This is a genomic window from Bacillus sp. AFS041924 (genome assembly GCF_002577195.1).
Lineage (GTDB): Bacteria > Bacillota > Bacilli > Bacillales > Bacillaceae_G > Gottfriedia.
The window spans coordinates 173,015-226,415 of the sequence record NZ_NULG01000007.1; the positions used below are offsets into that span (position 1 = coordinate 173,015).

The 53,401-nt window shown below is 32.9% G+C and carries 51 protein-coding genes, 8 tRNA genes and 2 pseudogenes (1 of these 61 only partly in view); 16 read left to right on the forward strand and 45 right to left on the reverse strand.

The genetic code is table 11. From position 1 onward, the window contains the following. The 3 genes in view from bioB to COC46_RS02860 are tightly spaced (at most 23 nt apart) and all read right to left on the reverse strand, a layout consistent with a single transcriptional unit that may run on beyond the window. On the reverse strand, nucleotides 1-439 hold the 5' portion of the coding sequence (gene bioB / locus COC46_RS02850) for a biotin synthase BioB (protein ID WP_098808261.1). It extends 557 nt beyond the left edge of the window; the window shows 439 of its 996 coding nt (coding positions 1-439); it begins with the start codon at nucleotides 437-439; the stop codon falls past the left edge of the window. Nucleotides 440-462: 23 nt separating this feature from the next. Next, nucleotides 463-1,143 (reverse strand): dethiobiotin synthase, encoded by a 681-nt coding sequence (gene bioD / locus COC46_RS02855; RefSeq protein ID WP_176545035.1) that lies wholly within the window; start codon nucleotides 1,141-1,143, stop codon nucleotides 463-465. 1 nt (nucleotide 1,144) lies between these two features. Further along, nucleotides 1,145-1,717, reverse strand: a complete 573-nt coding sequence (locus COC46_RS02860; protein WP_098808263.1) for a biotin transporter BioY — start codon at nucleotides 1,715-1,717, stop codon at nucleotides 1,145-1,147. A gap of 86 nt (nucleotides 1,718-1,803) precedes the next feature. Between COC46_RS02860 and bioA the strand changes: the two genes are divergently transcribed. Continuing rightward, on the forward strand, nucleotides 1,804-3,219 hold the full coding sequence (gene bioA, locus COC46_RS02865; RefSeq protein ID WP_369700010.1) for an adenosylmethionine--8-amino-7-oxononanoate transaminase: 1,416 nt from the start codon (nucleotides 1,804-1,806) through the stop codon (nucleotides 3,217-3,219). Between the two features lie 553 nt (nucleotides 3,220-3,772). Here bioA and COC46_RS02870 read toward each other — a convergent pair. After that, the gene (locus COC46_RS02870; protein WP_098808265.1) at nucleotides 3,773-4,099 is read right to left on the reverse strand and encodes a hypothetical protein; all 327 of its coding nucleotides are present in this window, start codon (nucleotides 4,097-4,099) and stop codon (nucleotides 3,773-3,775) included. Between the two features lie 227 nt (nucleotides 4,100-4,326). Here COC46_RS02870 and COC46_RS02875 point away from each other — a divergent pair, with 227 nt between their 5' ends. After that, nucleotides 4,327-5,094: a TSUP family transporter gene (locus COC46_RS02875; RefSeq protein WP_098808266.1), complete on the forward strand. Its 768-nt coding sequence runs from the start codon at nucleotides 4,327-4,329 to the stop codon at nucleotides 5,092-5,094. Nucleotides 5,095-5,144: 50 nt separating this feature from the next. On the opposite strand, the gene COC46_RS02880 is transcribed toward COC46_RS02875, so the two are convergent. The 4 genes from COC46_RS02880 to COC46_RS02895 form a co-directional block, all read right to left on the reverse strand. Beyond that, nucleotides 5,145-6,320 carry a thiolase family protein gene (locus COC46_RS02880; protein WP_098808267.1) on the reverse strand — a complete coding sequence of 392 codons (1,176 nt, stop codon included), beginning with the start codon at nucleotides 6,318-6,320 and terminating at the stop codon, nucleotides 5,145-5,147. Between the two features lie 50 nt (nucleotides 6,321-6,370). Beyond that, the gene (locus COC46_RS02885; protein ID WP_098808268.1) at nucleotides 6,371-7,153 is read right to left on the reverse strand and encodes an SDR family NAD(P)-dependent oxidoreductase; all 783 of its coding nucleotides are present in this window, start codon (nucleotides 7,151-7,153) and stop codon (nucleotides 6,371-6,373) included. A gap of 230 nt (nucleotides 7,154-7,383) precedes the next feature. Beyond that, the gene (locus tag COC46_RS02890; protein ID WP_098808269.1) at nucleotides 7,384-7,860 is read right to left on the reverse strand and encodes a 2,4'-dihydroxyacetophenone dioxygenase family protein; all 477 of its coding nucleotides are present in this window, start codon (nucleotides 7,858-7,860) and stop codon (nucleotides 7,384-7,386) included. 177 nt (nucleotides 7,861-8,037) lie between these two features. Beyond that, nucleotides 8,038-8,826 (reverse strand): SDR family NAD(P)-dependent oxidoreductase, encoded by a 789-nt coding sequence (locus COC46_RS02895; protein WP_098808270.1) that lies wholly within the window; start codon nucleotides 8,824-8,826, stop codon nucleotides 8,038-8,040. 147 nt (nucleotides 8,827-8,973) lie between these two features. Here COC46_RS02895 and COC46_RS02900 point away from each other — a divergent pair, with 147 nt between their 5' ends. Next, nucleotides 8,974-9,879 (forward strand): LysR family transcriptional regulator, encoded by a 906-nt coding sequence (locus tag COC46_RS02900; RefSeq protein ID WP_098808271.1) that lies wholly within the window; start codon nucleotides 8,974-8,976, stop codon nucleotides 9,877-9,879. A 286-nt stretch (nucleotides 9,880-10,165) separates the two neighbouring features. Here COC46_RS02900 and COC46_RS02910 read toward each other — a convergent pair whose 3' ends face one another. Further along, nucleotides 10,166-11,455 carry an MFS transporter gene (locus tag COC46_RS02910; RefSeq protein WP_098808273.1) on the reverse strand — a complete coding sequence of 430 codons (1,290 nt, stop codon included), beginning with the start codon at nucleotides 11,453-11,455 and terminating at the stop codon, nucleotides 10,166-10,168. 505 nt (nucleotides 11,456-11,960) lie between these two features. On the opposite strand from COC46_RS02910, the gene COC46_RS02915 reads away from it, so the two are divergent. Continuing rightward, nucleotides 11,961-12,734 (forward strand): SDR family NAD(P)-dependent oxidoreductase, encoded by a 774-nt coding sequence (locus COC46_RS02915; protein WP_098808274.1) that lies wholly within the window; start codon nucleotides 11,961-11,963, stop codon nucleotides 12,732-12,734. A gap of 76 nt (nucleotides 12,735-12,810) precedes the next feature. On the opposite strand, the gene COC46_RS02920 is transcribed toward COC46_RS02915, so the two are convergent. The 5 genes from COC46_RS02920 to COC46_RS02940 form a co-directional block, all read right to left on the reverse strand. Continuing rightward, nucleotides 12,811-13,755 carry an alpha/beta hydrolase gene (locus COC46_RS02920; RefSeq protein ID WP_098808275.1) on the reverse strand — a complete coding sequence of 315 codons (945 nt, stop codon included), beginning with the start codon at nucleotides 13,753-13,755 and terminating at the stop codon, nucleotides 12,811-12,813. Nucleotides 13,756-13,913: 158 nt separating this feature from the next. After that, nucleotides 13,914-14,912 (reverse strand): TauD/TfdA family dioxygenase, encoded by a 999-nt coding sequence (locus tag COC46_RS02925; protein WP_098808276.1) that lies wholly within the window; start codon nucleotides 14,910-14,912, stop codon nucleotides 13,914-13,916. Nucleotides 14,913-14,979: 67 nt separating this feature from the next. Continuing rightward, the gene (locus COC46_RS02930) at nucleotides 14,980-16,257 is read right to left on the reverse strand and encodes an MFS transporter (RefSeq protein WP_098808277.1); all 1,278 of its coding nucleotides are present in this window, start codon (nucleotides 16,255-16,257) and stop codon (nucleotides 14,980-14,982) included. Nucleotides 16,258-16,332: 75 nt separating this feature from the next. Beyond that, on the reverse strand, nucleotides 16,333-17,388 hold the full coding sequence (locus COC46_RS02935) for a TauD/TfdA family dioxygenase (RefSeq protein ID WP_098808278.1): 1,056 nt from the start codon (nucleotides 17,386-17,388) through the stop codon (nucleotides 16,333-16,335). Between the two features lie 33 nt (nucleotides 17,389-17,421). After that, nucleotides 17,422-18,936 (reverse strand): long-chain-fatty-acid--CoA ligase, encoded by a 1,515-nt coding sequence (locus COC46_RS02940; protein ID WP_098808279.1) that lies wholly within the window; start codon nucleotides 18,934-18,936, stop codon nucleotides 17,422-17,424. Nucleotides 18,937-19,384: 448 nt separating this feature from the next. On the opposite strand from COC46_RS02940, the gene COC46_RS02945 reads away from it, so the two are divergent. Further along, a complete protein-coding gene (locus tag COC46_RS02945; protein ID WP_098808280.1) occupies nucleotides 19,385-20,434 on the forward strand; it encodes a YeiH family protein in 1,050 nt (349 codons plus the stop codon). 83 nt (nucleotides 20,435-20,517) lie between these two features. Here the strand turns inward: COC46_RS02945 and COC46_RS02950 are convergent, their stop codons facing one another. Next, nucleotides 20,518-21,063, reverse strand: coding sequence for a DUF2179 domain-containing protein (locus tag COC46_RS02950; RefSeq protein WP_098808281.1), 546 nt, complete (start codon nucleotides 21,061-21,063; stop codon nucleotides 20,518-20,520). Nucleotides 21,064-21,621: 558 nt separating this feature from the next. Between COC46_RS02950 and COC46_RS22070 the strand changes: the two genes are divergently transcribed. Beyond that, on the forward strand, nucleotides 21,622-21,792 hold the full coding sequence (locus COC46_RS22070; RefSeq protein WP_176545036.1) for a hypothetical protein: 171 nt from the start codon (nucleotides 21,622-21,624) through the stop codon (nucleotides 21,790-21,792). Between the two features lie 204 nt (nucleotides 21,793-21,996). On the opposite strand, the gene COC46_RS02955 is transcribed toward COC46_RS22070, so the two are convergent. Continuing rightward, on the reverse strand, nucleotides 21,997-22,620 hold the full coding sequence (locus COC46_RS02955) for a TetR/AcrR family transcriptional regulator (protein ID WP_098808282.1): 624 nt from the start codon (nucleotides 22,618-22,620) through the stop codon (nucleotides 21,997-21,999). 117 nt (nucleotides 22,621-22,737) lie between these two features. Here COC46_RS02955 and COC46_RS02960 point away from each other — a divergent pair, with 117 nt between their 5' ends. Beyond that, nucleotides 22,738-24,978, forward strand: a complete 2,241-nt coding sequence (locus tag COC46_RS02960; RefSeq protein WP_098808283.1) for an MMPL family transporter — start codon at nucleotides 22,738-22,740, stop codon at nucleotides 24,976-24,978. Nucleotides 24,979-25,646: 668 nt separating this feature from the next. Here the strand turns inward: COC46_RS02960 and COC46_RS02970 are convergent. From COC46_RS02970 to COC46_RS02980, 3 genes are read right to left on the reverse strand one after another with little or no spacing between them, the layout of a single operon-like run. Continuing rightward, the gene (locus tag COC46_RS02970) at nucleotides 25,647-26,057 is read right to left on the reverse strand and encodes a GNAT family N-acetyltransferase (RefSeq protein ID WP_369700007.1); all 411 of its coding nucleotides are present in this window, start codon (nucleotides 26,055-26,057) and stop codon (nucleotides 25,647-25,649) included. A gap of 38 nt (nucleotides 26,058-26,095) precedes the next feature. After that, on the reverse strand, nucleotides 26,096-26,614 hold the full coding sequence (gene paiA, locus COC46_RS02975) for a spermidine/spermine N(1)-acetyltransferase (RefSeq protein ID WP_098808285.1): 519 nt from the start codon (nucleotides 26,612-26,614) through the stop codon (nucleotides 26,096-26,098). 25 nt (nucleotides 26,615-26,639) lie between these two features. Further along, on the reverse strand, nucleotides 26,640-27,092 hold the full coding sequence (locus tag COC46_RS02980) for a MarR family winged helix-turn-helix transcriptional regulator (protein WP_098808286.1): 453 nt from the start codon (nucleotides 27,090-27,092) through the stop codon (nucleotides 26,640-26,642). 120 nt (nucleotides 27,093-27,212) lie between these two features. Here COC46_RS02980 and COC46_RS02985 point away from each other — a divergent pair, with 120 nt between their 5' ends. From COC46_RS02985 to COC46_RS22535, 6 genes are all read left to right on the forward strand, one after another. After that, a complete protein-coding gene (locus COC46_RS02985; RefSeq protein WP_098808287.1) occupies nucleotides 27,213-27,653 on the forward strand; it encodes a GNAT family N-acetyltransferase in 441 nt (146 codons plus the stop codon). Nucleotides 27,654-27,674: 21 nt separating this feature from the next. Beyond that, entirely contained in the window at nucleotides 27,675-28,319 is a 645-nt protein-coding gene (locus COC46_RS02990; protein WP_098808288.1) for a YczE/YyaS/YitT family protein, read from the forward strand. An 81-nt stretch (nucleotides 28,320-28,400) separates the two neighbouring features. Further along, nucleotides 28,401-28,535, forward strand: a complete 135-nt coding sequence (locus tag COC46_RS02995) for a small, acid-soluble spore protein L (RefSeq protein WP_098169858.1) — start codon at nucleotides 28,401-28,403, stop codon at nucleotides 28,533-28,535. Between the two features lie 208 nt (nucleotides 28,536-28,743). After that, nucleotides 28,744-29,457, forward strand: a complete 714-nt coding sequence (locus COC46_RS03000; protein ID WP_098808289.1) for a YetF domain-containing protein — start codon at nucleotides 28,744-28,746, stop codon at nucleotides 29,455-29,457. Between the two features lie 204 nt (nucleotides 29,458-29,661). Further along, nucleotides 29,662-30,630 carry a phospho-N-acetylmuramoyl-pentapeptide-transferase gene (gene mraY, locus COC46_RS03005; protein WP_369700008.1) on the forward strand — a complete coding sequence of 323 codons (969 nt, stop codon included), beginning with the start codon at nucleotides 29,662-29,664 and terminating at the stop codon, nucleotides 30,628-30,630. A 379-nt stretch (nucleotides 30,631-31,009) separates the two neighbouring features. Then, nucleotides 31,010-31,141 carry a hypothetical protein gene (locus COC46_RS22535; RefSeq protein ID WP_255294792.1) on the forward strand — a complete coding sequence of 44 codons (132 nt, stop codon included), beginning with the start codon at nucleotides 31,010-31,012 and terminating at the stop codon, nucleotides 31,139-31,141. Nucleotides 31,142-31,330: 189 nt separating this feature from the next. Here COC46_RS22535 and COC46_RS22075 read toward each other — a convergent pair whose 3' ends face one another. From COC46_RS22075 to COC46_RS03035, 7 genes are all read right to left on the reverse strand, one after another. Next, nucleotides 31,331-31,474: a hypothetical protein gene (locus tag COC46_RS22075; protein WP_176545037.1), complete on the reverse strand. Its 144-nt coding sequence runs from the start codon at nucleotides 31,472-31,474 to the stop codon at nucleotides 31,331-31,333. 116 nt (nucleotides 31,475-31,590) lie between these two features. Then, nucleotides 31,591-31,842, reverse strand: coding sequence for a hypothetical protein (locus tag COC46_RS03010; RefSeq protein ID WP_098808291.1), 252 nt, complete (start codon nucleotides 31,840-31,842; stop codon nucleotides 31,591-31,593). Between the two features lie 824 nt (nucleotides 31,843-32,666). After that, complete coding sequence (locus tag COC46_RS03015; RefSeq protein ID WP_098808292.1) at nucleotides 32,667-33,014, reverse strand: hypothetical protein; 348 nt, start codon at nucleotides 33,012-33,014, stop codon at nucleotides 32,667-32,669. A 24-nt stretch (nucleotides 33,015-33,038) separates the two neighbouring features. Beyond that, nucleotides 33,039-33,458, reverse strand: coding sequence for a hypothetical protein (locus COC46_RS03020; protein WP_098808293.1), 420 nt, complete (start codon nucleotides 33,456-33,458; stop codon nucleotides 33,039-33,041). Nucleotides 33,459-33,501: 43 nt separating this feature from the next. Next, nucleotides 33,502-33,578 (reverse strand) — tRNA-OTHER (locus tag COC46_RS03025). A gap of 502 nt (nucleotides 33,579-34,080) precedes the next feature. Beyond that, entirely contained in the window at nucleotides 34,081-34,341 is a 261-nt protein-coding gene (locus COC46_RS03030) for a hypothetical protein (RefSeq protein WP_098808294.1), read from the reverse strand. A gap of 227 nt (nucleotides 34,342-34,568) precedes the next feature. Further along, entirely contained in the window at nucleotides 34,569-34,820 is a 252-nt protein-coding gene (locus COC46_RS03035) for a hypothetical protein (protein ID WP_176545038.1), read from the reverse strand. Between the two features lie 581 nt (nucleotides 34,821-35,401). Between COC46_RS03035 and COC46_RS03040 the strand changes: the two genes are divergently transcribed. Beyond that, on the forward strand, nucleotides 35,402-36,106 hold the full coding sequence (locus tag COC46_RS03040; protein WP_255294793.1) for a DUF421 domain-containing protein: 705 nt from the start codon (nucleotides 35,402-35,404) through the stop codon (nucleotides 36,104-36,106). A 222-nt stretch (nucleotides 36,107-36,328) separates the two neighbouring features. Here the strand turns inward: COC46_RS03040 and COC46_RS22540 are convergent. The 3 genes and pseudogenes from COC46_RS22540 to pdxR form a co-directional block, all read right to left on the reverse strand. Further along, a pseudogene (locus tag COC46_RS22540) lies at nucleotides 36,329-36,628 on the reverse strand (Vgb family protein); the annotation flags it as partial. Between the two features lie 125 nt (nucleotides 36,629-36,753). Beyond that, a pseudogene (locus tag COC46_RS22545) lies at nucleotides 36,754-36,908 on the reverse strand (sporulation protein YhbH); the annotation flags it as partial. A 146-nt stretch (nucleotides 36,909-37,054) separates the two neighbouring features. Further along, nucleotides 37,055-38,452: a MocR-like pyridoxine biosynthesis transcription factor PdxR gene (pdxR, locus tag COC46_RS03050; protein WP_098808296.1), complete on the reverse strand. Its 1,398-nt coding sequence runs from the start codon at nucleotides 38,450-38,452 to the stop codon at nucleotides 37,055-37,057. Between the two features lie 119 nt (nucleotides 38,453-38,571). On the opposite strand from pdxR, the gene COC46_RS03055 reads away from it, so the two are divergent. Then, entirely contained in the window at nucleotides 38,572-39,498 is a 927-nt protein-coding gene (locus COC46_RS03055) for a DMT family transporter (RefSeq protein ID WP_098808297.1), read from the forward strand. A 796-nt stretch (nucleotides 39,499-40,294) separates the two neighbouring features. Here COC46_RS03055 and putP read toward each other — a convergent pair. The 9 genes from putP to queG all read right to left on the reverse strand — a co-directional run bounded on the left by putP (nucleotide 40,295) and on the right by queG (nucleotide 51,636). Next, a complete protein-coding gene (gene putP, locus COC46_RS03060) occupies nucleotides 40,295-41,770 on the reverse strand; it encodes a sodium/proline symporter PutP (RefSeq protein WP_098808298.1) in 1,476 nt (491 codons plus the stop codon). Between the two features lie 337 nt (nucleotides 41,771-42,107). Continuing rightward, on the reverse strand, nucleotides 42,108-43,430 hold the full coding sequence (locus COC46_RS03065; protein WP_098808299.1) for an ArsB/NhaD family transporter: 1,323 nt from the start codon (nucleotides 43,428-43,430) through the stop codon (nucleotides 42,108-42,110). Between the two features lie 229 nt (nucleotides 43,431-43,659). Continuing rightward, nucleotides 43,660-43,851 (reverse strand): hypothetical protein, encoded by a 192-nt coding sequence (locus COC46_RS03070; RefSeq protein WP_098808300.1) that lies wholly within the window; start codon nucleotides 43,849-43,851, stop codon nucleotides 43,660-43,662. Between the two features lie 261 nt (nucleotides 43,852-44,112). Then, nucleotides 44,113-45,306 carry a sporulation protein YhbH gene (gene yhbH / locus COC46_RS03075; protein ID WP_098808301.1) on the reverse strand — a complete coding sequence of 398 codons (1,194 nt, stop codon included), beginning with the start codon at nucleotides 45,304-45,306 and terminating at the stop codon, nucleotides 44,113-44,115. Between the two features lie 326 nt (nucleotides 45,307-45,632). Further along, entirely contained in the window at nucleotides 45,633-46,535 is a 903-nt protein-coding gene (locus tag COC46_RS03080; RefSeq protein WP_098808302.1) for an aldo/keto reductase, read from the reverse strand. 103 nt (nucleotides 46,536-46,638) lie between these two features. Continuing rightward, entirely contained in the window at nucleotides 46,639-48,534 is a 1,896-nt protein-coding gene (locus COC46_RS03085) for a PrkA family serine protein kinase (protein ID WP_098808303.1), read from the reverse strand. A gap of 430 nt (nucleotides 48,535-48,964) precedes the next feature. After that, on the reverse strand, nucleotides 48,965-49,459 hold the full coding sequence (gene trmL, locus COC46_RS03090) for a tRNA (uridine(34)/cytosine(34)/5-carboxymethylaminomethyluridine(34)-2'-O)-methyltransferase TrmL (RefSeq protein WP_098808304.1): 495 nt from the start codon (nucleotides 49,457-49,459) through the stop codon (nucleotides 48,965-48,967). A 61-nt stretch (nucleotides 49,460-49,520) separates the two neighbouring features. After that, nucleotides 49,521-50,435: an amidase domain-containing protein gene (locus COC46_RS03095; RefSeq protein WP_176545040.1), complete on the reverse strand. Its 915-nt coding sequence runs from the start codon at nucleotides 50,433-50,435 to the stop codon at nucleotides 49,521-49,523. A 76-nt stretch (nucleotides 50,436-50,511) separates the two neighbouring features. Further along, nucleotides 50,512-51,636 (reverse strand): tRNA epoxyqueuosine(34) reductase QueG, encoded by a 1,125-nt coding sequence (queG, locus tag COC46_RS03100; RefSeq protein WP_098808306.1) that lies wholly within the window; start codon nucleotides 51,634-51,636, stop codon nucleotides 50,512-50,514. Between the two features lie 508 nt (nucleotides 51,637-52,144). Between queG and COC46_RS03105 the strand changes: the two genes are divergently transcribed. Next, entirely contained in the window at nucleotides 52,145-52,444 is a 300-nt protein-coding gene (locus COC46_RS03105; RefSeq protein WP_098808307.1) for a hypothetical protein, read from the forward strand. 181 nt (nucleotides 52,445-52,625) lie between these two features. On the opposite strand, the gene COC46_RS03110 is transcribed toward COC46_RS03105, so the two are convergent. From COC46_RS03110 to COC46_RS03140, 7 genes are all read right to left on the reverse strand, one after another. Next, nucleotides 52,626-52,708, reverse strand: a tRNA-Leu gene (locus COC46_RS03110). Between the two features lie 94 nt (nucleotides 52,709-52,802). Next, nucleotides 52,803-52,886, reverse strand: a tRNA-Leu gene (locus tag COC46_RS03115). Between the two features lie 14 nt (nucleotides 52,887-52,900). Next, a tRNA-Cys gene (locus tag COC46_RS03120) sits at nucleotides 52,901-52,971 on the reverse strand. Nucleotides 52,972-52,977: 6 nt separating this feature from the next. Further along, a tRNA-Gly gene (locus COC46_RS03125) sits at nucleotides 52,978-53,052 on the reverse strand. A gap of 5 nt (nucleotides 53,053-53,057) precedes the next feature. Continuing rightward, nucleotides 53,058-53,132: transfer RNA gene (locus COC46_RS03130), tRNA-Gln, on the reverse strand. An 80-nt stretch (nucleotides 53,133-53,212) separates the two neighbouring features. Then, a tRNA-His gene (locus COC46_RS03135) sits at nucleotides 53,213-53,288 on the reverse strand. A 15-nt stretch (nucleotides 53,289-53,303) separates the two neighbouring features. After that, nucleotides 53,304-53,377 (reverse strand) — tRNA-Trp (locus tag COC46_RS03140). Between the last annotated feature and the right edge of the window lie 24 nt (nucleotides 53,378-53,401).

Sequence of the window (53,401 nt, forward strand, 5' to 3'; positions counted from 1 at the left end):
TAATAAGCCCTAAGCAGGCACATACTTTCAAACCGTATAATTCTTTAATTTCCTTAACTGCATCTGTAACAACATTTACATCCCTGTTTGTCGGTCCACGTCCACTTGCAACAATACAATATGTACCTGCCTTTAAATCAAAGGCACGCTTTGCACCATCAAGAATTTCTTCTTTAGATAGAAAAGGATATTTCTCAATAGGTGCACTAGAAATTGAAGATTGGGAACAATAGCCGCAATCCTCAGGACAATAACCACTTTTAGCATTAATGATCATATTTAGTTTAACTTTTTTTCCATAATAATGTTTCCTAATAATAAATGCACCTTGTAAAAGTGAAAGTAAGTCATCATCTTCACATGTTAATATGCTTAATGCTTCTTCGTCTGAAATTTCTTTACCTAAAATAACTTCATGTGCCAAATTAGTCCAATTCACCTTGAATCGCTCCTGTTCATTTATCATTTCGTCAATAATTGTTGAATTTCAATAATATTTTCTTCTGTAAAAAAGTCCGACTGTTCCGGTATGACTCCTAGAATGTTTTGTCCAGTTAATTTTTCTAGCATCATTAAATTATCTTTTTCCATGTCATTCATGGTCGATGGTACGTTATTAATTAATAAGCCTAAAATATTAATTTGGTGCGACATCAAATACTCAGTTGTTAAAACTGTATGATTAATCGTTCCTAGCCTTAATGTAGTAACAAGAATTACAGGTAGATTTAATAGCTTTATTAAATCAATCGTCCCAAAATTTTCTTTTATCGGAACTGCAACTCCACCGGCACCTTCAACAAAAACAACATCATGCTTGTCTTCTAATTGCTTATATTTTTCTAAAATAACTTGCTCATCGATAAAGACATTTTCTAGTTTACTAGCTAAATGTGGTGAAACGGGTGTTTTAAGCGTGTATGAATTGTAATAATGATCGTCTTCTGAAAGCGTTAATTTTTCTTTATAAAACGCTACATCCTCACCTATAAATCTATTATCTATATTAACTACTCCACTCTGAATTGGCTTATAAGGAATTGCATCAATTCCTTTTCTTTGCAGGCAAGATACCATTTGAGTAGTTACATAGGTTTTCCCAATATTTGTATCAATTCCAGTAACAAAATATCCTTTCCCCATCTTAAGCAGCCACCTTTTTTTCATTGTCTCTAGCTTTAGCAAAATGAGAATATAGGCGCACTGCCAATACTCCTCCTAAAACAGCAAGTAATAAATCTTGACCAATGCTATATACCAGCCCCATCATTAGAACCTTTTCGACTGAAACAGGACTATCTAACCAAGTATTTAAAGAAAGATATACATATGTAATGCCTAAAATATAAACAATCATTAACCCGACTACATTCGCAAAAATATAATGTTTAAGCTTCGGTTCTTTCGTTTTTTCTATTATGTATCCAATGACAAATGCTCCAATGATGAAGCCTATTAAATAGCCGAATGTTGGCTTTAATACATATTCAGGTCCACCACCTGAAGCAAATACTGGTATCCCAATTAATCCAATTCCTACATACAGTATTTGACTCATCATCCCTCTTTTACTTCCTAAAAGATTGCCGGCTAAAAATACAAAAAGTATTTGAAGCGTAAACGGAATCACTGGTAAGGGAATCTTAATAAACGCCCCAATCGATGTTAATGAGGCAAATAATGATATTACTGTTAAAGATAAAGTCCTATTTTGCATAGAATTCCCCCTATTAATTTATAAGTTTGACAAACTAGCAAAATTTGACAAACTCACAAAATTAAATTAACATGCAATTAAAATATATGTCAACCTTTGTTGTATTTTGGTTAACATATAATTCAAGGGGGATAACATTATTTATGAATCAAGAACTCTATCAAGAATTATCTTCAAAAAATAAACAATACCTTTGGCATCCTTTTACTCAAATGAAAGATTATATAAACGAAGATCCACTGATTATTTCACATGGAAAAGATAGAAAGTTATATGATGTATTGGGGAATGAATATTATGATGGGGTCTCCTCTATTTGGTTAAATGTTCACGGTCATAATATCCAGGAATTAAATAAAGCGATTAATGAGCAGTTAGAAAAGGTTGCCCATTCTACACTTTTAGGTATGGCCAATATACCTGCGATTCTTTTAGCAGAGAAGCTAGTTGATATTTCTCCTAATGGCTTAGAAAAGGTTTTTTATTCTGACTCGGGGGCTACTTCTGTAGAAATCGCTATAAAAATGGCCTATCAGTATTGGAGAAACATCGGTAAACCCGATAAAAATACTTTTGTTACGATGAAGGAAGCGTATCACGGAGATACAATTGGGGCAGTTTCCGTAGGAGCAATTGATTTATTTCATCAGGCGTATAATGAGCTACTATTTCCGAGTATAAAAGTTTCCTATCCACATCTTTACCGATCTAAATATGTGGGTAATGAAATAGAAATTAGGGATGCCTATTTAAAAGAGGTAGAAGATTTATTTATCGAAAAAGCTAATTCAATTGCAGCATTAATACTCGAACCTATTGTTCAAGGAGCAAGCGGTATTATTGTTATGCCAAAAGGATATTTAAAAGCCGTACGGGAATTATGTATAAAATATGATGTATTACTTATCGCTGACGAGGTCGCAACAGGTTTTGGTCGTACTAGTAAAATGTTTGCTTGTGATTTAGAAGGAGTTACGCCTGATATTTTGACTTGCGGAAAAGGTTTAACTGGTGGGTACTTACCGGTGGCAGCAACATTAACAACAAACAGAATCTATGAAGCTTTTTTAGGTACATACGAAGAGCAAAAAACTTTCTTTCATGGACATAGTTATACCGGTAATCCGCTTGGATGTGCAGTAGCATTAGCAAATTTAGATTTATTTAAGAACACTCAATTATTAGAACATGTTGAAAAGATTTCAACTTATGTAAAAGAGAAACTGATGAAATTTAATGAATTAAAACATGTTGGAGATATACGTCAAAGTGGCTTGATGATTGGAATTGAACTAGTAAAATCAAAGGATTCAAAAGAAGCTTTCCATTGGAATGAGCGAATTGGTGTGCAAGTAACGAAAAGAGCAAAGGAACTCGGTTTACTTACCCGTCCACTTGGAAATGTTATTGTATTTATGCCGCCATTAGCATCAAAGGAATCGGAGCTTGAGGAAATGTTGGACATTCTGTATCGAGCTATTTCCGACATTACGGAATCGTAATCAAAAACGAAAATAGTTTTTGCCTTCTCTGTTTCCAGGCTTACAAAGACTTTGATTTCTTTTACATGGATTTTTTAAATACTTACCTAGAGTGACCATGGTATTTGATCAAGAAGATCATAATAAATTCTATTATTATAACCCAGATTTATCTTTAAACAATAAAGTAGATATTGGTACATATGAAAAAAATCAAACTTAAAATATGTAATAAAGAGTAATCAACTTAACAACGAAGAATTTACTCTAAGTACAAAAGGATTTACAATTTTTATAAATGGTCAAAAATATTATTTTTATCAATTTAGCAGTGTACCCACAATTGAAGAATAATTACTTATAAAAAGTGTAACTAAAAATAAATGGTGCAAATAGACGTTGCTAATAGAGAATAATAAAACAATAAAAATAAAACAGGAGAAGATTATCGTATTAAGCATATAAGCTTTGTTGTGTTGAATTAACATAAATGAAGTAACCTACTAACAATAAAAAAGTAAATACCTTATAGAAAAAAATAGAGTGAAGAAACTTAGTGTTTCTCACTCCATTTTCACTTATTTAAATCTTTTTCATTTGTTATTGGATAGCCTTTTATTTCATCTAACGAATGTAAATAAATTTCCATTTCACTCATTCTTAAACGAATTTCTTCAATTCCATCTTCTAATATCTTCGTTAAATCTTTTTGAACTTCTTTAATCACTTCATCTTTTTCAAGACCCTCTAAGCGGACAATGCGATTGACCTTTAGTTCTTCAAGTGCCATCTTCATTTCAATCTTTGTAACTACCTCTTTCATCAATCGATTGATGTTTTTTTCAAAGTATTTTTCTTTAGCCTGTCCTATTTCTGTAGTTCTTGATTGTTCGAAATACACTCCGTATACACCTCTTCATCAATTTATCACATATCAATATATGCAAATTTTAAGAGAGTGGTACAAGTTAAAATGAAAAACTCATATTATTTTTGAAACAGAGAATTAAAATAGTATCATTATTGCTTTTTGCTGTGTTTATTATAATAATATTCTTATATTACTAAATTAATGATTTACATTAGTTTTTATTTTAACTACTAGCAAATTAAAGAAAGGTAGATTTGATGATATTCCATATTGATCCATCGTTATTATTAACTTTAATTGTATTTGGATTTTTAGCTGCATTTATTGATTCCGTAGTTGGAGGCGGTGGGCTAATTACTTTACCAGTATTATTATTTACTGGTCTTTCTCCAGCTGCTGCTGTTGCCACGAACAAATTAGCTGGGTCAATTGGCTCTTTAACGAGCACAATCATGTTCTATCGTTCTGGAAAACTTGATTTAAAATCAGTCTATAAGTTATTCCCACTCACTTTTATTGGTTCTATTTTAGGAGCTTGGACGGTTCATTTAATTGACCCCACTATTCTAAAGCCACTTATGCTCGTTATGCTTGCTGCTGTTGCAGTTTATACTATTTTTAAGAAAAATTGGGGAGATACTACTTCCAATAAAAAGCTGTCAGCTACTCGTATAATTCTATTTATGCTTTTAATTTTTGGAATAGGTTTCTATGATGGGTTTATTGGCCCTGGTACAGGTTCATTCTTAATATTTGCTTTTTTAATGATGGGATTTGATTTTTTAAAGGCAGCAGGGAATGCAAAATTTTTAAATTTTGGAAGTAATATAGCTGCATTATTAATGTTTATGTACTTAGGACAAATTCATTATGCTTATGGTTTAGCTATGGGACTTGCACAAATAGCTGGTGCCATTTGTGGATCAAAATTTGCGATAAAAAAAGGCAGTGGCTACGTTCGCGTCCTTTTTATTACGGTTACCTTTTTATTGTTAGCAAAAAATACATTTGATTATCTTCATTAAAACGTATAAATAAAAAATGGTAGGCTGTATGCTTACCATTTTTTAATAGATTATACGGCTTCCACAATAATGGATACTCCTTGTCCACCACCAACACATAAAGTTGCTAAACCGATTTGTTTCTTTTGTCGTATTAATTCGTGTAATAAAGTAACTACTATTCTTGTACCTGAACATCCGATTGGATGCCCTAAAGCAATAGCTCCTCCGTTTACATTAATAATCTCTTCAGATATACCTAGTTCCTTATTTACTGCAAGCACTTGTGCAGCAAACGCTTCATTGATCTCTGCCAATTCAATATCCTGTATTGTTAAGTTTGCTCGTTGCAGAGCTATTTGTGTTGCTGGAACTGGTCCGATACCCATAATAGAAGGTGATACTGCAGCGCTTGCGACAGATCGAATTTTGGCAAGAGGTTTTAAACCATATTCTCTAACAGCTTGTTCAGAAGCAATAATGACTGCAGCTGCACCATCATTTAAAGAAGAGGCATTTCCAGCTGTCACTGTTCCATTTTCTTTAAATGCTGGTTTAAGAGTTTGCAATTTCTCCAAACTAGTGCTTTTTATGTTCTCATCTTCTGTAAAAAAAGTAGTACCTTTTTTACTTTTAATCGTAACTGGAATAATTTCCTTTTCGAATAGTCCCTGCTCTTTAGCTTTAATTGCTTTTTGTTGACTTGATAATGCATATGCATCTTGTTCCTCGCGCGATATACGATAGTCTTCAACTAAATTTTCCGCTGTCACTCCCATATGATAACCTTCTATTGCACAGTGGAGCCCGTCATGAAAAATTGCGTCTACCGTCTTCAAATCTCCCATTTTTTGTCCCCATCTTGCATTCATCACTAAATGTGGGACATTACTCATACTTTCGGTTCCACCTGCAATTACAATATTCGAATCTCCAGCTAATATTTGGTGATAGGCTAATGTTATTGCTCGCAGTCCAGATGCACATTGTTTATCGATTGTAATGGCTGGTATAGATGGGGGTAAGCCAGCATTAATTGCCGCTTGTCTTGATGGATTACCTTTCAGTCCTGATTTTAAAACATTACCTATTACTACTTCATCAATACAATCTGCAGAAAGACCAGATCGTTGCCATACTTCCTTAACAACTGTTGATGCAAGCTGTACGGCACCGACCTCTTTCAATGAACCACCAAAACACCCTATAGGCGTTCTGAGTGCCTCGACTAAATAGACATTTTGCATTCACAATCCCTCGCTTCGATAAATTTAATCTCGTATTTGTCTTAAGCTATCTACACTTTTTCCTCAATCATTTTTCGAGTATAAATAGTTACCCACTTCCTTGGTAGTAGTCCTACAGATTTTGCCATCAGTTTATTTTTAAAGCCCGGAATGATCACCGTCTTATTTTTCATTAAGCCTTCAAAGCCGTACTTAGCAACTGATTTAGGATCCATTAAGTTTTTAATGAAAATTTTTGTTCCTGTTGAAGCAAGACCTTCTGTAAGAGGCGTTTTTGTTGAAGGAGGGCATAGTACACTTACTTGAACTCCGGTTCCTTTCAGTTCTTCAGCGATTGCTTCTGTAAAAGATAAAACATATGACTTGCTTGCCCCATACATCGACATCAGTGGAGTAGGTTGAAAGGCAGCTGTCGATGCAACATTTAAAATTTTACCGCGATTTCGTTTAACCATTTCATCCGCTATAAGTCTAGTTAAATAAGTTAGGGAGATCATATTCAGTTGAAGGCATTCCAATTCTTTCTTAATATCTAATTCAGTCATTAAACCAAGTCCGCCTGCGCCTGCATTATTAATCAAAATATCGATGTTGATCCCTTCACTTTTCAAATATGTATACAAGCTCTCTATGGTTGAATGATTGCTTAAGTCACCGACAAAAGTAGTTACCTCTACTCTATATTCATTTTTTAAAAACTCAGCTTGTTTTTCCATCAACATTGCATCTCTGGCAACTAAGACTAAGTTAAAACGATGTTCTGCAAAAACTTTTGCAAATTCTAATCCAATACCTTTTGTTGCACCTGTAATTAATACTGTTTCAGTTGGCATAGATCATTAACCCTCCTTATATTTAAATATTCTAAATTTTATAAAAATAACCTTATCACTAATTATACTCATTAGTGATAGTTAAATAAAATTAAAGAAATTAATTTACAAGTAAGCCATATTAATAAAGTAAAAGTTACTATTTTTAAACAATATTAATTAAGCAAACATAAGAAAAGAGAATCCTCTTCGTCAAAGGACGTTTAGATTCTCTTTTCATTCACTATTTTTTAAAATTTAGTCACATCTACTGGTTCGATTCCTTCAGCCGCACAATGTTCATAGTATCTATTTAAGAATGATTCCCAATTATCTCTAGCAAGTATTTCACCATTCTCACCGATATAATCTAATGTTCCTTCTACAATATTAAAAGTTATAACATCCTCATCACCTACAGCTGTTGGAGTATGTTTTGATCCAGCAGGCTCGTATACAACATCACCTGGTTTAGAGATCCAAGACTCCTCAAGATATCTCCAAGTTCCTTGGACAGTATATACAATAACTGTACCAGGGTGGAAATGTGCAGGTAGCTGCATTTTAGCAGGTACATATAATAAAGTAAGTGTTTGCCCTGTCACAGGGTTTGCTTTAAGCAGTTTAAATTTCGAATCACCAAAATAAGGAATCCAAGGCAATTCATCTACACTAATATTACCAGCATGATGAGCCACTACTTCTTTTACATCCTTTACATTACTCACTTAAATCCCCTCTTCCAACTTTTGATTTTACAATTCGTATGTAGTAGTCCCTTACATCAGTAAGCCAACTAATAACGATTTCGAATTTGTTATTATCAGTATATTCATAATTTTTAGTTAAGTAAAATTAGTATTTTTTACATGCATGTAAATTTAGCTAATTTACAGTACTTAAATTTACTTAGCCCCAAGGCCTCCATCAAGAACTAATATTTGTCCTGTACAATAATCTGATGCTGCCGAAGCAAAGTAAAGGATTGCACCTACCAAATCATGATCACTACCTAGTCTTCTAAGTGGAACTTGAGATGCAATAAATGGACCTGCTTTCTGTACGAGAGTTCCTGGTATTTCTGGGTTATTCATTCCTGTAGTGAAAACGCCAGGAGCAATGGAATTTACACAAACACCGTGACGGCCCCACTTAACTGATAAGTCCTTTGTTAAAGTCATAACGGCTCCCTTACTTGTTGTATATCCCACAGAATCTACAGCTTCTGGATCAACACCTTTAAAACCTATACTAGAAGAAATATTAATGATTTTTCCATACTCGTTATCAATCATATGTTTACCAACTGCCTGGCACATCAAAAACGTTCCCGTCACATTTGTATCAAGCATAGCTTGCCATTGTGCTAAAGGCATTTCTGTAGCCGGCGCTTCGAAAACAGTTCCACTACTATTTACTAATATTTCGATGCTACCAAATCTAGAAACGGCTTTTTCCAATCCCTTTTCGATTGATTCAGGACTTGTTACATCTACAATTATTGCTAATGCTTGTTTCCCTAAAGCTTCTATTTCTTTCACAACTTCTGCGCATACTTCTAAACGACGAGAACAAACTACGACATTTGCACCTGCTTCTGCTAAAGCTAGCGCCATTACACGTCCTAGCCCACTTCCGCCCCCCGTAACGATTGCTGTCTTTCCTGTTAAATCAAACAATTGTAATAATGACATTTTACTCTTCCTCCTCTATAAAATTTAGAATATTCTAATTTTTAAAAATCTTATTGATATTGATTATACATATAAATTATAATGAAAAAAAATTAAAGATTTTAATGTGTAAGTTAGTATTACTAATATTCGAAAAAGGGGACAACTATGAATATTGAACAATTAATCTATATTGTTGAAGTTGCAAAATACAGTTCCTTGTCAGTAGCTGCACAGAATCTACATGTAACTCAATCAACAATAAGCCAGTCCATAACTAACTTAGAAAAAGAATTAGAAATTAAAGTATTTAACCGCTCGCGGGGACATGGTGCTGTCCCAACAGATGAAGGTAGGGTCATTTTAAAACTGGCCTATGAAGTTCAAAAAAAACTTGAAGAAATAAAAGAGACGGCAAACCTATTTAACTCCACTGAAGTAGGTGAACTCAAAATATCATCTTTACCAGGTTTAATGACGTTTCTCGTAAAAGCAATTTCTACTTTTAGCAATGATTACCCTCATGTAAATTTAGAGGTTAGCGAAAAGAGTGGAACATCTGTCATTGATGATGTTAGACAGCATAAGACCGACTTTGGGCTATTCACCTATTCAAGTGATTTGGACATAAATATGGAAGGTATATCTTTTGAAGCGCTCCTTGAAGGGAAGCAGAAAGTATATGTATCTAAACATTCTCCATTAGCTTTTCTAGGCACCGTCACTCCAGAAGACATTCTTGATCAAACTCTCGTCATATATAAAGGCGAATTAATGCAACATTTTGTCCAAGATTTTTTTAAAAAATATAAACCTTTGAAAATATTATTTACAACAAATAACATGGCTGGTCTTCTACAGGCTGTCAATGAAAATTTAGCCATTACATTTGCTCCTGATTTTGTAATGCAAAATTATCCCTCAGTCATTAATGGTGAAATTATCCCGATTGATTTGGTGAATCATAGTACTGTCAATATTTCCTTAGGGTTAGTTCGCTCTGAGAATAAGCACTTATCTACATATGCAAACAAATATATTAATTTTCTAAAATCCGAAATTATTAAAAGGTAAAAAAAGAGAAGCAACTGCATTCAAAATGAACGCAGAGCTTCTCTTTTTATTTGAATCATTTAGCTTCAAATTAAGAATTAATTTTCGGTTCAGTATTACCTTTCAATTCTATATCGATATGGTCGTCAGCATAAGTTTCGGTTATTTTATCCTGGCAACTCCAGCAGTTACTGCGATTTCTCTCCATAATAGATAATTCTTCATAACATTCTACGCAACAATCGATTCCTTCTAAGGATTTCTTGTTTTTACACATAGATTTTTCCTCCTCGATTAAATCAAATTTTTATAAAATAACTTGCTCCTCAACTTTGTTCGTAGTACTTGTTTGCCTCGCAGGGCTTACAGCAATCCAAAATAATAATCCGAAAACGAACATAACTAAAGACGTCACCATAAATCCGTAACCATATCCTATAGACTCACTTCCTGCCTTCTCAATGAAATTTCCGAATATAACGGGAGCGATAATACTCGTTGAACTTGAAAGAGCAACATATGTCCCTTGTGCTTTTCCAATATTTTTTGGTGAAAAGAATTCCATTAGCATGGCTGGTGCAAGTGAAAGAATAACGATTGCAAAACCTGGTGCAAGGATAAAGAATAAAATGGCAATCTTATCTGAATTAGCTATACTTCCAATATATAAACAAACAGCAGATAACATCATCGAGATTCCTGCAAGATTAATTCTTGCTTTCCGAATATCTTTTGTTTTGCGATAAATTCGATCTGATATTAAAGCAAAGCCAATTTGACAAATTGCCGCGAAGAAAAAAGGTAAAGCAACTGCCATCTTTAATGTCTTACCATCAAAATGTTGGACTTTGGAAAAGTATGCTGGAAACCAAACTGCTTGGACTGATAATAACCAATATGCACAGCCCGCACAAACTGCTGTAAAAATAAAATTTTTAGAAAAGATATGTGGGAAAAACTGCTTCCAAGAAACTTTATTTTTGATTACAGTGTTCCTATCCTCTTGTTCATTTGTAAATATCCCGATCTCTTTAGGACTTTCTTTTCCAAAAATTATCCATAAAAGTAGTACAATAAATCCAACTACACCCATTGCTACAAAGGCAGCTCTCCAACTGTATTCATTAATCAAGGAGAGTAATAGTGGTGAAGCGATTGCCGGTCCAATTGTTGCCCCAAAAAGAACAGCACCAAAACCAATCCCGTGTCTATCTCTAGGGAACCATTTTCCAATTATAGAAGTCGAAATTGAAATAGCTGGCCCTTCCCCCGCGCCCAATATCATTCTTGATAACATTAATAGAGATAAACTAGATACAAAAGGTGTTGCAAACTGAACAACTAACCATACAAACATGATCCAAGTAAACATCTTTTTCGTGTTTTTAGAATCAGCCATGCCACCAAGAATGAAGGAAGAAATGGTAAAAAACCAAAAGAACGAACTTCCTACCATTCCCCATTGTGATGGACTTAAATGTAGTTCCTTCATTACTGGAACTGAAACTAATCCTATGATAATTTTATCCACTTGGTTGACCATGCCAGAAGCAACTAGAATTAATAAAATAATCCAAGAATATTTTGGTGTGTTCAAATAAATCTCCCTTTCTTTCCTACTAATAAATGAACATCTCTATCTAACAACCTAATTTAAAAATTTTAGAGTAATAAAAATGAATTAGCTTACCTCTCTCATTCATTTTCCGAAAACAACAATAATACCTCTAACCTAATTAAAGCGCTTTCAAAAAATAAGAACATCTTCTCTTTCAAACCTAAATCTATAAAGAAAGCATCGTTTTCCCTCCTTTTTTCACATTCTTTTTTTAAACTATAAAATTCTTTAAATTTATTATATTCATAATTTTCAGTTAAATAAAATTAAACATTTTAACTTACAAGTAAATACTACTAATATATGAAAAATTCACCATAATACATGATTTTAACACCACACTATATTAGCACAATTAAACTACAAATTAATATCTTTAATTTTATATAAATATTATTTATAGGTAGAATGAATATAGAAATGGATCAAAACTATTCATTTGACTTTTTTGTATTACTAGTGAATTAGAACTGGAGGCTATACAATGGACTTAAAGTTATTAGGGAAAAAAGCACTTATTGTTGGGGGTAGCCGAGGTATTGGGAAAGCTGTTGCACGCCAACTAGCACTAGAAGGTGTAGATTGTACTATTTGTTCGAGAAATGAATCCACATTAAGCATTACAGCAGAGGAACTGGCTCAAGAAACAAACCGAAATATTTATCCAATTGTAGCAGATACTACCGATCCAGACTCTATCTTAAATCTAGTAAAAAAATCGGCAGAAGTAATGGGAAGTATAGATATATTAATTAACAGCGGAGCTCGCGTTGGCGGACATGAGCCAGAGGATTTTAATAGTATTAAAGAAGAGCTTATTTTAAAGGATTTTGAAGAAAAGTATATGGGTTATTTTCGTTGTATTAGGGCTGTCGCACCCTATATGATTGATAACAAATGGGGACGTATTATCAATATAAGCGGACTAGCTGCTAGAATTGGTGGCAATTATTTTAGTTCTGGGCCACGTAATGCATCTGTCGTCCATTTAACAAAATCTGCATCAATGGAACTAGGAAAGTATGGCATTAACGTCAATGCTATTTATCCAGGAATCGTTGAAACCGAAGCTTTTAGAGATCGTGTTACTAGCAAAGAAGCTATTCAACAAGTAGAATCTCTAAATTCACTCGGTCGTATCATTACATCACATGAAATTGCAAATGTTGTTACGTTCCTAGCATCTCCTTTGTCAGTATCGATTACTGGAGAAGTGATTCCGGTAACTGGTGGCATCGGTAATACCGTTTATTTTTAAAAAAATTCTTTTGAAGATTTACTAGTTTATAAGTTAATAGCAAAAACAAGCCCCATTATTTAATGAGGCTTGTTTTTTAGAGGTTTACCGAATTATTTGCTTTACTTAAGAATTCCTTTATTTTAGAAACAGTTGATTCTATATTGTTAGAAAAAATGGCCATCTGTCCAAAATAACCATGGATCATACCAGGTTCACAAACGTATTCAACATGCACACCGAATTCCTTCATCCGTCTAGCATAAGACATACCTTCATCACGGAGTACATCATTTTCCGCCGTGATGACCAATGCTTGAGGGAGACCACTTAAATTCCTTGCAACTAATGGTGAAGCATACTCATTACTCCTGTCTTCTTCATCCTTTAAATAATGATTTCGGAACCAAATTAGCTGTTCTCTATCTAGACCAAATCCTTTTGCAAATAGTTGATGCGACTCTGTATTAAACTCAAGATTTGTCGGAGGATAAATTAATACTTGTGCAGTGATGTTTGGACCTTTTCTATCTCTTGCAACCATCGTCACTACAGTTGCAAGATTACCACCTACACTATCCCCTCCAATAATTATTTTAGAGACATCCCCATTTAATGAATTCCCCTTTTCATAAACCCATTTCAAAGCTGCATATGCATCCTCAACTGCAGTCGGAAACTTATACTCTGGAGCAAGACGATAGTTTACGGATACTACAATGCTCTTAGTTCTATTAGCAAGAAAGCGACAACATGCATCCATCGATTCAATATCCCCGAGTACCCAACCACCACCATGGTAGTATATAAAAATTGGAAAAGGGCCTTGTCCTTCTGGTATGTAAACTCTACATTTAATTTCTTCGTCATCACTTACTGGAATCATATAATCCTCTACTTTTGATAGCGTTTCTAAGTTTAAAACCGGCCGTGGTGATTTTGATAGCATTTCTCTTACAGCTTTAGGTTCCATCTTATGAATAGGTGGCATCTGGTTAAATACTTGTAAAAACTTCTCTGCTTGTGGATGTAATCTTACCAAAGAACATCAACCTTTCTAGTTTTATTTAACTCTACTGTAACTTCACCTTTTAACCCGTCCACTTTAATAGAAAAAATGGTGATCCTATTCACGTTATTAATTGAATAAAATCACCATCCACTTAAATAATGAAAATAGGGTTAATTTCTATCGATGATTTACCTATTTACGGGTGCTCCACCAATATAAAACTCGAAATCTGGGGCGATTTTCCGACCATTTGGCATCATTAACCATAATCTTAATAGGTGGCGCTTTTTATCTTCTTCTTCATAATCTTCAAAGTGAGTACGAGAGTGAAAAACCGTATAATTATTAACGAATTGCATGTCACCTGGTTCCATCATCATATCAATATGGAAATTTTTATCATGAGTAAGGGAATCAATATAATCAAATGCTTCGATTTCCTCCTCTGACAAATAAATACCTGTTTTCGTTTGTGCTGATTGGACATATTGGCGAATATACCTACAGCTTAAATTACCATCATAATAGCTAAAAATTGGAGAATGAACTACAGGTGATTGCCCTGGTGTTTCTTCTCCGCGAAGGTCGTGAGCAAATGAACGATAGAGAATTTCAAGATACTCTGGGTGCTTTTCCAAAATTTCATTATAGATTGATATCGCACTTGCTATGCTACTTAAACCACCAGATTTTGCTTTTCGAAGACATAGTAAACCGACCACATCAGCAAGATCTGTATGATAATCTAAATGTACATTCGTTTGGTAACCACGTACTTTTGTATTATCATTAAAGTCCTTACCCACGTTTTTAATATGTCCTAATAGCTCTCCACCTTTACTTTGAATAATTGGTAACCCCAAGTGAAGTCCAAGACCCCAATAAATGATACTCGCTTCTTGGTCAGTATATCGATCCATTGGCAATCCACGAATTAATAAAAACCCTCTTCCATTCTCTAACTCGTCAACAAAATAACTAATCTCATTAGCCAGATCAGGAATCGGAAAATCTTCTTTTTTAAAATCAGGTGCTTTGAGCCCCCTTTGTTGAACGTTTAAAGTAGCCTTCTCGAGAGCAGCAATCGTTTTGTCGTTTAAAAAATAAATCCATGAATCTTCATTAGCTAAATCAATACCTTTCCACGCTGATCGTCCTTGAATTCTTTCATTTAGAATAAATGACATTTAAACTCCTCCTTAAAATTGAATATAAAAATATTATTTTCATATTTCTAGCTTTCTCAGAAACTCTTTAACTACTCATTTGCTCACCTGACTCTTTAATCAGTTTTTGATTCTTAGGTCGAACTCCGATCCAAAATAAGATCCCGATAATAAACATTCCAACAGATGATAGTTGAAACGCATAATTATATCCTGATGATTCAGTCACGGCGTGTTGGATAAAGTATCCGAATACTAGTGGAGCAATAATACTTGTTATACTTGCGAGAGCAATAAATGTTCCTTGTGCCTTTCCAATATTATTGGGAGAAAAAAACTCCATCAAAATAGCTGGCGCAAGTGAAAGAATGACATACGCAAATCCTGGTGCAAGAGTAAAGAAAATTATAGACATAGAAGTTGAACTTACTGTAATAGCTAGGTATATACAAATAGCAGATAACATCATCATGATACCGGCAAGATTTATTCGCGCTTTCCGGATATCTCCTGTTTTACGGTAAATACGATCTGAAAGTAGAGCAAAACCGAGCTGGCAAAAAGCTGCAAAAAGAAAAGGTAATGATACAGCTAGTTTCAATGTTTGACCATTAAACCGTTGAATCTTTTCAAAGTAAGACGGTAACCATACTGCTTGAACAGATAGTAACCAATAAGCGCACCCTCCACACAAAACGGTCAATATAAAATTTTTAGAAAACAAATGCGGGAAAAACTGTCTCATTGAGATGTTTGGAAGATTTGAAGACTGATGTAAAGATGATATCCCAATTTCTTTTGGACTTTCTTTACCAAAAATTAACCATAATACTAACACGATTAGACCTAGAACACCCATAGCTATAAATGCAGATTTCCAGCCATACTTATCAATTAAAGAGATTAATAATGGTGAAGCAATCGCAGAACCCCCAGTTGTTCCTAATAGAACAGCTCCAAAGCCTATACCATGTCTATGTTTTGGAAACCATTTTCCCATGATTGCAGTAGAAAGAGCTGGAGCTGGACCTTCACCTAATCCTAAAAACATTCTAGTTAGTAAAAGTAGAGTCAAACTGGATGCAAAAGGAGTAGCAAACTGAACAATTAACCAAATCAATGACAGCCACGATAACATTTTTTTCGTATTTTTGGAGTCGGCCAATCCACCAAGTATGATCGAAGAGAAAGTGAAGAACCAAAAGAAGGAACTTCCTACAACTCCCCATTGCGTCGGGCTCAAATGTAACTCTGTCATTAAGGGAACGGAAACCAAGCCAATAATAATTTTATCTACTTGGTTAATCATTCCGGAAAGAACTAGAAACAATAAGATAATCCAAGAGTATTTCGGAGTACTTGTCATAAAATATAGCCTCACTTTTTCCTATTTAAGGAACACCTTTTCCTTAGATAAGAAAAGGTGCTCTCACAAAGTTAATTACTTTAATGTTTCAACAATACCACCTGCCGTTTTATTACGAGCAGGAACACCACCACGACCTGGTTTTCCAGTATTTTCATCAATAAACATCGCAAAATCAGGAGAAATTTCACGACCATTTGGCATCGTTAACCATAGCCTTAATAAATGACGTTTTCGGTCTAGTTCCTCGTAATCCTCATATTGAGTACGTGAGTGTAAAACCGTGTAATTATTAACGAATTGCATATCACCTGGCTCCAGCATCATATTAAAATGTAAATTTTCATCGTGCAGAAGTGAATCCAGTAAATCTAACGCTTCAATTTCCACTTTCGATAACTGGATACCCGTTTTAACTTGTGCTGATTCGATAAATAAACGCACATATCGGCAGCTTAATTTTCCATCATAGTAACTAAAAATTGGTGATGTAAATACTGGTGATTCCCCAGGTGCTTCCTCTCCGCGTCGATCAAAGTTGAATGGACGGCAAAGAATTCCTAAATACTCAGGGTTCTTCTCCAAGATTTCATTGTAAACAGCCATCGAGCTTATAATGCTACTATGCCCCCCGGACTTTCCTTTTCGAAGACTTAACAAACCGACAACGTCAGATCCATCAGCGTGAAACGGAAGATGAAGTTTCGTTTGATAACCACGTACATTTGAATTTTCTAAACTAAGGCCTTGATCACGAACATGTCCTAAAAGATCCCCATTTGCATTTTGTGATACTGGAGTACCCATATGCAGGCCAATTCCCCAATAAATGATGCTTGCTTCTTCATCTGTATATCTTTCAATTGGGAGGCCGCGAATTAATAAAAATCCTCTTCCATTCTCAAGTTCTTCAACAAAGTAATCAATTTCGTCTATAAGATTTGGAATAGGAAAGTCCTCTTTCTTAAAATTTGGTGCTTTTAAGCCGCTTTGCTTAACATGTGCTAACGCATTTTCAAGTTCATAAATTGTTTCTTCGGATAAGTAATAAATCCATGATTCATCTTTAGCTAGGTCGGTTCCTTTCCATGCTACTGGGCCTTTAACTTTTTCCTTTAAAATCGTTGACATAAATAATCCTCCCTTAATGAATGATTTATTTTCTTACTTTACTTCAGTCAATTCTCTTAACTCTCTGCGTAGTATTTTCCCAGTTGAATTCTTTGGTAGTTCTTTAAAAAATTCTACATATCTTGGAAGCTTGTATTTAACTAGTTTTTCTTTACAAAATTGAATAATGTCATTCTCGGTGAGTTGTTTATCCTTCACTACGACGTATGCTTTTACACTTTCTCCATATTCTTCATTTGGTACTCCAACTACGGCTGCTTCAACTACTGCGGGATGCTGAAATAGTACTTCTTCCACTTCACGAGGATATACATTATATCCACCAACAATAATCATGTCTTTCTTTCGATCAACAATGTAGATATATCCATCTTCATCCATTGATGCGAGATCTCCAGTGTAAAACCATCCGTCTTTAAAAGCGTCCAATGTAGCTTCCTTCATTCCTAAATATCCCTTCATAACATTTGGTCCTTGAACAACTAGTTCTCCGATCCCACCAATTGGCATTTCCTCTCCAAACTGATCTACTACTTTACTTTGAACGTCAGGGATATTGAGACCTATTGAACCTGGTTTCCGAATTCCTTTTAATGGATTAATCGCAACAAGTGGTGCTGTTTCTGAAAGTCCATATCCTTCTAAAATAGAAACCTTAAATTTGCTTTCAAATTTATGTAATAGCTCGACTGGAATCGAGGCGCCTCCTGAGATACATACTCGAATAGATCGAAAATCCTCTGAATTCGCTTCAGGTAATTGATTAATAAAACTATACATCGTAGGTACTCCTGCAAAAACAGTCGCATTTCTTTTATGAATGGTACTGACTAAATCAGCGGGGCTAAACTTGGGCTGGATTAGGATTGTTGCTCCACGAGCAATCGGTGCATTCAAACACACTGTCATACAGAAAACATGAAACATCGGCAGAACGGCAACTACTCTGTCGGTTTCGTCTAGCTCAACCAATCTTGAAATAGAATCTGCATTCGACACTAAATTTCGGTGTGTTAACATTGCACCTTTTGGTTTACCAGTAGTACCCGATGTGTAAAGAATGACTGCAAGGTCTTCTGGATCAACAATCGTGGTTTCAATAACATGTCCTCTTGATTCCATCAGCCTGTTCCATGTCCATTCCTGCTTCTTTTCTTCGATGTAAATGACAAAATTTAAATTGATCAACTCTTTTTTAATGTTTACTAGCTTTTCCTCTAAAGAACCATGAGCAATAACTACCTTAACTTGACTATTTTTTATAATGTAGCAAATTTCAACTTGGGTAAACAAAGGATTGATTGGTACAACAAATGCACCTAGTCGTAAAATGCCATAGTACGCAATGAGAAATTCTGAGCTATTTCCTAATAAAAGAGCCACACCATCTCCCTTACCTATGCCTTTTGCAGACAACCCTGCAGCAAATTGATTTACCTGTTGATCTAATTCCCTATAGGTAACACACTGATCACCAAAAATATAAGCAGTACACTCTGGGAAATGAATTGCACTTCTTTTCAAGTTTTCGTATAAGTTATTACTCATTAAGTAAATTTCCCCCTTTCAATCACTCGGAAGTGTTTTATAAATTAATTATTTTGAATATTTAAAATATTACTACGTTAAGTATACTCATAAATAAAATTTAAATAAAATTAAAGATTTTAATTTGTATGTAAATATGACTAATATTAAAACCAGAAAATAGACGCTATTAACGATCTCTACAACAAAAAAAACAAAGCCTATAATTAAAAGGGCTTTCCTGCTGAGCGGTGCTCATTACCGTTTAGGGTAACTCCGCGCCTCGAAAGACAAACGCTTGCATTTAGTCTGAAAATCAAATTTTTAGGACTTTGTTTTTTACTTTTTTGGTTAATCTATACACTTCCCACTCTTATTATCGTTTTTACCTATCATAACTATAATAATAATTTATTTTCCTTATAATAAATGATTCGATACGATAAATAATATAGAACCCCACGAGGAGATGAACAAGTTGGAACAAAAAGCAATAATCCTTACAAAACCAGAACAACAAAAAAAACCTATAAAACAATTTAATGGATCTATGCTATACGGAGTCACTTTTACATTTATCATAGCTGTAGTAGGTTTTCTTCTAGCAAAGTTACCTGGATTCAATCATATTGGTCCACTTGCAAGCGCCATCTTAATTGCTTTATGTTATAGACAGTTTTTTGGATATCCTGAAAAATTGCGTACTGGCATTCAATTTTCATCAAAAAAACTTTTAAGATTCGCCATCATACTGTACGGCTTAAAGCTGAATATCATTGTTATATTTAGTGAAGGTTTGCCTTTATTACTAAAAGGAGCTGGAACAATACTATTTTCGATTGTTGTTCTATTGCTAATAGCAAAATGGCTAAAAGCAGACTTTAATCTGTCCTTATTATTAAGTATTGGAACAGGTATTTGTGGTGCTGCTGCAATCGCTGCGGTATCTCCAATAATTAAATCAAAAGATGAAGACACAGCTATGGCCGTAGGGATTATAGCATTAGTTGGCACAATTTTTTCCATCATTTATACTCTAATCTATCCTTTATTACCGATTAGCCCAACTGAATATGGAGCTTGGGCTGGAATAAGTCTTCACGAGATAGCTCATGTTGCTTTAGCAGCTGCACCTGCAGGTCAAGATGCTCTTGCTCACGCATTACTTGCCAAACTCGCTCGTGTTTTTCTATTAATTCCGGTTTGTTTTATCCTTTTATTCTGGATGAAAAAGAAAGGAAAATTAGATGGAGAAGCAAAATTAGAGTTTCCATGGTTTTTAATTGGATTTGTAATTATGAGTTTTGTAGGGAGCTATGTTCTTGGAAAGGAAGTTTCAGTGTCTAAAAATTTCATGTCAGATATCGCTGTTTTCACATCTTTTATCTTAACAATGTCTATGACTGGCTTAGGATTAAATATTAACCTAAAAGAATTACGTACGAAATCATTACGCCCCCTAATCGCCATAATCTTTACATCAATTCTTCTATCTTTCGTAACATTTATTTTGGTTTAAATAAAGGCACCTCACCTTTATCAACATAAAAAAATCAGAGAAACTATACAACCGTTTCTCTGATTTTTTTTACAATATAGATTCTATAGTACGTTCGATTTCTTATGTTTTGCTTTTGCTTTCTTCATCGCCTTTAATAAAAATCCACCCTTAAATTTTCTCGCTTCATATGAAATAATAAAGGCACTTGGTTCATACTGCTCAATAAGATCCATTAGTTCAGGTTCTCTATTCCGTTTTGTCAATATATCCAAATGATAACGTTCACTGTCCCTTCCTTCACCTTGGAACACCGTCACACCGAATCCTTCTTCGCGAAGTCGATTAATAAGCAGTTTATTTTTATTTGTCAAATTAACTACTAATGTCGTGTAGCCTATTGCTAAGCGATTTTCTACATAACTGCCAATTAAAATACCGATCCCAAATCCGACCGCATAAACAACCATTGATACAGTACTTTGGTCTCCGGAAAAAACAAGCGATAATCCAAATACATAGATAATTGCTTCTAAAAAACCAAAAAGCGCTGCAGACACACTCAATCCTTTAACAAGGAAAATAGTTCTCAATGTTAATACAGGTACATAACTCAATTGCAACAATAAAATTAGTAAAATATCTTTCAATCTAGACACCTCAAAGTTTAGATTTCTGGACCGAAAATAATTTTAGATATAATTAATTTCAACCTAAGCCCTGCTTTTAAACTTTTCGTAAAAGGAATCAAAGTGAAAGCCTAGTAGAAAATTTTTTAATAATAACGATGAATCGATGAATGCACAATTTTAGTTTTAAGCTCATCTTCTTGTATTATTATCCAGTTGTAGTAGTTAATTCAACCGTTTCATTTAAATTCCTGCTTTTCTTTAGTGACATTCTAAATATTATTGTCATAATTATACCGATTATGCCCGCACATGCACAGAAGGTAAAGTAAGCGTTATAACCACCGTGACTTCAGTAAGTTTTAAACAATACAATATTTACGATAGGCATTAAAATATCAGGTAAGTAACCTATAAAGGAAACAAATCCGATTGCTAGACCTAGGATCTTTCCTCGATTTTACAGTCTCCAAGTAACGACCAATATAGACCTCTAACTGAGTAAATTAAAAATCCATTTAATACGACTAAACCATTAAAGTAAATATGAGGCATTGTAATTGGTAAGGTGGTCAGCAAATGGAGTACAACACTTCTTTAGCTTTAGAGATTGATAATATCTTTTACTTAACAAATTCTACACAAGATGAAAATCTTCTACCTTTCGAGAAAACTCGTACTCTATTTTACATTTTCATAGAAGAAGTTATTGCAAGATTAATGTCTGAAGGGGATGAAAAAAACTTATAAAAAATAAAATGACGTTAAAATTGAAAGCGATTTCTCACACCTCTTTAATTAATTGAAAATAACTCAATTCAGTGCTTGATTAGATGATTTAATAGCCAAGTTATTTTATCATTTATCAATAAAACCAAACTTTATCTAATCAAAATGAATTACAACACTTATAAAGCAACAAAAAGAAGATTTACTCAGAAAGTAAATCTTCTTTTATTTTTTACCCACTATTCCATTCCAAAAGAAATCTATGATTTGTTCGGCCATTTCATCTATTGTAGAAAATATTGATTTTTGGTCTGCATCTTTATAATTCCCTATCGATAGAATTGCAATGAATAATTGAGTATAGAATTTTGCATTCCCTTTAGGTATTTCCCCATTCTCAATTGCCTTTGTCATTGCCTTTTCGATCACATTATACATCATTTCTTCGGCGTTATTCATTTGTTGTAATTGTTCGTCTGATAAAGAAACTTTCGCTTCCTTCGTAAATGCTTTTAAATCAATTTCAAAAGTTGCTCTTAAATGGACTTTAACCATTTCGTGGAGATTTTCTTTTAACGACTTATTTTTAGATAGAATCTCAGCAATTCGATTACTTATTCGAAGCATCATTTGAACCATTGCATCCGTAAATAGCTCTGCCTTTGTTGGATAATAATAATAAACCGTTGCTTTGGTCACACCACACTTCTTAGCTACGTCATCCATTGAAACTAATTGATATCCGTCTTGTAGAAACAATTGGATTGCATTATCAACGATTGTTGTTTTTGTAGGCTTTTTTTTTGAATCTTGAGGTGGTCTACCAAGAGGACGTTTCATTTGTTCCAATTTGCTTCTCTCCTAACATTTTATTTCACTTTCATTATATCATATTAAAAGTTCTTGAATAATTAACTGACCAGTATATATAATTATAGTGATAAATTTACGAGAGGTGAATTCCATATGAAACATCACCCCTTTCATTCGTGGGGCAAATTTGTAAGTAGTAAACGTTCAAGATGGATAACATTATTGGTTTGGGTTTTATTAACGGTTGTATTATCATTTACTTTTCCGTCTGTAAATGAAGTAGAAAATAATACAGCAGATAACTTACCTAAACAATCCATGTCACAAAAGGCGGATCAACTTATAAAAAAAGAGTTTCCAAATGATTCTGGAAACCCTTTATTAATTGTTTGGAACCGTGAAAGCGGACTAAATGAAGTAGATTATAAAGTCATTCAAACTGTTTATAAAGAACTTCGAAAGGATCCATTGAAAAATCAATTAACATTACCGTCATATGACTTAATGCCTACCCAGGTTATTAAACGAAGTGCTTCAGAGGACGGTTCTACAATCATTACACCTGTTCTTTTTGATAAAAAAGCAGATGATAAAGTACTTCAAAAAAATATCAACGTAATAGAAAAGCTAATAAAAAATAATACTGGTGATGACCCAGTAAACCGAAAATTAACAGAATCTGGTCTAAAAGTTCGCTTTTCTGGTCCAGTTGGTATTCAAACAGACGCTGTAAGTTTATTTTCACAAGCCGATGTTAAACTTTTATTTTCAACTGTATCACTTGTATTAGTGTTCTTAATTCTCCTCTATCGTTCACCAATTATGGCAATTGTCCCAATAATAGTCGTTGGTTTCGCTTACGGAATTGTAAACCCTATACTAGGCTTTTTGGGTGAAAAAGGTATTATAACAGTTGATTCACAAGCAGTTTCGATTATGACCGTTTTATTATTTGGTGCAGGTACTGATTATTGTTTATTTTTAATATCTAGATATCGTGAATGTTTACTTTATGAAGAAAATAAATATAAAGCACTGCAACTGGCGATCAAAGAATCTAGCGGGGCTATTTCGATGAGCGCTTTAACAGTCGTTATTGGGTTAGGCACTCTCTTATTAGCTCAATATGGTGCGTTCCATCGTTTCGCGATACCATTTAGTTTAGCAGTTCTTTTTATGGGGATTGCTGCGATAACAATTCTTCCTGCCCTACTTTCCATATTTGGTAGAGTTTCTTTTTTTCCTTTTATTCCTAGAACAAAAGAAATGGAAGCATTACGAGCTATGAAAAAAGGAAAATCAATTAAGAAAACACAAACTAAAGTAACAATTAATCATAAAATAGGAAAACTAGTTACTCATAAGCCTTGGACAATTATTCTAGTTTCTACTATTTTCTTAGGGGGACTAGCTCTATTTGTACCTCGAGTACAATACACATATGATCTACTTCAATCTTTTCCTAAAGATATGCCTTCAAGAGAAGGATTTGATTTAATATCAGACCACTATTCATCAGGTTTATTAGCACCTGTTAAAGTAATTATCGATACTGAAAACAAAAATATTCCTATAAAAAAGGAATTAGAATCACTTACATTCGTAAAAGATGTTTCTGAACCTATTACAGGTAAAGATAATAAAAGCTTACAATTATATGAAATTTCTTTAGTCGATAATCCTTATTCTATTAAAGGTTTAGAGCGGATCCCTCAACTAGAAAAGAAAATTAAGAAACTATTAATCAACTACGATATTCAAGCAGTAGAAAAGCATTACTGGATTGGTGGAGAAACAGTAACAAATTTAGATACAAAAAATATAACTGAGCGTGATCAATCTGTTATCATTCCAGTTATGATTGGATTAATTGCATTATTGTTGTTAACTTATTTACGTTCCCTTACAGCAATGATTTACTTAATTCTAACCGTCATATTATCTTATCTTTCTGCATTAGGTGCTGGCTGGCTAATTCTTCACTACGGATTTGGGGCCAGTGCAATACAAGGTTTAATTCCTTTATATTCATTTGTATTTTTAGTAGCATTAGGTGAAGATTATAATATATTCATGGTTTCCGAAATATGGAAAAATAAAAAGTATCAAACACATCGAGATGCAATATCTAATGGAGTCGCAAAAACTGGGGCTGTAATTTCATCCGCTGGTTTAATCTTAGCAGGTACGTTCTTAGTGTTAGCAACACTACCAATTCAAGTATTAGTACAATTTGGTATCGTTACTTGTGTTGGAGTATTAATTGACACATTCATCGTACGTCCACTTTTAGTTCCAGCAATAACTACAGTTTTAGGTAGATTTGCATATTGGCCAGGTGAACTTTCGAGAAAAGAGGATGATTCAAAACTAGAAATACAAACAGAAAAATAAAAGAAGAACTCATGTCATATCCATAAAAACACCACAACGCAATTCTATTTACAGAAATGTTTTCGTTGTGGTGTCTTTCATTATAAAGAACTTATTATTGACTTGAGTAAATTACTTCTTAGTCTGTTTAAGCTGTTTCACCGTCATATTAATCAATTGATATAAGCCATATATACCCAAGAAAGAGCCAGAAATTATAAAGTAAATATTAAGAAAAACAGCATGAATGTTTGTCATAAAAACAACATTATTTTTTATAATTTCATAAATTGATATTGCTGTAATTCCACCAAAGGCTATGTAAGAAATAATTGCTATGAAATTAAAAATTGTATTAAGTATAGGATAAGATCTAGCTAATCCATACATGATAATAGGAAGAATGATAATGCTACAGAATAGTAAAGTTTTCAAGTGGTTTCCTTTCTCTTTTATTATTCAGTTGTGATCTGTCTATTATTTCCATTCTTTCAATGAATATCCAATTAAAAACACCAAAATGCTTGGTGACTAATCAGGCTTTTTGGTTTAACATATGAAATTGGGGTTGGGGAATTTTCATTGCATCAAGGTTTTATGACACTATTTATCAATACCGGGATGGATGGTATAACTGTTGCCATATTTAAATGATAATAATTATCATTTTTTATCTACTTATTAATTTCTTACAAATACTTCTCCATAATAACGTAATGTTTTCCATCTTTTATAAAACTATCATTTGTCTCTTGTAAACCAAACTTTTTATAAAAATCCATTTTATTTTTCCTTGCATTACACCATATTTTCTTTGATCTATTGTTTTGCGCTTCCTTCATAACGTGGTTTAACAGCTTACTTCCATACCCCTTACCTTGTTCTTGGTGAAGTGTTGCAAACTTTCTGAACTGACATTCATCATCGATTATAAAAAGCGAGATGACTGAGATTAAACTAGATCCTTTATACAGACCATAATGAATGCCTAAATCATCATCTACCAATTTTATATAATCAAAGGATTTATCTGCCCACATAACCTGATGCCTTAATTCCCAAACTACTTCTTTATCTACTTGTCTAATTGTTATTTGCATAACCATCACCTTTGTTATTCACTATTCAAAAATATTAATTATACGAGTGTCTTACTCATAATAAAATCTATTTGTTCATCATCACCCATATAAAATGAATGAGCTCCTGTTTGAACAAAATCCATTTTCTTATAAAAAGCGATAGCATTTTCGTTTTTTTCCCATACACCTAGCCAGATTTTCTTTTTATTAAGTACATCAGCAATTTCGATAGCTTTATTGAACAGAACTTTACCAAGTCCATGCTTTTGAAAATCCTTCTTTATATAAATCCTCTCAATTTCAAGCGATTCAGTACCCATCTCCTCAGATTGAGCATCATCGGTATTGACCTTTAAATATCCAACGACTGTATCATTTAAATAAATGATAAAGAATTGTGATGAAAGATTATCTAACTCTTCTTCTAATTGTTTTAAGTTAAATGCCCTTTCTAAATAAGAATTCATATTTTCTGCAGAGTTCTGATCCTTAAAAGTTTCATTAAATGTTTCAATACTGATTTGTTGAAGTAAGTGTATATCCTCTAGCTTACATTTTTTTATATTTATAGACATTTTATATGTGTCACTCCCAATTTAATCAATAAATTCTCTTGTTACCTTTCTTTACATATTCCCAATCTTTTTCTACATTTTTTCTTACCCTTTGAAGGAGATCAAAAACAGTTTCTATTTCAAGATCTGAAAATCCCTCTAATGCAACAATGTTGGAATAATCATTTTCTCTTTTTATAAAAGGATAAACATTTTCCCCTTTTTCAGTTGCAAAAAGCTTTTTAATTTTTTTGTTGTCTTTATCTTCTTTCTTTTCAATAAAGCCATTAATCTCAAGTTTTTGTACAGCACGAGCAACTGTAGTTCGATCTACTTTTATCATCTCAGCTAACTTTTCTTGAATGATTCCAGGATTTTCGCAAATACGCACTAGATACAAGTACTGCCCTTTTGTAAGGTCATATTCTTTAAATTCAATATTACTTATCGAATCTAAAGCCCTTGCGATCATTCCAATTTCACGAAGAATTTCCTTCATAATTAGCTCCTTAGCGTCTATTTTGTTGTAAATGCAATAAAAATAATATATATTTAACTTAACTTATTTTTGTTGCATTTGCAACAAAGTAACAGTTTAATTAAAGGGGACTGATCAATAATGAATGCACAAAAAGTAATGAATGAAGAAGATTTAAAGATAGCATTTGCGATAAGAGAAAATGTATTTGTGAAAGAACAAGGCGTACCACTAGAAGATGAATTTGATCAATTTGACACATTAAAAGGAGAATGCGAGCACATATTAGTTCATTACAATGAACAACCAGTCGGAACAGGAAGAATTAGGTTTGTTGATGGAGTAGGTAAATTAGAAAGGATCTGTATCCTTGAGTCTTTCCGTAAATTCGGTCTTGGTAAAATCATTATTAAAGCATTAGAAGAAATCGCACAAGAACGTGAAGCCACTAAAGTTAAATTGCATGGTCAAACACATGCAGAAGGTTTCTATAAAAAACTTGGTTATTTTACAGCATCTGATATCTTTATCGAGGATGGAATTCCGCATATTCTAATGCAAAAAGAATTAACTAACAAATAAATGTTAAAGCGAATGAGTATAATGAAATACGTTTTTTATGTATTAGGAATTTTAATTTTAGCACTTGGTGTTTCGATCACGATTCTATCTGAACTTGGAACCGGACCATTTGATGCACTTTTAGTAGGGTTATCTAAAAATGTGGGGTTTACTGTGGGAAGTTGGGAAATCATCATTGCTTTACTATTGATCTGTTTAAATTCATTGTTAAAAAGACAAAGACCTGAATTTTTAGGACTGGTAACTGCATTTATAACAGGTGTTGGAATTGATATGTGGCTTTTTATATTGCACAATTTTTTAACCCCTGAGTTTTGGTACAGCAAAGTTATTTGGTTTGGAATTGGCTTAATTGTTTCAGGACTAGGAACTTCAACCTATTTACACACAAATTTCGCACCGATTCCAGTTGATCGATTAACTTTAATCATACGGGAATTAACTAAAACGAATCTATTTATTTCAAAAACATTCATTTACATCGTATTCTTGATAATGGCATTGATTTTTAAGGGACCAATTGGCGTTGGTACGTTATTAACAGTGTGTTTTGGAGGGTTAATACTTAATTACTTTATGCCAATTACGAAAAAAGTTTTAGACCCCGTACTAACCCACTCTAGTAAATCATCTAGCTCTGATCAGGAGAAAAACCTTTCAATATAGAATGTTCTGCCTGAATATATCGTTTACTTTAACACATAATTCAATTGTGTTAGGAAAAACTATCCTTGGAGGTGAGGATTTATGAGTAAAAAATCAACTGGAAGAGGACAAAAAGCTCCAAGTGTTAATCCACAAGGATATGGAAAAGACGTTGAATTTTCAACGGAGCCTCAAAGTGAACTTCAGAATTTAGCTAAAAAGTCGAACAAAAAATAATCTATTTTTTATTCATCTTGAAAAAGCCAGCGAAACCCAATATCCGGGCTTGCTGGTTTTTTAGTTATCTTATAACTTTTCACATGGTATTTTAAGTGATTAACATTTTTGAGGTATATTCTGACCTTACAAAAAGAACTTACCTTTACGTATTTTCTTTATTTTTTTATGTAACAATATAATTAGAAGAAAGATAAAGGTGAGGAAAATGTTTGGAACTTTTGAAGTCATAATTAGAACTTTTTCAGCATTTGTTTTACTTATTTGTATTACTCATTTACTAGGTAAACAAACAATTTCTAAAATGACTTACCATGATTATATAACTTCAATTACAATAGGTTCGATTGCAGGAAATTTGGCGTTTAATACTTCTATACGATTCAGTAACTTTATAACTGCATTAATCATTCTCAGTATATTTATATTCCTTGCTACTTTAGTTTCATTAAAAAATAAAAAAGCTAGGGCATTATTTAATGGAGAACCTACCGTTGTCATACAAGATGGAAAAATACTTGAAAAAAACTTAGTAAATTTAAGAGTTACAATGGACTCATTAAATCAAGCACTAAGAAGAAGAGATATATTTGATATTGATGAAGTAGAGTATGCGCTCTTTGAACCTGACGGGCATCTATCCATATTAAAGAAACCGGAATATCGATTTGTAACTAGAAAAGATTTGGGGATAATTAGTCCTTCTCAATCAGATTTCCCAATCGAAATCATTATGGATGGCCAAATTGTAAAGAAAAACATTACTCAAAATCATCTAACAATAGATTGGTTAATGACAGAGTTAAAGCAACGGGGATTGATTTTAGCAGATGTATCATATTGTGTTCGTGGAACAAATGGTCAACTATACTTTGATTTGTACAAAGATCTGATTCATTCACCTGTCGATATAGAAGAATAAATTTTAAAAAATCGGCAAGTGACTGGTACATCAAAACTCTACTTTTCACATCATTCATATTTTTTTGTAAAAATATGTAAAAAACCAGAAATCCGTTTGCGGCATTTCTGGTTTTTCATTTGCTAATCTATTAGCACTTCAATCAAAAATTTTAGAACAAAGAGGTTTTTTCTGGATATCGTTGAATTTGTTAATTAAAAGTAATTGAAAGGAGAAAAAATGTTGTTATCTCCACTCATACCAGCCTTAATAACTTTTGCTTTAGTTAGTATTTTATCTCCCTTATTAATTGCTACACTAAGAAAATTGAACTTGACCCAGCCTATAAGAGCGGAATTACCAGTTGAACACCAAAATAAGAAGGGCACGCCTTTAATGCTAGGAAGTATATTTTTGATTGGTATTTTAGTAGCTTTCCTAAATTATTCAAGTCCGCTTATGCTTTTCTTAGTTGGAACTTTTATCTTATTTAGTATTGTTGGTTTCCTTGATGACTATTGGAAAGCATCAAAACAAGATCCTGGAGGGATTTCTGCTAAGACAAAACTAGTTTTTCAATTTTCTTTTACTATTTTTTTACTTATTGTATTAATTAATTTTTTTGATACAAACACAACTTTTCGTATTACGGAATCTATCTATTTCACTTTACCATTATGGATTTATTTAGCCCTAGTGACTTTATTTATTGTAGGATCAGCTAATGCCATTAATTTTACTGACGGGATGGATGGACTCCTTGGTATGGTATCGATTCCTACCTTCTTTTTCTTTTTTCTCATATCAGATCATATCGAAGTAAAAATTTTTAGTCTAGTTATGATCGCTAGTTTAGCTGGTTTTTTAATTTATAACTTATATCCAGCTAAGGCATTTATGGGCGATACAGGTTCAATGGCAATTGGTGGTTCTTTATCTTTTTTAGCGATCATTGAAAAAGTAGAAATTTTAATTCCGATATTGTTTTTAATTTATTTAGCTGAACAGTTTTCCGTTATTTTTCAAGTTCTCTACTTTAAAAAAACACAAAAACGACTGTTTCTCTTGTCCCCTATTCATTTTCACTATGGGATTAAATACGGTTTGTCAGAAAATGTCCTTGTCATGAATTTTACGATTGTTTCTTGGGCATGTAGTTTGTTAAGCTATTTATATTTTTATTTTTTTATGTAACTTAATGCTTTTTCTAGTTTAATACTTGCTATTCCCCCCACTTGACTTAAGTTCTATTGTCAAATGATTATTTCGCAGCCTTCTCATGAAAATGACATCCTTGTGCGGCTGCCAGTCGCACAAAAGGCTGCCGATGAAATCGACAGCCTTCTTTATTGTGGAAACGACCGCCAAAAAGCAGTCGTTTGTTGTTCAACTATTGCAATGCTTTAGCTGAAAAAGAAAATCAAATGGCATAGCATACAAAAAAAGAAAGCAAACTAAAATCGTGGGTGCCGATAACGAAAAAATGCACTTCGAAATCTTTTTATTTGGTGTTTAGTAATAGGTGGCATCCTTTATAGGAATAACAAATTTTAACTACGAGGGTGGTGAAAAAATGGGTAAAAATAAGAATAATCAATTAAAGAAAAATAAAAATGCTCTACCAACAAAAGCAGATGCAGAATTTGCAGGAGAAAATGGACTTGAAAAAATAGCATTAAAAGCTCAAAAAAGTCACAATAAGTAAAAAATTAGAACTTAAACATAGGGCTTAACAGATGGCGATGCTTTTTGAAGGCATCGCCTTTACCTTGTTCGACTAACGAGATAGTTGAAAAGGTCATTACTTTTCATAAAAAAAAGAGTTATAGATATTCAACTCCCATGTTAGTTATATAAGTAGCTTCACTTATATTACATATAATCTTTGTATTATTCATTTACCTTCTAATGTTGCTAATGATAATAATGCCGTAGATTTAGCTTTTAATAATTCAGCAATGATACTATTACCAAGTTTTTTTCGTAATTCTTCATCTATTTGTTCAATGTGTTGTAATATCATTTCTTTTGTTTCCACATTTAACACTCCTTCGCATTATTAACTACTTCCACCAAAACTAATTCTTTTTCTTATATTTCCTCTGATACTGTTTTTGTCTCTTAGCTATTCTCCTTCTAAAATAAAGACTTTGTTTACTTTCTTTTATTTTTACCTATTTTCTCATTACCACGTTTAAAGTTACCCGTAATTTTAGCTAGCAATAATTGTTCTTCTAATATATTATCTTCAACTTCATTGATTCTTTCTATAAATCGCTCAGCTTCACTATCCTTAATAATTTTAATTTGTTTACCTTTGTAATAGATTACTACCGTCCCTTTTTTCGTTGTTTGATAGGTAAATGGTTCTTCACTTAATCTATTTCGTTTATCTATTTCGCTCACTACATCGTCTCCCCAATTAGTTCAATTTCAATCATTATATTCAACCAAATAAGTTGGTTTACTTCTTTTCTTTAAATTCGCTGTATTTGTCTACCGGGTTATAGAACCATGTTGGTACGGGTCGATTGGAAACGGCTTGTTGTTTTACATATTGGTCTGTTCGGTAGTGGGCATATTCATGTGTGAAAATCGACTCAAGAGTGTTTCTTGAAGAAGCGTTTTCGCCAATTAAATGAATGGATTGATTTTGTGGATAATAGAAACCATCTAATTCTTCAAACGTCGAGTGTTGGTTTAATTGCTTTTAATCGTGATACACAAAAATAGATATTTTCTCATATTTTAGTTTAGGATAAATCTTGTTTAAAGCTTTTTTGGATTCAGAATATATATATTTGATTGTTTCAACAGATTGTTTTTCTTCTTTTTGGAAAGCGAATAGTCATCCCGTTTACTGTATCAATACATAACCCTTTAGTATAGGGAACTGGGAAACGACAAATTTTGAAGAACGCCATCATACATAACTTAATCAAGTGGACCAAACTTCTCTCACTAAAGGAATTATGTCTTAATTTACTAAAAAACAAACTAAATGAAACCACATTAAATCTCAAAAAATTTCAACTTAGAAAAACTATAAAGGGGAGCGAGTCGCTCCCCTTTTTAACAGCCTTTTTATTATTCTAATTAGCAGGAAAGTACAATAACCAAAGCAGTATTTATATTGGATACTACCCAATTTTCAACTAATTCCGTATACACATTAGTCTCTTGAGTACTTCCCCGAAAAAGCAGAGGACTAGCCACTGCCTTAATGTACATTACCAGGATGTACGTTGATTTTGAATTTGATCTGTTGACTTATCAATATCATCCATCATTTGCTTTAATCGTTTTAATCCGTCTGCCACTTGATTTTGATGAGTATCAATGCGGAAAGCAAATGCACGCAACCCTTCACGACTGATCGGATTTGTTGCATTAGAAGCATCCATAATTTCTTTTTCGATTGTATCGAACCCGCGCAATGCAGATTCTAACATTTCGATTGCAAATTTGGCTTTATCAGAAATTGCGTCGATATGATAAGCCGTCATTTTTGTATTAGACTTGCCCCAATCAGAGCTCATATAATTTGGTGAATTAGTATTTGGATTGTAATTACTCATGTACGATTCTCCCCAGAAATTAGATTACTTTTGATACTTGTCAGTGATTGAATCAATCTTGTTTGTTAAATCATCGATTTCATCTGTTAAGCGGTCAATTTCATCTGTATAACGGTCTACATCTTTGATATTCTTTTGAACTTCTAAAATATTACTTGTTGTGCTTGTTACTTTTGACATAATTTCTGTACAGATAGAACCAACTAATACTTGTACATGGTCTGGTGCGTTACCACCAACTTGTTGAACTAAGCGGTCAACTAATGGTTTGATTTGAGTTAATGTGTCTGAAGCGTTTGTTAATTCACGTCCACAAGAATTTAATTCAGCGTCGATTTTATCTGATACCCTATCGATTTTTGATTGAGTAATTTGGTCAATCTCACGAACCACCTTGTCAATTTCATTACATACTTCACGTACTGCGCCTTTACCTACGATCATGTGTTTCTTCCTCCAGGAGTTTTAATTTTTATATTTTTATTATTGGACCCACAGGTAGGACTCGAACCTACATACGTTTTCACCCATTAGGCGGTTGCTCTTCCATTGAGCTACTGTGGAATAATCCTATGCTATCATCAATCTAGCGATATTTTTATACCTATTTAAGTGTATCTCTACGTCATCAAAAACGAAATACACATCTACATAATCAAAATAAGTAATTTATTTAATTGGTTTGCTTTTTGCTTAATGAAATATATTAAAAAATCCTATTATTTAAAATAATGTCGCAACAATTAGAATAGGTAGATAAGCAGATATAGCTGAAAAATATGTAGTAGACTCTGAAGGTTGCATTTGAAAAGTTCCTTATAATAGATATATTTAATATCATATTAAATATGTTTGAATAAAATCTAGGTACTTTGGTATGTAATTTAAACTTCCTATGCAATTAACCTGACATTAAGTTGCATAAAAAATCGACTATACAGCCGAAGAAGTTGTTCAACTAAAGCTAGCATTAGCCATTCATGAATCCTCAGATTCACAACAGTGAATGGAAGTTTATATCGTACTCCCATGGTAGTTGTATAAGGTTTTTTTATCGATAAGTTGTTTATTTTTTATTTTTAATAAATTTGCGAATGTAATAGCCTATCAATAATGTGAAAATAATAGCAGTATCTAATAAACCTGGTAAAAATTTTAACATCCATAGACTTAATATAAAAGTAGCCACTGTTAAGTGTTCGATGTACTTTTCATGACTTAATTTGTTTTTATTAGTCACAATAATTATAAAAGCAATTGGTGGAACTATAAAACAAATAGTAGTAATAACCTTATTTCGCAAATACCAAGGAATTGATTGATTCATAATATTAACCTCTAACATTTCATATTTGTTTTACCTTATCTGTATAAACATGCTTTTTATACACTACCATTTAAATAGAAAATTTACTTATCGTACTCCCATGGTAGTTGTATAAGATGTTGCTATACAAATCGTCTTAATATAAAAAAAATCATTCCCAATTGAGTAGATGAAATGAAACATATTTTTAGTCTCCCTATTAATCTATAGTTACATAAGGATTTTATTCAACTTTTACTTGGCTGTTTAAACGTTCTGATAAATGTTCCTAAACATACAGAACATATAAAGAAAATGGGAAAAAGCTGAACCAAATTTTGTTTTGTTGAGAATAAAAAAATTAGTAAAGAAACTCCAATTCCTGTAAGAGTCACTACTCTTAATTGGTTTTTAGGTGTTTTTGTAAATGATTTTGGAATAGCAGAAAGAATACATACGATTAAACCAAAAATGATAAGTTGAATAAAAAAAATCATCATCTATTTCTCCTTTTTAATGGCTTAAGAAATTTGGGAGTATTTTTAATAACTACTTCTTAATATAACGCTACAATCATTTCCAGTAAATCGGGGGAATTTTATGCTTGGATACTTGTAAAACTAAATAAATTCTAATTTTTGATATGTCGAAAACCAAAAAAACATAGAAGCAAGTATCATTTAGACTAAATTAAATGTATCATCATATAAAAACTTGGGGGAATTTTAATTAATTCTAATAACTAAACTTATTGAACTAATCTGCCATTTACTACAATAAAAAAAGCCGCATTTAAGCAACTCGTGTTCTTCAACTAAAGCATTCGTTCAAAAAGTTCCAAAATTGTTGCTGTTGTATATGAGGACATCTATAGTACAAAAAATGGATAGAAATAGTAGAAATGATATCTACTATTTCAAGGGACTTACCTGTTAGCGATAGGACATATATGCAGTAAGAGCAAGCATTAAATTTATGTTATTCTTCCAAATGCTTTCTAATAGATATTCAATTTATTATCTAGTATAGTTTGCTGAATTATTCTGATACTAAAGTTGATAAATATATCGGAGGTAGTAAATTGTCTTTTTTATTTAGTGATCATTCTTTAACTTTTTTTGACTGGGTGTTGAGAGCAACAGTTGGATTTATTTTTATGTTAATTAGTGTGAAAATATTAGGTCAAAGAACAATTTCGCAAATGAGATTACTGGATTTTGTTATCGTGCTCATCTTAGGAAATATTATCGCCCATCCATTATCTGATGAAGAATTATCGTTAACGGATTCCTTTATTTCTATCGGTGTTTTAGTTCTCTTATATTTAATTTGTAATTATTTAACTTTTAGTTCAAATAAATTCAAGCATTATGTGAATCCTCATCCATTGCATCTTATTACTAATGGAATCATACAATATAAAAATTTAAAAAAAGCACGTATTACCATTGATGAATTACTTTCAGAGTTAAGAAAAGAAAAAATTGATGATCCGAAAAAGGTTGCGTTAGCTTGTTGGGAAGCAGGTGGTTTTATTTCTACGTTTTTATATCCGAAATACGAGAACCCGACAAGAGAAGATCTTCAATTAAAAGACAAAACATTTCATTTTAACCAACCAATTATTAAAGATGGAACGATTGAACAAGAAATTCTTACTAAGATCAACAAAGATCCAAATTGGCTAATAGAAGAATTAAAAAATAAATATAATGTTTCAATTAATGAAATATTACTAGCGACCTTAAATGAAAATGATAGAATCGATATATATTTATATAAATAAAATGAGGTTATTTTCATGTTTAAAGGTTACAACTCGAAGAAATTCCTTCAGTTGAATTTATAGCGGTTTAAGGTAGCTTAACTCAAAAATACAATTATACTCTGTTCTGTGGAATAAAGACCTAATAAAAAATAAGGGATTTCACATAATATATAGGCATATGTGAGTTCCCAATTCAGTTTTCATTTTAATATATTTAACAATCTAACTACATACCTCATTTTATAACAAGGTTAATTTTCCGATTTTGTTACACTCTAATGCGAACCATACGGCTCCATCCTTGTCACATACAATTCCGTGAGGTTCTGCATTAGGTGTTTTAATTGTGTATTCCACAATTGCACGGTCTCTTGTCAATCTTCCTATTTTATTTGCACCCCATTCAGTAGACCATAAATCAAATTCTTTTCCAACAGCAATAGCATGGGGGCGTGCATTTGGTTTAGGGATGCCATATTCAATTATCTCCCCAGAATAAGAGATTCTCCCTATTTTATTCCCAATTATTTCTACAAACCACTGACTACGTTAGTATTTAAACTCTAAATATTTAAGACAAAAAGCCAGAAAAGCCTTCAAACAGATTGTCTGGTTTGTCATTTTCTACTTATTTCGCACGCTATTTAATTCTCCATACCCGCTCTCTATTTCGCTGCCTTCTCATGCTCCTGCTTAAAAAAGCTCTTCATATAATGGAACACATCTAACTTTTGCTTTAGAATATAATAGCGAAATTTCTCTTCATTTATATTTTATATGCAGCCATTAGAGTAGGGTTTCGATTGTATTGGTTTACTTGTTTAGGATATACCCTTTGATACGACTGATTTTTTCGTATTCAATTATGGAACACAATAAAAAGCCTGTATCTATAATTACAGACTTTTTTGTGGCATGTAGAATTTAAACAGATCTAAAGTAAACGAGAATAATTTTACGATCATGTTAGATTTTGAACCATGAATTATATAACAAGCGAATTGCCTCTTCAATCTCAGCCTCTGATAAAATAGCAAATCCAAGTAACACTGTATTTTTTTGATTATTCCCTTTGTTATAATACATTGAGACTGGATATACTTTAATACTATTTTCAGCCGCTCTTTTTATTAACTCTTCTTCTAACATTCCATTGTGAACCTTTAATAAAATATGTAAGCCAGAATCTTCTCCTATCACTTCCACTTTATTAGAAAAGTACCTTTCTATCGCCGAAACAAGTACATCTCTCTTTTTTCTGTATACAACTCGCATTTTATGAATATGTTTTTCCCAATGTCCTTCGTTTAAAAATCTTCTAATGATTTCTTGATCAATTCTTGAAACACTTTGTGTGTAGAATAAATATTGTGAATGATACAATTTAATTAGCTGTTTTGGCAACACCATATAACTCATTCGTAATGATGGGAGTAAAGCTTTCGAAAATGTTCCCATGTAAATTACGTTTCCCTCTGTATCAAGCCCCTGCAATGCTGGAATCGGTTTTCCAGAGTAACGAAATTCACTGTCATAATCATCTTCAATAATATAACGTCCATTCTCCTCTTGTGCCCATTGTAATAGTTGTCCTCTTCTTTTAATTGGCATAATCATTCCACAAGGAAATTGGTGAGACGGGGTAACGAAAATAACTTTCGCATTGCTAGCTTCTAAAGCCGCAATACAGATCCCATCACCATCAAGTGGGATCATTTGAACATTTTCTTCTCCCTTCTCAAAAACAACCAACTTTCGATGATACCCTGGATTTTCAACTGCAAAATGCCTCCCCTTTAGTAACTGAAACAAGATTCTTATTAAAAATTGTGTTCCGGCTCCTATTACAATTTGACTCGATGAACATCTAACACCTCTTGACTCATATAAATATTTCGCAATCTCTTCACGCAAGTTGGATTCACCTTGAGGATGACCAAGAAGTAGAAGGTCCTTATTTTCCTGTTGCCATACTTCATTCGAAATTTTCCGATAGACGGCGAATGGAAATGTCTTTGGATCTACACCCGTTTGTGTAAAATCATATTTATATATCTGTTCTCCGTAAAATACTTCCTTTACCAATTCTCTTTTTTTCTCTGTTAGCATCATTTGCTCAATTTCACATACAAAATACCCCTTACGTGAAACTGATTCAATATACCCTTCTGCTAGAAGTTGTTCATATGCCGATTCAACTGTATTTTTACTCACCTCTAAATACATTGCAAACTTTCTTTTTGCTGGAAGCTTCGTCATTGGAGGGATTTTTCCACTTCTTATTTCTTCTTTTATATACTCATATAACTGTACATACAACGGTATTTTTGACTCAATATTCAAACTTGGTGTTAACTCTAACATAAAATCTGACCCCTTCACAAAACGGATTATTGATACTTTATACAGTACCAGAGGTTATATATAATTCTTTTTATCATGTAAATCGAATAAAATCAATTTTTGAAAGGAGCATCATGATCATGCAAAACAAAAGACGTCTTGGACTACTTATGATTCTTACAGGAGCTACTTTATGGGGATTATCAGGTCCATTAATTCAGTGGTTTTTTCAACGTACGACAATAACTTCTATCGACTATTTAGTAATTCGCCTCTTACTTGCGGGAGTCTTTATTTTATGTTTCTTACTTACAAAAAAACAAAATATATTTCGAATTTGGCAACAACCAAGTCATCTATTACACCTTATCATTTTCTCTATTCTCGGGATGCTTGGCGCACAATATGCTTTTATTGAAACGGTTCATATTAGCAACGCTGTGACCGCTACACTATTCCAATTTTTAGGGCCAGTTCTCATTACTGTTTATGTTGCAATACAGAATAAAAAACTGCCTTCTACTATGCAAGTGCTAGCAATTTTCTCTGCACTAATAGGCACATATTTTATTATTACAAATGGATCAGCCCATAATATTGTCATGTCTAAGGAAACTATTTTATTCGGACTGTTAACAGCTATTGGTTTTACCTTCTATACACTTCACCCTACTTCCCTTATTCAACAATGGGGGACGACTCTTATTATTGGCTGGGGTATGCTAATTGGAGGTATTGCATTATTTATTTACAATCATTCTTTTGAATGGAAACAATTTTCACAAGCCTTTACGCTGTCAACATTCTCTATGCTGATTTTTATTATTATAATTGGTACACTTTCTTTTCTTCTCTACATCGGTAGCCTAAAATATTTATCAGCAACAGAGACTAGTATTTTATCTAGTATTGAACCACTGGTAGCAACTATTGTTTCTATTACTTGGCTAAATGAATCTTTCGGAGTATACCAATTACTAGGTGGTATATGTATCGTCATCGCAGTTATTTTCTTAACAATGCCAGAAAAAGAAGTAAAATCCACAGTCACAACTGGACAAATATGATGCCAAATGTAAAAAAGGTCTATTTTAAATAAAAAGTTGAATAAGTGTTTTTGTCTTGAGAGAACTAGCTCAACAAGAAAATATCGTTAAATTAACGATTATTGATACAATCTCCCTTCTTCTCAAAACTTTTCATTTTACTGATGTATTTTTAACGATCGATTAAATACTATACTTTTACGACAAAAAACCAGAAAAATCCTTTACTGGGCTTTTCTGGTTTCACTTACTTATTCTACTCACAATTCATTTAAGTCAATTATCTAGCGATTATTTCGCTGCTTTCTCATGCTCCTGTTTAAAGAAGCTCTTCATTGAATGGAATACATCTGATTTTTGTTTAAGGATATAGTAGCGGAATTTTTCATCATAAATTTATTTTTCTAAAAACCCATTAAGATGTTGAGGATATCCCCTTATAAGATGATCAATTCATATTAATTCAAGCGGTTATTCCTGTAAAGAATTGAAAATAGAATTCAAATCCTACTTGGATTACCTCCTCCTTTTTTTATTGAAATAAACAGAACAAAATTCTTTATTATTCTTCATAATAAACAGATTCTTATATTTGTCTTGGTCTCGGTATGTTTTTTTGATGATTACCAATATTAATTTCTTATGAAGGTAAGCATATTGAATTGAATCTATTATTTAATTTTTATCGAGCAAATTATTTTAAACTTGTACTTGCATTAAAAAAAACAGAAAAACCATCATTCTAGTTTCTCTGTTTTACATTACATATGAACTTACTATTCTACTAACAAATTCATCTATATATAAGAAATACTTTCTATGCCAGTCTTTTTTTCATTTCTTCATATTGTTCTTCTATTTTTTGATTTTTATTTGAAGTTATCAAACTAACAACGATAACAGCTACTAAACTAAAAAAGAAGCCTGGTACCATTTCGTATAGATTAATCGTTTGTTTAATAACATCTACACTAATCCAAATAATAACCGTTAATGCCCCTACAATCATACCTGCAAGTGCTCCCCAACGAGTCATTCGTTTCCAGAATAAACTTAATAAAATTGCTGGTCCAAATGCAGCTCCGAAGCCGGCCCAAGCATTACCTACAAGGTTTAGAATCGTATCACTTGGTTTTAATGACAATAGAAGCGATACAACTGCAACGATTAAAACAGATAAACGTCCAACACGAACAAGCTCTTTTTCAGTAATGTCTCTTTTACCAAAAATTCGATATAAATCTTCAGTTAATGCACTTGATGTTACTAATAGCTGTGAAGAAATCGTACTCATAATTGCTGCCAAAATAGCAGATAACAAGAAGCCCGTAATTAAGGGATGAAATAAAGTATTTGCGAAAAAGATAAAGATTGTTTCCGGATCTTTTAACGTTAAATTGTTAACAGATATATAAGCGATTCCTACAAGCCCTGTAAGTGCCGCACCTACGATTGTAAAAAGCATCCAACTCATACCAATTCGTCGAGCTGGTTTTAATTCTTTTACAGTTGAAATTGCCATAAAGCGTACAATAATATGTGGTTGTCCAAAATACCCTAATCCCCAAGCAAGTAATGAAACAATTCCAACGACGGAAGTTCCCGTGAAGATATTTAATAATTTTGGATCAATATTTTGTATCTCATCAAATACTGGTTTTACACCACCCATATTTGTAAATGCCACTAAAGGAACCATTATAAGAGCGATAAACATAATTAAGCCTTGTACAAAATCTGTTAAACTAACAGCCAAGAAGCCACCGAATAATGTATAAGCAATTACAACACCTGCCGTTACAAATAGCCCAATTTTATAATCAATTCCGAAAGCGGATTCAAATAATGTACCCCCAGATACAAGTCCAGCTGAGCAATACAGTGTAAAGAAAATAATAATAACTATTGCTGAAGCGATTCTTAAAATTCTACTTGTATCTTGGAACCTTTTTTCAAAGTAATTTGGGATTGTAATTGAATTGTCTGCAACCTCTGTAAAAACTCTTAATCTAGGCGCTAGTAGTAAATAGTTTAAATATGCCCCAACCGTAAGTCCAATAGCAATCCATACAGAAGAAATCCCAGTCGCATACATTGCTCCAGGTAATCCCATCAACATCCAACCACTCATATCAGCTGCCCCAGCTGAAAGTGCAGTAACTGCTGGTCCAAGTCCACGGTCACCTAGCATATACTCGGATAGACTATTAGTTGATTTTTTATAAGCGTATACACCAATAGCTAACATAAAAATAAAGTAAATAGAAATCGATATAAGTACTTGCGTATCCATGACATTCCTCCGTTTTACAATGATGTAGAAAAACTATTAATGGATAACATTCTCATTAAGAGAATACACCCCAAATTACGTAGACACGATTCCTCACTTCTACATAAAGTTATCTTATTATAATAATCTGAAAATTACAACCAATATAAAAAAGTAATACTATTAAAAAAATTCAAATTATTATTATGAGGTTTAAAAGTACCGTTATACATTTGCATTCTAAGTTGAAATAACATATCTGAATTCAAAAGTAATTAAACGAAAAACAGTATAAAAAAAAGACAAACTAATAAAAGTTTGCCTTTTAACTAAAACAGTTATTTTAAAAGTCACAGAATTATATTAGAAATTTAACATATAAATATACGTTAGATAAGAGAAGTGAAAATAATGTGATCGGAAGACCAATCTTCAAGAAATCCCAATATCCAAACTTATGCCCTTCTCTTGATGCTATTCCCGCTGCTACAACATTTGCAGAAGCTCCTATTAATGTTCCATTTCCGCCAAGGCAAGCACCTAATGCAAGAGACCACCATAATACTTCAACTTGAGGAGCATCTGGAGAAAGCCCCATTCCTACCGATAAATCTTGAATCAAAGGTATCATAGTTGCTACAAAAGGTATATTATCGATTATAGCTGAGGCAATTCCTGAAACCCATAATATTAAAGGTGCCGCTATCTGAATATTACCATTTGTTAATTCTAATACCTTTTTTGCTAATGTACCGATTAAACCAATATCTACTAACCCACCTACAAGTACAAATAAACCGGCAAAGAAAAAGATAGTAACCCATTCTATATTCGCAAATATCTCCTCTAGATCACGTTCTTTCACACCAATAATCATTAAAATTGTAGCGCCTAACATAGCGACAAGGGCTGCATCTAAATGTAAAATTGAGTGAAGAATAAATCCTAATAAAGTAATTCCCAGAACAACGAGTGATTTTATTAATAGAGTCTTATCTTTAATATAGTCTTTTTCATTGATTGACATCAATATTTTAATTTGCTCTGATGTTGTTACTAACCTTTTTCGATAAATAAAATAAATAATGATTGTTGTTGCTATAACAATTATTGCAATAATAGGTGCTAAATTCATTAAAAAAGAATTAAACGTTAAATGTTTATTAGCTGAACCAATCATAATATTAGGTGGATCACCAATCAACGTCGCTGTTCCTCCTATATTGGAATAGATCACTTCAAGGATTAAAAATGGTCTTGGATCAACTTTTAAAATCCTTGTAATAGATAATGTAATTGGAACGATTAATAAGATCGTAGTTACATTGTCAAGAAATGCTGAACAAATTGCTGTTAATAATGACAATGAAATTAATATTTGTATTGGTTTACCTTTTGAGAATTGAGCAGTCTTTATAGCTATATATTCAAATAGTCCAGACTTACTTGTAATATAAACTATGATCATCATGCCAATTAAAAGCATAATCGTTTCCCATTCAATATGAGTCGTTAATGCCGAACGCAAATCAACAGCCCCTATACCAACTATTATGCCCGCTCCTAATAATGCAATTAACGCTCTATTCATTTTTTCAGTTATAATAAAAGCATATGCAAGTAAAAAGACTACAATGGTTGCATAATATCTCCAATTATATCCATGTTCTAAATGTTCCATATCCTTCTCCCCCAAAACTTTTATAATGTTCTAATCTAAACTCTTGGCAACTAAGGAAGTGCAATGAGATGAAATCAAAACAAAAAAGCCTGTCCCAAAGGCATAATAATCCCCTAGTGACAGACTCCCCCATAAAAAACATATTCTATCTTTTAATATATCATCCAATATTATAATTCAATTATTATTCTTTTTGAAGTCCAATTCCATTTAAATAAATTATTACTCTTTATTGTATATTATGATTATTTGCATATGGGTCATAAATACCACTTAATAAAAGTATAGAAATATTAAAACCTAGTAAAGTTAAAACAGCTAAAAAATAAGGTTTTTTCCTTTGTTTAAATACTTGAATTAGAGTTGTAACTAAAAGAATAAAAGAACCCATAAAAATAACAATTCCCAATCCGATATTCATAGTAAGTTTATTTCTCCTATGTCTATTTGTAAGTTGAAATTTATTTTATCATTTAGTCCAAAAAAATTAATCAATCAAAAGACACATAAAAACCCTAATTTCTTATTGTACTAATCTGCCATTATGTTGAATAAGAAACATCTTTAGTAAATGATCTATTTCTAACCATTTACAACAGAAAACCAGAAAAACCCTCTGCCGGGCTTTTCTGGTTTCACTTACTATTCAACTTGCACTTTATTAAAGCCAATTATCCAGCGATTATTTCGCTGCTTTCTCATGCTCCTGTTTAAAAAAGCTCTTCATTGAATGGAATACATCTGATTTTTGTTTAAGGATGTAATAGCGGAATTTTTCATCATTAATGTTTTTATATGCGGACATTAGAGTAGAGTGTCGATTGTATTGGTTTACTTCTCCGTATCCGAACATATTGCTAACTTTCATTAATTCTTGAACTAATTTTACACAGCGAGCATTGTCAGATGTTAAATTATCTCCATCAGAGAAGTGGAATGGATAAATATTATATCTTTCCGGAGAGTATTTGAATTCAATTACTTCTAAAGCTTTTCGATAAGCAGATGAACAGATTGTTCCTCCACTTTCTCCTTTTGTGAAAAACTCTTCTTCTGTAACAACTTTTGCTTCTGTATGATGTGCTATAAATTCGATATCCACTGATTCATACTTTGTTCTTAAAAATCTAGTCATCCAAAAGAAGAAGCTACGTGCCATATACTTTTCCCATAAGCCCATACTTCCGCTCGTATCCATCATTGCGAGTACGACGGCTTTAGATTCTGGTTTTCTTATTTCATTCCATGTGCGGAACTTTAAGTCTTCTGGAGATATTGGATAGAATGAAGGAGTACCACTCATAGCGTTACGTTTGAACGCTGACATCATCGTACGTTTCTTATCAATATTACCCATTAAACCGGTTTTTCTAATATCATTAAATTCAATGTTTTCTACAGTATTTAAATCTTGTTCTTTTCTTTTTAAATCAGGTAATTCTAACTGACTAAAAAGAGCTTCCTCTAATTCCATTAGTGAAACCTCTGCCTCATAATAATCTTCACCTGATTCTTTGCCTGCGCCTTGCCCTTTACCAGCACCTTTTTGCGGCTGGCCTCCTTGTGATCCATCTCTTGCCACTACATCGCCAACTTTACTGTCTCCAGTACCCTGACCAACGTGTTTATTTTTATCATAGTTGTATCTAATCTTATATTCATCTAGTGACCGAATTGGGATTTTTACTACATCCCGCCCGTTTGACATTATGATGCTTTCTTCTGTTATCAAATCTGCTAAATTCTTTTTTATCGCCTCTTGTACCTTCTCTTGGTGGCGCTGTTGGTCATCGTGTCCTTTACGATGGAGGGTCCAGTCTTCCTGTGAAATGGTAAAATTATGCTTTTGTTCATGTTCAATATTTTCATTACTCATTTTCTTTCCCTCCCTTACTTGTTTTGATTTATTGTAAAAATAAAAAAATCGTCACACAATAATACACAATTGCATAAACTAATTCGGTAGGTGATTTTCTACCCTTTTTTATGGATTACTCTATCATATGCAGAAGGACACAATAATTGACAATGTTTCTTCTAAATTTTGCACCCATTTTTTCAGAAAATAGGACGAGCCCCTAAAATTAAATATATTTATATAAAAATTTTAATCAACTTTTGTCAGAAAAATTACATAATCTTGAGCTAAAAAAAAACAAAAAAATAAGTGGAAAACTAAAAATAGTTCTCCACTTATTTTTTTTATGGCAAATTATGTCCCATACCAGCTACATAGATTCGCAGCCATTGTTCAGCTGTCATACTTAATTTTGTAGACTCAACAGCTGTTTTAACACGTTCAATTTTTCCAGAACCTACGATAGGCATCATTTTAGCAGGATGAGCTAATAGCCATGCATACAATACTTCATCAATTGAATTTGCACCAATTTCACTTGAAATCTCTTCAAGCATCGCACGCACACGTACCGCTGTTTCAGACTGACTTGTAAAGATTTGACCGCCTGCTAATGGGGACCAGATCATTGGGGCAATATCTTTTTCAAGTAACAAATCAATTGTTCCTTTTTCAAAATGCTCTAATTGCATAGGTGAAACTTCAATTTGATTCGTAACTAAAGGCATATCAAGATATGCTTGTAATGCATTAAATTGAGATGGTAAAAAGTTTGATACACCAAAATGGCGCACTTTCCCTTCTGAATGAAGCTGATTAAACGCCTCAGCAATTTTCTTAGGATTCATAAAAGGATTTGGTCTATGTATTAAAAGTAAATCGATATAATCTGTTTGTAGATTTTGCAAAGAATTATTAACACTCATTAGGATATGTTCTTTACTAGTATCATAATGATTCATTTTAAGTTCCGGGAATTTTGATGACTTTAACTTAATTCCACATTTTGTAACGATTTGAATTTTCTCACGAAGCTCTGGTTTTAATGCTAAAGCTTTGCCAAAAATTTCTTCACAAGTATACCCACCATAAATATCGGCATGATCAAAAGTTGTAATTCCTAAATCAATACACTCTTCTATAAAAGTTACTAATTGTTCTGATGTCATTTTCCATTCAGCTAAACGCCATAACCCGTGAATAATTTGTGAAAACTCTAGTCCTTCAGCTATTTGAATTCTTTTCATATATGCTAGCTCACCCTTCTATTATTCGTTATCATCATTATAGGATAAACGTTATTAAATACAAAAGAAAACGGCTACCTAATTAGATAGCCGCTTAAACAATTTATCGATTTAGTAAAGAGCCTACATAACGTAATAATTCATTCGCGGAAGTTGAATTATATCCATATTCATCTACTAATCGGCTAACAACGTCATTGATTTTCTTTAATTGACGCTCGTCAGGCGTTTTTGTGGACGTCGTAATCTTCACAACATCCTTCAGATCCGAAAAAAGTTTCTTTTGGATTGCTTCTTTTAATCTTTCATGTGAATTGTAATCAAAACGTTTTCCTTTCCGTGCATATGCAGAGATTCGAATCAAGATTTCTTCACGGAATGCTTTTTTCGCATTTTCAGAAATTCCAATCTGTTCCTCTATAGAACGCATTAGCTTTTCATCTGGATTCATTTCTTCTCCAGTTAACGGATCTCGTAGTTTATTCTTATTGCAATATGCTTCTACATTATCAAGATAGTTATCCATAAGCGTTTTAGCAGACTCTTCATATGAATAAACAAATGCTTTTTGAACTTCTTGTTTTGCAATATCATCGTATTCTTTTCTCGCTATTGATATGAAGTTCATATATCTTTCACGATCTTCGTTCGAAATTGAAGGGTGCTGATCCAATCCATCTTTTAATGATCGTAAAACATCTAACGCATTAATTGAAGGAATTTCTTTTCGAATAATTGTAGATGAAATACGGTTAATTACATAGCGTGGATCGATACCATGCATACCTTCATCTAAATATTCTTTCTTCAGTTCTTCTAAATCAACAGTGTTGTAGCCCTCTACCATTTCGCCATCATAAAGACGCATCTTCTTCACTAAATCAATATCTCCTCGTTTTGGTTCTTTTAAACGAGTAAGAATTGTAAACATTGCTGCAACACGTAATGTATGTGGAGCAATATGAACATTTGAAACATCACTTTCAGAGATCATTTTTTGATAAATTCTCTCTTCTTCACTTACTCTTAAATTATACGGAATTGGCATTACAATAATACGTGAATGAAGTGCCTCATTCTTCTTATTATTAATAAAAGATCTGTACTCTGTTTCATTCGTATGTGCAATAATTAATTCATCCGCAGAAATCAATGCAAAACGCCCTGCCTTAAAGTTACCTTCTTGCGTCAGGGATAATAGGTGCCATAAAAACTTTTCATCACATTTTAACATCTCTTGGAATTCCATCATTCCACGGTTTGCTTTATTCAATTCACCATCAAATCGATAAGCACGTGGATCAGATTCTGATCCAAATTGAGCAATTGTGGAAAAATCAATACTTCCTGTTAAGTCTGCAATATCTTGAGATTTAGGATCAGATGGACTGAATGTACCTATTCCAACTCGGCGATCCTCTGACAAGAATATTCTCTCTACCATAACATCTTCAATTCTTCCACCAAACTCTTGTTCAAGTCTCATTAAATTTAAAGGTGAAAGATTTCCTTCAATTCGAACTCCATATTCAGTGAAAAAATCGTCTCTCAAATGGTTAGGAATTAAGTGTAATGGGTCTTCATGCATTGGGCAACCTTTAATTGCGTAGATTGCGCCTTGATCAGACCTTGAATAAGATTCTAAGCCTCTCTTTAACATCGTTACTAGTGTAGATTTACCACCACTTACAGGACCCATTAATAATAAAATACGTTTTTTTACATCTAATCTCTTGGCAGCGGGATGGAAGTATTCTTCCACGAGTCTCTCTAAAGCTTCTTCTAATCCATATAGGTTGTTATTAAAGAAACTGTAGGTTTTTTTACCATTCACTTCTTCAATACCTGCGTCTTTAATCATATTATAAATTCTAGAATGTGCAGTTTGTGCAACCAATGGCTCTTCTTTTAACATTTCAAGATACTCAGCAAAAGTGCCTTCCCATTTCAGTCTTTGTTCCATGTCCCGATGCTGCTCAAGTTTCTTTAAAATATCCATGGACAAGTACCTCCTTCTTCTCATCTGTAAGAGAGATTATTAAAGGATATGCAAGGATGTCCGTACTCATGATATCTTTGTTCAGGAAAATATATTTTATCAAAACTTATTTCTCATAAATTTACTTTCATAATTCTATGTTTTTTTTGTATAATAAGTTTAGGGTATTGGGAATTTTTCAATTGGGAGGATACATACTGATGAGACTAGTATTAATTTTATTAGTTACAGCATCATTCATAGCAGCAATTTTCACAGGCGGCTATAATGACAGACCTGGACTGAAAAACCGATAATATTTCAAAAGATGCTTCTTATAACGGCTCTTAATTTATTATAGACCGTATTAATGGAAGCATCTTTTTTATTTTTACTAAAACGTCCAATCTTTAAATAAAAAAAATCACCCTTATAAGGTGACTTTTATTTATTATTTCGAATAATCCTTTACCTTTAACAATTCACGAAAATCTTGCTGACGCAAAGCTTCGTAAATTAAAATGGCAGCAGTATTAGATAAATTTAGTGATCTAATATGATCTGTCATCGGAATACGTAAGCAAGTATCTATATTTTTTTCAATTAATTCTTTTGGTAGCCCAGTTGTTTCTCTACCAAAAACAAAGAAAATTTCTTCATCTAAATTTGTATAGTCAAAATTAGAATAAGTTTTTTCGCCAAATTTAGTAATAAAATAAAACTTTCCATCTTTATACTTATCAAATAAATCATCTAATGAATCATGATAATGAATATCTACATGCTCCCAATAATCAAGTCCAGCTCTTTTTAACATTTTATCATCAGTTGAAAACCCTAATGGACGAATTAAATGCAAACTTGTATCTGTTCCTGCACAAGTACGTGCAATATTCCCTGTATTTGCTGGAATTTGTGGTTGATATAATACAACGTGTATTCCCATCTCTTTCACCTCTATATGTTTCAATGCTTTATATTATACCAAAATCGTTATTAATAAGGTATTATTCCATCGGAGGGTTAGAAAAGCCATCAATTATATGAAAAAACTTATACTTTATATTCTCAGTAAAAGCAGACGAGTCATAATATGACCAATATCTTTTACGACTGTTTACAGTGTGTGCATTCACTAATGGTTCACCATTTTCATCCTTAGCAACAACGATTGTACAGTGATTCCAAACTCCATCACCCTCAAAGTCATATAAGATGATATCCCCTAATGACAGATGCATTTGGGAGGGCACTTCTTCTGCTTTAATTCCATTTTTAGGCATGGGTAAAAATCTTCTTAACGCGTGTGCAACCCTCCAGCTGTAGCTACTATTAGAATGGTTTTTATACCACCAACCTACTCCTGGTTTGGGCATTCCAATCATTTTCAGTCCACCAGCCCTTAAACACTGCGATATAAAATTCGTACAATCATTCGCATATAATGGATATTCTTTATTATGGCCATCCCACCAGGTTTCAGCATATTTAACAGCATTAAATCGGTTATATAGATTATTTCGATCGAATGTTTCATTTTCACCTAAATCATCTTCTTCTATGTCAAAGCTTTCAACATGAGTATCAATAGGGAATGCTATGTCATATAAAATCTCTTCATTTCCGATTGCCACTTGTCTTGCTTCTTGATTTTCTTCAAAATATAAATCGGTTTGTTTTAAAAAAAATCGAGTATGCAAAGTATAATTTATATACGTTACATCCCTTTCACTCCAACTATTGTTTACCTCAAGATTTCCATATACCTTTACTAATGATATATTCCGTTTATGATACAACTCCACTTTACGTTGAATTGCCTCATATTCTTTTTCTTGAATAAGTTGACTTCGTTCTCCTTCCCCAAAATAAAGCTGTAATCTTTCTTTTAAATAACGTTCTAAAAGGTCGCGATTAATCAAGATAATCCCCCTTTTCAACATTTATTCTAATACTATACGATGTTGAAAAATAGGAGATTATACCACTCATTAATGATTACTTTGAAAGAACAGCATTTATTTCTTCTAACACCAATTCATCTTCCTCTGTTTGTAGACAATCTTCTATAAACGGCACACCGCTCTTTCCTTCTATTTCTGAAATAGCCCAAATAGCTGTACCTCTTATTACTGGTCTAGCATCTTTTTTTGCTAATTGCTTTAAATCATCCAGTGCTGTTTCATCTTTAAAATGAGCTAAAGCAATAATAGCATTTCGCTGAATTGGATTCTTCCCTCTCCATGACCCAGACATTTGACCGAATTGGCTCTTAAATTCTCTATTACTCAGCTTTAATACTGAACGCAATAAAGGCTTTACTGTTTCTGGATCAGGCTCCATCTCAGAATGATGGTTAAAATTAATCCCTTTATTTTTAGGACAGACTGTCTGACACGTATCACAACCATAAATACGATTTCCGATCTCTTTTCGAAACTCCACAGGAATCATTTCTTTTGATTGAGTTAAAAATGCAATACAATTTTTCGCATTTAATTGGCCTGGTGAAACAATAGCACTAGTAGGACAAACATCCAAGCACTTTGTACATTCTCCACATTGATCCTCAATCGGCGAATCTGGCTCAAAAGGTAATGAGGTAATCATTTCTCCTAAATACACATAAGAACCGAATTCAGGCGTAATAATTGAACAATTTTTAGCGCTCCAACCTATACCCGCTCGCTCTGCTACAGCTCGATCTACTAACTCACCCGTATCAACCATCGACTGGACCAATGCATTAGGATAATGTAATAAAATAAATGACTCAAGTTGAAGTAGCTTCTTTTTAACAACCACATGGTAATCTTCTCCCCACGAAGCCCTACAAAATATACCCCTTGTAGATCCTTTCGAACTTTTTGGAGGATTTTTTAACTTAGATGGATAAGCTAAAGCAATTGCAATAATTGAATTTGCTTCCGTCATTATTTTTCTAGCGTCCGCTCTTCTTTCAATATCCTTTGTTTCAAAGCCTGATTGATAATTTAATTGCTGTTGATTATATAAACGATTTTTTAAAGTTAAAAAAGGATCAGCAGTCGTAAAACCAATCTTATCGATGCCAATTTCCTTACTATATGATATCAATTCTTTTTGAAATTCTTTAATATTCACAAGAATCACCTAACTACCTGTATATTTACAATTTCTATTCTAGTCAGAAAATTAGTTCTTTATCTAATTATGACATAAAAGCTTTTAATAATAAGTTTTTAAATATAAAAAAACGCAATGTATCGTTCTTCTAATGAATCAATACACTGCGTTGTTATCAAGTTATAAGTGCTAATCTACTAATAAAAATATAATACATAATTAGTAGCTTTTTAATGAACTTGTAAATAATTTATCATAAACATGTCACAAATTCAAGAATAAAATCAAAATTTGTCGAAAAAGCTGGTGAGGTGGAAGTTCAGAACAGGAAAAATATGAAAAGTAACTAATTTAAAGCAGTTTATAAGGTATTGAAATGCGTAGAAACTAAAAGATAGATGTTATCAGCAATTGATGAATGTGCTTTAGAAAAGTTTTTGAAAGATTTGTAGAAATTTGAATAAAGGTATAGCTAATTATCACCTAGAATTCTTCTTTATAGGGTAAAAATAGGAGGAGAGTTACGATGACAGAGACATTAATGAAAGAAGAAAAGCTTCCATTGGTCGAGAGTTTAGAAGGTGTCTGTAGTTTAATTGAAGCAACAAACGACAGAATTGATTTTACTCAGGATACACTCAAGGAAATTGATCGATACAATAATGAGAAATTAAAGGATGCAAAACAATTAACTTTTAAAGTAGCTGCAGCTAGCCTACTAGTAGCAACAACTGGCTTAGTAGTTGCATTAGCGAGTAAAAGAAAACCAAAACAACGTGATTGGTATACGCCTAAGAAAAATCGAAATTTTGTTAAAATGCAATGATAATCATAGTTAAATTTATAAAAATGAAAAGATAGGCAGCGAACATTAAGATGGCGCTGCCTAATTTCTTGATTACAATTGACAAGCCTATTGTTTATATCTGCATGCTTCTTCAACCTGCAAATTTCAAACAAAAAAAGAGTTCTGCATTTCTGCAAAACACTTTCTCTTGTTTTTAATATAGCGGTGACAGGACTTGAACCTGCACATCCGTGAAGATACCTGATTTTGAGTCAGGCGTGTCTGCCATTCCACCACACCGCCAAAAAGTTATAAAATTATTATAATATATGAAGGACAGATTGTCCATTCAAATCTTAAAATAAAAACCTCTTACAAATGTAAGAGGTTTTTTTGATACCGAGGGCCGGACTCGAACCGGCACGGGGTCAACCCCCGCAGGATTTTAAGTCCTGTGTGTCTGCCATTCCACCACCCCGGCAGAAGTAAAATAAAAGGCGGTAACCGGATTTGAACCGATGATAAAGGTTTTGCAGACCTCTGCCTTACCACTTGGCTATACCGCCATACTTTGGAGCGGAAGACGGGGCTCGAACCCGCGACCCCAACCTTGGCAAGGTTGTATTCTACCACTGAACTACTTCCGCATAAATGGCTGGGCTACCTGGATTCGAACCAGGGCATGACGGAATCAAAATCCGTTGCCTTACCGCTTGGCTATAGCCCATTAATTAAGAACTTTATATACTATATTCAATTCACTATAAATTATATTACTCACTTGAGTAATCGTTACAATAATTTATATGGGGCGACCGATGGGAATCGAACCCACGAGTGTCGGAACCACAATCCGATGCGTTAACCACTTCGCCACGACCGCCATTATTAAATTATTTGGCAGGGGCAGTAGGAATCGAACCCACACCAAAGGTTTTGGAGACCTCTATTCTACCGTTAAACTATGCCCCTATAAAAATGGTGGAGGGGGACGGA

What these genes read in the sequence shown, in the direction of transcription:
- bioD (WP_176545035.1), bottom strand. Translation starts at nt 1,143, where the DNA reads ATGGGGAAAGGATATTTTGTTACTGGAATTGATACAAATATTGGGAAA.
- COC46_RS02860 (WP_098808263.1), bottom strand. Translation starts at nt 1,717, where the DNA reads ATGCAAAATAGGACTTTATCTTTAACAGTAATATCATTATTTGCCTCA.
- bioA (WP_369700010.1), top strand. Translation starts at nt 1,804, where the DNA reads ATGTCAACCTTTGTTGTATTTTGGTTAACATATAATTCAAGGGGGATA.
- COC46_RS02875 (WP_098808266.1), top strand. Translation starts at nt 4,327, where the DNA reads ATGATATTCCATATTGATCCATCGTTATTATTAACTTTAATTGTATTT.
- COC46_RS02880 (WP_098808267.1), bottom strand. Translation starts at nt 6,320, where the DNA reads ATGCAAAATGTCTATTTAGTCGAGGCACTCAGAACGCCTATAGGGTGT.
- COC46_RS02885 (WP_098808268.1), bottom strand. Translation starts at nt 7,153, where the DNA reads ATGCCAACTGAAACAGTATTAATTACAGGTGCAACAAAAGGTATTGGA.
- COC46_RS02895 (WP_098808270.1), bottom strand. Translation starts at nt 8,826, where the DNA reads ATGTCATTATTACAATTGTTTGATTTAACAGGAAAGACAGCAATCGTT.
- COC46_RS02900 (WP_098808271.1), top strand. Translation starts at nt 8,974, where the DNA reads ATGAATATTGAACAATTAATCTATATTGTTGAAGTTGCAAAATACAGT.
- COC46_RS02915 (WP_098808274.1), top strand. Translation starts at nt 11,961, where the DNA reads ATGGACTTAAAGTTATTAGGGAAAAAAGCACTTATTGTTGGGGGTAGC.
- COC46_RS02925 (WP_098808276.1), bottom strand. Translation starts at nt 14,912, where the DNA reads ATGTCATTTATTCTAAATGAAAGAATTCAAGGACGATCAGCGTGGAAA.
- COC46_RS02930 (WP_098808277.1), bottom strand. Translation starts at nt 16,257, where the DNA reads ATGACAAGTACTCCGAAATACTCTTGGATTATCTTATTGTTTCTAGTT.
- COC46_RS02935 (WP_098808278.1), bottom strand. Translation starts at nt 17,388, where the DNA reads ATGTCAACGATTTTAAAGGAAAAAGTTAAAGGCCCAGTAGCATGGAAA.
- COC46_RS02940 (WP_098808279.1), bottom strand. Translation starts at nt 18,936, where the DNA reads ATGAGTAATAACTTATACGAAAACTTGAAAAGAAGTGCAATTCATTTC.
- COC46_RS02945 (WP_098808280.1), top strand. Translation starts at nt 19,385, where the DNA reads ATGAACAAGTTGGAACAAAAAGCAATAATCCTTACAAAACCAGAACAA.
- COC46_RS22070 (WP_176545036.1), top strand. Translation starts at nt 21,622, where the DNA reads ATGGAGTACAACACTTCTTTAGCTTTAGAGATTGATAATATCTTTTAC.
- COC46_RS02960 (WP_098808283.1), top strand. Translation starts at nt 22,738, where the DNA reads ATGAAACATCACCCCTTTCATTCGTGGGGCAAATTTGTAAGTAGTAAA.
- COC46_RS02970 (WP_369700007.1), bottom strand. Translation starts at nt 26,057, where the DNA reads ATGCAAATAACAATTAGACAAGTAGATAAAGAAGTAGTTTGGGAATTA.
- paiA (WP_098808285.1), bottom strand. Translation starts at nt 26,614, where the DNA reads ATGTCTATAAATATAAAAAAATGTAAGCTAGAGGATATACACTTACTT.
- COC46_RS02980 (WP_098808286.1), bottom strand. Translation starts at nt 27,092, where the DNA reads ATGAAGGAAATTCTTCGTGAAATTGGAATGATCGCAAGGGCTTTAGAT.
- COC46_RS02985 (WP_098808287.1), top strand. Translation starts at nt 27,213, where the DNA reads ATGAATGCACAAAAAGTAATGAATGAAGAAGATTTAAAGATAGCATTT.
- COC46_RS02990 (WP_098808288.1), top strand. Translation starts at nt 27,675, where the DNA reads ATGAAATACGTTTTTTATGTATTAGGAATTTTAATTTTAGCACTTGGT.
- COC46_RS02995 (WP_098169858.1), top strand. Translation starts at nt 28,401, where the DNA reads ATGAGTAAAAAATCAACTGGAAGAGGACAAAAAGCTCCAAGTGTTAAT.
- COC46_RS03000 (WP_098808289.1), top strand. Translation starts at nt 28,744, where the DNA reads ATGTTTGGAACTTTTGAAGTCATAATTAGAACTTTTTCAGCATTTGTT.
- COC46_RS22535 (WP_255294792.1), top strand. Translation starts at nt 31,010, where the DNA reads ATGGGTAAAAATAAGAATAATCAATTAAAGAAAAATAAAAATGCTCTA.
- COC46_RS03015 (WP_098808292.1), bottom strand. Translation starts at nt 33,014, where the DNA reads ATGAGTAATTACAATCCAAATACTAATTCACCAAATTATATGAGCTCT.
- COC46_RS03020 (WP_098808293.1), bottom strand. Translation starts at nt 33,458, where the DNA reads ATGATCGTAGGTAAAGGCGCAGTACGTGAAGTATGTAATGAAATTGAC.
- COC46_RS03030 (WP_098808294.1), bottom strand. Translation starts at nt 34,341, where the DNA reads ATGAATCAATCAATTCCTTGGTATTTGCGAAATAAGGTTATTACTACT.
- COC46_RS03035 (WP_176545038.1), bottom strand. Translation starts at nt 34,820, where the DNA reads ATGATGATTTTTTTTATTCAACTTATCATTTTTGGTTTAATCGTATGT.
- pdxR (WP_098808296.1), bottom strand. Translation starts at nt 38,452, where the DNA reads ATGTTAGAGTTAACACCAAGTTTGAATATTGAGTCAAAAATACCGTTG.
- COC46_RS03055 (WP_098808297.1), top strand. Translation starts at nt 38,572, where the DNA reads ATGCAAAACAAAAGACGTCTTGGACTACTTATGATTCTTACAGGAGCT.
- putP (WP_098808298.1), bottom strand. Translation starts at nt 41,770, where the DNA reads ATGGATACGCAAGTACTTATATCGATTTCTATTTACTTTATTTTTATG.
- COC46_RS03065 (WP_098808299.1), bottom strand. Translation starts at nt 43,430, where the DNA reads ATGGAACATTTAGAACATGGATATAATTGGAGATATTATGCAACCATT.
- COC46_RS03070 (WP_098808300.1), bottom strand. Translation starts at nt 43,851, where the DNA reads ATGAATATCGGATTGGGAATTGTTATTTTTATGGGTTCTTTTATTCTT.
- yhbH (WP_098808301.1), bottom strand. Translation starts at nt 45,306, where the DNA reads ATGAGTAATGAAAATATTGAACATGAACAAAAGCATAATTTTACCATT.
- COC46_RS03080 (WP_098808302.1), bottom strand. Translation starts at nt 46,535, where the DNA reads ATGAAAAGAATTCAAATAGCTGAAGGACTAGAGTTTTCACAAATTATT.
- COC46_RS03085 (WP_098808303.1), bottom strand. Translation starts at nt 48,534, where the DNA reads ATGGATATTTTAAAGAAACTTGAGCAGCATCGGGACATGGAACAAAGA.
- trmL (WP_098808304.1), bottom strand. Translation starts at nt 49,459, where the DNA reads ATGGGAATACACGTTGTATTATATCAACCACAAATTCCAGCAAATACA.
- COC46_RS03105 (WP_098808307.1), top strand. Translation starts at nt 52,145, where the DNA reads ATGACAGAGACATTAATGAAAGAAGAAAAGCTTCCATTGGTCGAGAGT.